36 protein-coding genes (1 of these 36 only partly in view) are annotated in these 57671 nt (G+C 28.9%); 15 read left to right on the top strand and 21 right to left on the bottom strand.

Features of this window, described 5'->3' with window-relative positions:
• Nucleotides 1-836: 836 nt before the first annotated feature.
• From gpsA to rpsU, 9 genes are all read right to left on the bottom strand, one after another.
• Complete coding sequence (gene gpsA, locus ACICP0_RS00340; RefSeq protein WP_395479989.1) at nt 837-1853, bottom strand: NAD(P)H-dependent glycerol-3-phosphate dehydrogenase; 1017 nt, start codon at nt 1851-1853, stop codon at nt 837-839.
• A gap of 2 nt (nt 1854-1855) precedes the next feature.
• Nucleotides 1856-2329: a protein-export chaperone SecB gene (gene secB / locus ACICP0_RS00335; RefSeq protein WP_395479988.1), complete on the bottom strand. Its 474-nt coding sequence runs from the start codon at nt 2327-2329 to the stop codon at nt 1856-1858.
• A gap of 62 nt (nt 2330-2391) precedes the next feature.
• Nucleotides 2392-2649 (bottom strand): glutaredoxin 3, encoded by a 258-nt coding sequence (grxC, locus tag ACICP0_RS00330; protein ID WP_395479987.1) that lies wholly within the window; start codon nt 2647-2649, stop codon nt 2392-2394.
• A 36-nt stretch (nt 2650-2685) separates the two neighbouring features.
• On the bottom strand, nt 2686-3114 hold the full coding sequence (locus ACICP0_RS00325; protein WP_395479986.1) for a rhodanese-like domain-containing protein: 429 nt from the start codon (nt 3112-3114) through the stop codon (nt 2686-2688).
• Nucleotides 3115-6840: 3726 nt separating this feature from the next.
• Complete coding sequence (gene glyS, locus ACICP0_RS00320) at nt 6841-8907, bottom strand: glycine--tRNA ligase subunit beta (protein ID WP_395479985.1); 2067 nt, start codon at nt 8905-8907, stop codon at nt 6841-6843.
• Nucleotides 8904-9830: a glycine--tRNA ligase subunit alpha gene (gene glyQ, locus ACICP0_RS00315; protein ID WP_395479984.1), complete on the bottom strand. Its 927-nt coding sequence runs from the start codon at nt 9828-9830 to the stop codon at nt 8904-8906. Before glyQ ends, glyS begins: the two co-directional genes overlap by 4 nt.
• Nucleotides 9831-11601: 1771 nt before the next feature.
• Nucleotides 11602-13416 carry an RNA polymerase sigma factor RpoD gene (gene rpoD, locus ACICP0_RS00310; RefSeq protein WP_395479983.1) on the bottom strand — a complete coding sequence of 605 codons (1815 nt, stop codon included), beginning with the start codon at nt 13414-13416 and terminating at the stop codon, nt 11602-11604.
• Between the two features lie 146 nt (nt 13417-13562).
• Nucleotides 13563-15323, bottom strand: coding sequence for a DNA primase (dnaG, locus tag ACICP0_RS00305; protein WP_395479982.1), 1761 nt, complete (start codon nt 15321-15323; stop codon nt 13563-13565).
• A gap of 117 nt (nt 15324-15440) precedes the next feature.
• Nucleotides 15441-15656 (bottom strand): 30S ribosomal protein S21, encoded by a 216-nt coding sequence (rpsU, locus tag ACICP0_RS00300; RefSeq protein ID WP_395479981.1) that lies wholly within the window; start codon nt 15654-15656, stop codon nt 15441-15443.
• Between the two features lie 369 nt (nt 15657-16025).
• Here rpsU and tsaD point away from each other — a divergent pair, with 369 nt between their 5' ends.
• Nucleotides 16026-17048, top strand: coding sequence for a tRNA (adenosine(37)-N6)-threonylcarbamoyltransferase complex transferase subunit TsaD (gene tsaD / locus ACICP0_RS00295; RefSeq protein WP_395479980.1), 1023 nt, complete (start codon nt 16026-16028; stop codon nt 17046-17048).
• Nucleotides 17049-17063: 15 nt separating this feature from the next.
• Here the strand turns inward: tsaD and plsY are convergent, their stop codons facing one another.
• Nucleotides 17064-17681 carry a glycerol-3-phosphate 1-O-acyltransferase PlsY gene (plsY, locus tag ACICP0_RS00290; protein WP_395479979.1) on the bottom strand — a complete coding sequence of 206 codons (618 nt, stop codon included), beginning with the start codon at nt 17679-17681 and terminating at the stop codon, nt 17064-17066.
• Nucleotides 17682-17785: 104 nt separating this feature from the next.
• Between plsY and folB the strand changes: the two genes are divergently transcribed.
• The gene (gene folB, locus ACICP0_RS00285; RefSeq protein ID WP_395479978.1) at nt 17786-18145 is read left to right on the top strand and encodes a dihydroneopterin aldolase; all 360 of its coding nucleotides are present in this window, start codon (nt 17786-17788) and stop codon (nt 18143-18145) included.
• Nucleotides 18146-21070: 2925 nt separating this feature from the next.
• Here folB and mrcB read toward each other — a convergent pair.
• Nucleotides 21071-23533 carry a bifunctional glycosyl transferase/transpeptidase gene (gene mrcB / locus ACICP0_RS00280; RefSeq protein WP_395479977.1) on the bottom strand — a complete coding sequence of 821 codons (2463 nt, stop codon included), beginning with the start codon at nt 23531-23533 and terminating at the stop codon, nt 21071-21073.
• A gap of 2458 nt (nt 23534-25991) precedes the next feature.
• On the opposite strand from mrcB, the gene dksA reads away from it, so the two are divergent.
• The 3 genes from dksA to folK all read left to right on the top strand — a co-directional run bounded on the left by dksA (nt 25992) and on the right by folK (nt 29637).
• Nucleotides 25992-26447 carry an RNA polymerase-binding protein DksA gene (dksA, locus tag ACICP0_RS00275; RefSeq protein WP_395479976.1) on the top strand — a complete coding sequence of 152 codons (456 nt, stop codon included), beginning with the start codon at nt 25992-25994 and terminating at the stop codon, nt 26445-26447.
• A 1334-nt stretch (nt 26448-27781) separates the two neighbouring features.
• A complete protein-coding gene (gene pcnB, locus ACICP0_RS00270) occupies nt 27782-29128 on the top strand; it encodes a polynucleotide adenylyltransferase PcnB (RefSeq protein WP_395479975.1) in 1347 nt (448 codons plus the stop codon).
• Entirely contained in the window at nt 29128-29637 is a 510-nt protein-coding gene (gene folK, locus ACICP0_RS00265) for a 2-amino-4-hydroxy-6-hydroxymethyldihydropteridine diphosphokinase (protein ID WP_395479974.1), read from the top strand. The genes pcnB and folK overlap by 1 nt, the downstream gene beginning before the upstream one ends.
• 1755 nt (nt 29638-31392) lie before the next feature.
• Here folK and ubiB read toward each other — a convergent pair.
• Complete coding sequence (gene ubiB / locus ACICP0_RS00260; RefSeq protein WP_395479973.1) at nt 31393-33033, bottom strand: ubiquinone biosynthesis regulatory protein kinase UbiB; 1641 nt, start codon at nt 33031-33033, stop codon at nt 31393-31395.
• Between the two features lie 599 nt (nt 33034-33632).
• Nucleotides 33633-34391 carry a bifunctional demethylmenaquinone methyltransferase/2-methoxy-6-polyprenyl-1,4-benzoquinol methylase UbiE gene (gene ubiE, locus ACICP0_RS00255; RefSeq protein WP_395479972.1) on the bottom strand — a complete coding sequence of 253 codons (759 nt, stop codon included), beginning with the start codon at nt 34389-34391 and terminating at the stop codon, nt 33633-33635.
• Between the two features lie 2261 nt (nt 34392-36652).
• Between ubiE and coaBC the strand changes: the two genes are divergently transcribed.
• A complete protein-coding gene (gene coaBC, locus ACICP0_RS00250) occupies nt 36653-37867 on the top strand; it encodes a bifunctional phosphopantothenoylcysteine decarboxylase/phosphopantothenate--cysteine ligase CoaBC (RefSeq protein WP_395479971.1) in 1215 nt (404 codons plus the stop codon).
• On the top strand, nt 37845-38300 hold the full coding sequence (gene dut / locus ACICP0_RS00245) for a dUTP diphosphatase (RefSeq protein WP_395479970.1): 456 nt from the start codon (nt 37845-37847) through the stop codon (nt 38298-38300). Before coaBC ends, dut begins: the two co-directional genes overlap by 23 nt.
• A gap of 553 nt (nt 38301-38853) precedes the next feature.
• On the opposite strand, the gene sufE is transcribed toward dut, so the two are convergent.
• From sufE to sufA, 6 genes are all read right to left on the bottom strand, one after another.
• Nucleotides 38854-39300, bottom strand: coding sequence for a cysteine desulfuration protein SufE (gene sufE, locus ACICP0_RS00240; RefSeq protein ID WP_395479969.1), 447 nt, complete (start codon nt 39298-39300; stop codon nt 38854-38856).
• Between the two features lie 26 nt (nt 39301-39326).
• On the bottom strand, nt 39327-40553 hold the full coding sequence (gene sufS, locus ACICP0_RS00235; RefSeq protein ID WP_395479968.1) for a cysteine desulfurase SufS: 1227 nt from the start codon (nt 40551-40553) through the stop codon (nt 39327-39329).
• Nucleotides 40550-41833 carry a Fe-S cluster assembly protein SufD gene (gene sufD, locus ACICP0_RS00230; RefSeq protein ID WP_395479967.1) on the bottom strand — a complete coding sequence of 428 codons (1284 nt, stop codon included), beginning with the start codon at nt 41831-41833 and terminating at the stop codon, nt 40550-40552. Before sufD ends, sufS begins: the two co-directional genes overlap by 4 nt.
• Nucleotides 41811-42554 (bottom strand): Fe-S cluster assembly ATPase SufC, encoded by a 744-nt coding sequence (gene sufC, locus ACICP0_RS00225; RefSeq protein WP_395479966.1) that lies wholly within the window; start codon nt 42552-42554, stop codon nt 41811-41813. Before sufC ends, sufD begins: the two co-directional genes overlap by 23 nt.
• Before the next feature lie 66 nt (nt 42555-42620).
• Nucleotides 42621-44111 (bottom strand): Fe-S cluster assembly protein SufB, encoded by a 1491-nt coding sequence (sufB, locus tag ACICP0_RS00220; protein WP_395480221.1) that lies wholly within the window; start codon nt 44109-44111, stop codon nt 42621-42623.
• 14 nt (nt 44112-44125) lie between these two features.
• The gene (sufA, locus tag ACICP0_RS00215) at nt 44126-44515 is read right to left on the bottom strand and encodes a Fe-S cluster assembly scaffold SufA (protein ID WP_395479965.1); all 390 of its coding nucleotides are present in this window, start codon (nt 44513-44515) and stop codon (nt 44126-44128) included.
• A gap of 530 nt (nt 44516-45045) precedes the next feature.
• On the opposite strand from sufA, the gene udp reads away from it, so the two are divergent.
• Nucleotides 45046-45825, top strand: coding sequence for a uridine phosphorylase (udp, locus tag ACICP0_RS00210; protein ID WP_395479964.1), 780 nt, complete (start codon nt 45046-45048; stop codon nt 45823-45825).
• A gap of 832 nt (nt 45826-46657) precedes the next feature.
• Here the strand turns inward: udp and rsmD are convergent.
• Nucleotides 46658-47242: a 16S rRNA (guanine(966)-N(2))-methyltransferase RsmD gene (rsmD, locus tag ACICP0_RS00205; protein WP_395479963.1), complete on the bottom strand. Its 585-nt coding sequence runs from the start codon at nt 47240-47242 to the stop codon at nt 46658-46660.
• A gap of 564 nt (nt 47243-47806) precedes the next feature.
• On the opposite strand from rsmD, the gene asnS reads away from it, so the two are divergent.
• Both asnS and grxD read left to right on the top strand, forming a co-directional pair.
• Entirely contained in the window at nt 47807-49210 is a 1404-nt protein-coding gene (gene asnS, locus ACICP0_RS00200) for an asparagine--tRNA ligase (RefSeq protein ID WP_395479962.1), read from the top strand.
• Between the two features lie 1778 nt (nt 49211-50988).
• Entirely contained in the window at nt 50989-51345 is a 357-nt protein-coding gene (gene grxD, locus ACICP0_RS00195; RefSeq protein WP_395479961.1) for a Grx4 family monothiol glutaredoxin, read from the top strand.
• A gap of 215 nt (nt 51346-51560) precedes the next feature.
• Here grxD and rnt read toward each other — a convergent pair whose 3' ends face one another.
• A complete protein-coding gene (gene rnt, locus ACICP0_RS00190; RefSeq protein ID WP_395479960.1) occupies nt 51561-52241 on the bottom strand; it encodes a ribonuclease T in 681 nt (226 codons plus the stop codon).
• 1657 nt (nt 52242-53898) lie between these two features.
• Here rnt and slyA point away from each other — a divergent pair.
• The 5 genes from slyA to icmH form a co-directional block, all read left to right on the top strand.
• Nucleotides 53899-54333, top strand: a complete 435-nt coding sequence (gene slyA, locus ACICP0_RS00185) for a transcriptional regulator SlyA (RefSeq protein WP_395479959.1) — start codon at nt 53899-53901, stop codon at nt 54331-54333.
• Between the two features lie 521 nt (nt 54334-54854).
• On the top strand, nt 54855-55247 hold the full coding sequence (locus ACICP0_RS00180) for a DUF4150 domain-containing protein (RefSeq protein ID WP_395479958.1): 393 nt from the start codon (nt 54855-54857) through the stop codon (nt 55245-55247).
• Nucleotides 55248-55268: 21 nt separating this feature from the next.
• Nucleotides 55269-55784: a type VI secretion system lipoprotein TssJ gene (gene tssJ / locus ACICP0_RS00175; RefSeq protein ID WP_395479957.1), complete on the top strand. Its 516-nt coding sequence runs from the start codon at nt 55269-55271 to the stop codon at nt 55782-55784.
• Between the two features lie 42 nt (nt 55785-55826).
• Entirely contained in the window at nt 55827-57185 is a 1359-nt protein-coding gene (gene tssK / locus ACICP0_RS00170; protein ID WP_395479956.1) for a type VI secretion system baseplate subunit TssK, read from the top strand.
• On the top strand, nt 57182-57671 hold the start of the coding sequence (gene icmH, locus ACICP0_RS00165; RefSeq protein WP_395479955.1) for a type IVB secretion system protein IcmH/DotU. Its footprint extends 674 nt past the window's final position; 490 of the gene's 1164 nt are visible here — the first part of the coding sequence; its start codon is at nt 57182-57184; the stop codon falls past the right edge of the window. The genes tssK and icmH overlap by 4 nt, the downstream gene beginning before the upstream one ends.

Genomic DNA, 57671 nt, shown 5'->3' with positions numbered 1-57671 from the left:
TTTTTTAACAATCTACAATTCTAATAATATTATATTGTTATTTAACAACTCATTATATAGAAAAATAAGTTAATTATAAATATTTAAAAATCACTATTCATTTAATCCAATATCACACAATAGTTCATTAAACTGAAAAATTATTTATTTATTATAAAGATGATCATTCAATGACTCTGTTATTTATGAATATAAACCATAATAATTTCATTATATGTATATATAATTTATCTTTTATATTATTAAATCAATTTAATGCAGTGCTATTGCTTTTTAAATCTATGTAAAATTGATACTAATATTTTAACACAAATAAATTATACTAATTTATTTTATATATATCAAATAATACTGAATTAAATTCAAAATTAATTTTACCCATAACAGATATATTTAATTTACACCTTATTGATTTTTTTCAAGAACAACACCTCGTATAAGGCATTATGGAGAATAACAGAAAATATTATTTTCACTGTTAGTATGGTAGTGCAACATGCATATATAAAAGAGATGTTCTTTATATACTAAAATATATGATTATAATTTTTAAAATTATCATAACATCATGTATATATATAAAATATTTTAAGCTTATAAATTAAAAATTTAGCAATAAAAATATTTAAATATATGGTGAATGTATTTATAAATTTAATAAACTATTTAAATTTTAATTTAAAATAGGACAATGTCTAAAGAATGATTAAATAGTCTTGGATACTAGATCCAAGCTCAACAAAGTATAATGAATTCTTGGTACATTACATTCAGACTATAAAATCTTTGTCATATAAAGACACATAATGTCATGTACTGATCAAATAAGTGTATGTTTAACTTGCCCATTCATCTTTTTGTGCACGCCTAAGAAGTGTTAATGCTGCTTCATGTGCATTTTTATTTTTATAAAGTATTTGATAAATTTGTTCGGTGATGGGCATTTCAATCCTATAACGGTTAGCCAGTAGTAATACCTCTTTAGTATTTTGATAACCTTCTACAACTTGTTTGATCATTTTTTTTGCATCTTTCACACTCATTCCTTGCCCTAGTAATATACCAAAACGCCGATTTCGAGATTGATCGTCGGTGCAAGTTAACACTAAATCGCCTAATCCTGCCATTCCCATAAAAGTGATAGGCTTTGCGCCTATTGCTTCACCAAGGCGTGATATTTCTGCCAGTCCTCGAGTAATTAGCGCAGTACGTGCATTTGCGCCAAAACCAATTCCGTCGGAAATGCCAGCTCCTATAGCAATAACATTTTTTAATGCACCACCTAATTGAACACCAATAAAGTCCGTATTACTATAAACTCGAAAATTTTTTTCACAATGAAGCAATTTCTGTAAATCAGCGCTAAATGTAGCATCAGTTGCGGATAAAGTAATTGCAGTAGGCAATCCAACTGCTAATTCGCGAGCAAAAGTCGGACCTGATATAACAGCTAACGGTATTTTATCGCCTAATATATCGCGAGCTACATCCTGTAGTAACCGACCGGTTTTTTTTTCGAGTCCTTTAGTTGCCCAGACAATACGCGAATCAGATCTTAGATAAGATCTGATTCGCATGAGAACAGTGCCAAATACATGACTAGGAACAACAATCAATATATTTTGGCTAGAAGAAGCTAGTGCTAATGATAAGGAAGTTTCTACATGCAGTGTCGGAGGAAACGGAATATCAGGTAAAAACGCTTGATTACAACGCGTTATCTTCAATTTCTGAATATGGCTTGGATTGTGTCCCCATAATAAAACTTTATGACCATTACGTGCTAAAGTAATGGCTATAGCCGTACCGTAAGAACCGGCACCAATGATAATAATTGATACTTTAACAGACATGATTAGTTAACTCGAATCGGTTGGTTGGCATCTTGCTCATGTTCCTGTTGTTGTAAATATTGCATGAATAAAACGTCAAAATTTACTGGAGATAAATTAAGTTGGGGAAAAGTTCCACGAGAAATTTGACTAGTAATACATTCTCGGGCATAGGGAAATAAAATATTTGGACAGTAGACACTGAGATAATGCGCTATTTTGTCATTTGAAATACTAAAAATAGTAAAAATACCTGCTTGTTGTACTTCGCATAAAAATGCAATATCTTCCTTTAAAGTAGCTGTTACAGTAGCCTGTAACACAACTTCATAAATATCTTCCAGTAATTGAAAAGAAGTGGTTTTAAGCTCTAGTTGAATTGCCGGCTGCCATTCTTTTTGGAAAATTCTAGGTGCATTTGGTATTTCAAATGAAATATCTTTGGAATAAATACGTTGAATCTGAAAAACTATTTCAGTATTCTTTTTGTCTGACATTAAAAACCTTTATAATCAAAATACTCAGTATAAATGCATATTTAACAATTTTATCAATTTTTTTATTTGTTAATTATAGCAGATAAACCGCCGTTTGCATCAAGAGCATATAGATCATCATAGCCACCTACATGTTTACCATCGATAAAAATCTGAGGTACAGTGGTACAACCGCCACTGCTCTGAATTAATTTGTTCCGTAACTCTACATTGTGATCAATAGTAATTTCTTGATATGATATTTGCCTACGACTCAGTAAATCTTTAGCACGTTGGCAATAAGAACAAGTTGACTTGGTATAAATTTTAACGTTGGCCATTTTTTTCCTTTCATATTAAAATGAAATATAATTTCATTAATTTTGGATTAAGGGCAGATTGTCTTCATTCCAACCGGATATTCCTTCTTTTAAAACATATACTTGTTTAAATCCAGACTTAGATAAATTACTTGCAAAGTAACGAGCGTTTATACCGTTCGAACAAACAACTATAATCGGCTGATTTTTTGCTTTTTCTAAGCTCTTAATATTGCCGGGCTTAACGTGGTCTACTGCTAAATTTACACTATTAACAATGTGTCCTTTTCGATAATCTTCGTGTTTTCGTAAATCAATAACAATAGCATCATTTCTATTAATTAATTTAATAGCCTCATATCGAGCAAGTTCATGAATTTTAGAAAACCAGCCTTGTAAAGTAGTAAAAACTATTGCTCCTAAGAAAATTATCCACAAAAGACTTAGAATGGGATGCATTTCAATAAATTTTGCAATTTCATGCATTTTCTAAAACACTCCCGTTAGTAATTACTTCTTATATATATAGCATTGCAGCATACTTTTTATTGTTTAACGCATATAGATAATGTATTAAAACAATACCTTACAAGCTGACCGCAACACATATTATTTATAATAAATTAACATGTTTATTTATAAAATAATAATTAGAATAGCATATATTTAATATGACACGGACTTGAGTTTTATGTCATTAAAATGTAATTTATATTTTACACATATATATTTGTATATAAAGATCGTATATCATAATCGGATACTATGAATAATATAATAAATATTGTGATGGTATGGTACCATAATTTTCTTTCATATGAAATAATAAATGTTTAGACAAAACATCGCATTATAGCATATATATAATATAAAATAAAAAACCAATTTAGACTAGAGATATTTTTATTAGTGAATTATTATAATCTATAGTAATTAAATCCAAAATAACTAAATTAATATAACTTTATTAGATCGTTACAATGATAGAACATCAGTGTAAAATTATAGAATTTTTGATATTAATATGAACATTGCAATCTGCAACTAACTGAATAAAAAATCACTTGATGCGGAGATTATTCTTGCTTGATTCGTTTTTAAGAAACAGAAAACAATCAACTTCTATTTTTTATAATAAATTTTAAGAATCCAAAATTAAGAATATTAAAAAAATAATAGAATGTTTTTCATTTTAACATAAAATGTTAAATATTCTCATATCATTATTGAAAAACTAATTTTTTAGTACTAATAGAGATAAATAAGATCTTGCGGTTTTTGTATTTTTATTTATATCTTAATATATCAGTCAAGTTAGCTAACATAATAATTAACAATGATTTATTAACAATAAACTACTGTTCTATATAAACAGATCCATATTGTATGGTATATTGAGGTTAAATGATACTGATTTCAGTATTATAAAATTCTTTAAAAAAATTCATATAATATCTGTTTATTTAGTAATTTTACTATGACACGATGTCTAATGTTCATTAGAATTTATCTCATAAGGATATAAATATATATTCCTAATTAATAAATAATCATAGTTGATTTTAAAAATTAAATTAAAGTTTTTTAGATTTGTATTGTTCTTATTCTTATCACTATAATTTCATATATTTGATTTGATTAGCATTCCACTACGTTTGTAGATATCTTATACTTATGTAGATATCTTATACTTAACTGCATGTTTAAATGTTTAGCTAGAAATAAAGATAGGCTATATTAGTAGCTTCTATATTTATTTTATTAGCATCTTCAGATTACATCCATTACGATGAACCACTGCATTCACATCAACTAATCTTTTGTTGTTGTGGCTGCTTTGCTTTGTCTCAAAGACAATAATTTTTTACTATAGATTCTATGGCTAATGTTGCTTGCATCGTAGATAACTCATTTCTTTAAAAATTATATCAATTAGTTGGAGCTTATTTATATATGTTGTCCTGACTATTTATGTTTTTAGTCAATAAGTAATATTGATTGTAAGAGATATACTAATTTATGATATTTGTCATATATTTATAGATATAGGAATGTCTTGTACTCTTTTCTTGTAGTTCAGTAAGATGAATAAAAACAATTATGTTACATATGATAAGTCAATAAAATAGATACATTATATTTTAACTTCTAAAACACTGATTCAGTTTTCATTATTAGTAATGTATCAATAAAAAAGTGATTTCTTTTTCTATGTTTAACAGTATTATAATGCATGTAATATGATTAATGTGTTAGATATTTACAATCCTTTGTTGTAAAAATAAAGTCAAATAAAACTACTCTATTGTATTAAAGTAAAATAATCTACTAAAATTACATAAATATTTACAGCAAGTCATATACTTAAAAAGTATTTCATTTATTATTAATAATATTTAATTATAAATAGTTCAATAATATTGAAAATTTATATATATTTTTTTTAAAATACAATGAATAAATTGAATTTTATTCATACAAGATTACATTTTTAACAGAGATTTTAATTTTCTTCTTAATCTAAAATACTATGTATTACACTATATTAAATGTATGTTAATAATATTAAAATTAATGATTTTTATATAAATAAAATATACCAATATAAAAATATAATCTACTATTTAGAATAATATAATATTTTAAATACACAATAAAATTGTGTATTGCATTTCGATATAATAACAAACATTCTACTAATTAATCATGAAAATTCGTATTTAGTAAAAAATATTATTCTTAGCTGAATTTAATTGATAATTTAAAACCATATAAACTAACATATGATCATCATATTATATAGTTTAAATGTTTTATTGAGAGCCTTAGTAAGTTATTGTTATCAATATGCTAATTCTGGATATGTGTATTCCATGAAACAATGAGATTACAATATATTTATTAATTGTAGTAAGAACATTATCCTTATGTAATTATACAGATATTTAACTTTTAAGAAAATTAAATCTTTAATAAAAAATCAGTCACATAATTTTCTATAAATATTCTAGAACAAAGTTATAATATTATATTCATAATTATACAATATAGAGCATTGTATGATGTATCTAGACCTAATAATTTCTTCATGTAAAAATATTTTTAATAAAGATTAGAAAAATTAATATTTTACTGAAAACATCATATTTTAAATGTATGTAATATTAAAATAATTCACTATCAATCAAAAACATTATTTTTTTCAAAAAACACAATGAATAATTGTAATGTAATTTTAAAAAACGAGTATTATTATTACAATAATATAATATAAATACATTAAATGGCTTATTATTATAATGTAATACATAAATTTATGCATATTATATATCGTATGCATTTACCATATTATGTAATAATATGGTCTGAACACGTACATAAAGAAATAGGTTAAATTTTAAAATAGAAATTATTAATGAAATTAATTAAAGACGAAAAAAAATGAATAAATTTTTAATTTTAATAATCTTTATTAAATATTAATTGATAATATTAAAAACGCTTTTAACTAAAAATTTATCTTAGTTAACAATTAATACATTAATTTCAAAATATGTAATTTTTACGTGAAAAATTTTTTTATTTAAGTTTATTACATAAAAATTATTACTTTTACTATAATATAATTTCAATTAAAAAAATATATAATGCTTATTAAGCTTCATTGAAGTAAAAATATACTGATAGTTTTCTTATTTTAATTACAACTAAATTTTTACTTTCTTAAATATTAATTTAAATAGATGAAATTAATTTCTGATATTACATTTAATATAATGAGCATACTTCATCTATATAATGACTTTATGACACCATCGCTCAGTGAGCGAGTCACAACCATATTAATACAACTATTTATTTATATTGAAAAATAATAATATTTAATTATTTAAAAAAGTATATATACTCAAATATGAATTTGAGAGAATTCTATATGTAACTAGACTAATATATAGTTTATTTTATATAAATTATGTCTATTCGTCACTAATGTCTTTTAAACAAGATTTAATTTATCATTATAAGCTCATAATTGGTCACGTTTAAATTCATGCATTTTAAAAAGATAAAAAATGTTATATCATAAATACACAAATATTACATTTAAAATTTTTATAATTTTAAATAAGTATAATCATTATGTTAGCAGAATGAAAAAGATAAGAGATATAATTTTTACATTATATTAGTAATAATAATGTAGGCATAGTTTTATTTGAGTAATGATATATCTGCTACTTGTAAAAATAGTTTATGCAGTTGATCTAATAGTGTTAAACGATTAATACGTATATCATCATTGTCCACCATTACCATGACATTTTTAAAAAAAGAATCTATCGGCTCACAAAGAGTCGATAATTCTAAAAGAACATCATGATAAAGCCCGGCTTCACATAATGAGCAAAGTTTTTCGCGCAATACATTTAAATGAATAGCTAACATTATTTCAGCCGGATCTTTCAATAGTGAAGCCTGTAGATCCTTATTGAAATTTTCATTAGACTGAATCAGAATATTTAATATGCGTTTATTCGCTGCTACTAATGAAGTAGATACTTCTAAAGTACGAAAAAAACTTATTGCACGTATACGTGCATCAACATCAGTAGGACAATTCGAACATTTAGCTAACACTGCTTGAATAGTATCAATGTTATGACCTTGTTCTTGATACCACGCACGAAGGCGATTGAGTATAAAATCGATGACATCATTGATGACTGTGGTATTAGTCAATTTTTTACCATACACATTTACTGCTTGTTCTGTCAGTGTTTTTAAATCTAGAGTTAACTGTTTTTCTATTATAATTCGCAAAATGCCAAGAGCTGCACGACGTAGAGCAAAGGGATCCTTATCTCCTTTTGGATGTCGATTAATACCAAAAATACCTACTAGTGTATCTATCTTATCAGCAATAGCTACTGCACAAGAAACTTGTGTTGTAGGGATTTTATCACCTATAAACCGTGGTTGGTATTGTTCTTTTTGCGCTATTGCAACGGCTTCTTGTTCACCATCATAACGGGCATAATACATACCCATTATTCCCTGAGTTTCAGAAAATTCCAATACCATTTTGGTTATTAAATCACATTTAGAAAGTAAACCCGCACGTGATGCCTGTTGGATATTTGCACCAATTTGTTCAGCAATCCAGGCAGCCAAATTTGCAATACGATGACTTTTATCCTTCATAGAACCAAGCTGTTTTTTAAAAAGAACATTATCTAGATAAGATAATCGATCTTCTAGTCGTTGTTTTCGATCAGTATTAAAAAAAAATTCAATATCTTCTAAACGTGAACGTATAACTTTTTCATTGCCAGAAATAATTTGTTGTGGATCTTTCGATACAATGTTCGCTACAAAAATAAAATACGGTAGCAACGTACCTTTAGTATCATATACTGGAAAATACTTTTGATTTTCTATCATAGTGCAAACCAAAACTTCCATTGGTATCGTTAAAAACTTTTCTTCGAAACGTGCGGTAAGCACTACAGGCCACTCTACTAATGAGGTTACTTCTTCTAATAAGTTATCATTTAAATCAGTTACACCGCCTATGTTTAATGCTGCTAATTTTACATGACGACGAATGATTTCTTTACGCTGATGATAATTTACTATTACTTTACCTTGCATAAAAAGAGCTTCTTGGTACTTATTAGCATGATCAAGGATAATCTCTCCACAACCCATGAACCGATGACTCCGTACAACTCTATCGCTGTCAATACCAAGTATTTTACCAGTAATAACCTTATCGTCTAACAGTAGAGTTACAGTATGTACTGGACGAATAAATTTGATATTTTTATCTCCCCAACGCATCATCTTTTTAATTTTCAATTTACTTAATGCTTTGTTAACTATGTTAAAAAGCAGTGTTTGTACTAATTGTCCTTTCATTCTGGCGCGATATACCAACCATTCTCCACTGTCAGTAATGAGGCGTTCAGCTTGATCGATATTGATGCCGTAAGCATTTGCCCAACTTTTTGTTGCTTTAGTAGGTTTTCCATTTGAGTCAAACGCCTTTGTAATGGAAGGACCACGTTTTTCAAAATGCATATCAGTCTGAGCATTACTTAAAGCAGTAACTTTAATTGCAAGACGTTGCGGTGATGCAAACCAATGTACTTCACCATGGCTAATATTGTTTGAATTAAGTTCATCAATAATATGAGTAGAAAAATTTTCTGCTAAAGTACGCAGCATTTTTGGCGGTAATTCTTCTGTACCGATTTCTGCCAAAAAAATATGCGTCATGTTTTTGCCTGATTGTAATTTTTTTTACACATAGGAAAACCCAATGCTTTTCTAGAAGAATAATAAAATTCTGCTAAAATTTTTGTAATAGCGCGAATTCGTAAAATATAACATTGGCGTTCCGTACTTGAAATAGCCTTTCGAGCATCTAATAGATTAAAGCTATGTGTTGCTTTCAGAATGCATTCATACGCAGGAAAAAGTAATGGTTTATCTAATGCTAGTAAATTTTGTGCTTCTTTTTCATATTGCTCAAAATAGGTGAATAAAAAACTTGTATCAGCAAGTTCGAAATTATAAATAGATTGTTCTACTTCATATTGATGAAATAAATCTCCGTAAGTCATTTTAACTAAATGATTCTCATCCCATACCAAATCATAAACATTATCAACACCTTGAAAATACATTGCTAACCGTTCAAGCCCATAGGTAATTTCTCCTGTAACAGGTCGACATTCTAATCCACCTACTTGCTGAAAATAAGTAAACTGCGTTATTTCCATACCGTTAATCCACACTTCCCAACCTATACCCCAAGCGCCTAATGTAGGATTTTCCCAATTATCTTCTACAAATCGAATATCGTGAATAGTAGGATCTAAATGTATTGCTATGAGTGAATCGAGATATAATTTTTGAAAATTATTTGGTGATGGTTTAATAATCACTTGAAATTGATAATAATGTTGTAACCGATTAGAATTTGTACCATATCGACCATCAATAGGCCGACGTGCTGCCTGTACATAAACAGCAGAAATTGGTTCTGGACCTAATGCACGTAAGAAAGTCATAGGATGTGAAGTACCTGCCCCTACTTCCATATCTAGCGGTTGGATTATGGTACAACCTTGACATGTCCAATAATCATACAACGTCAGAATTAAATTCTGAAACGTTTTTGGAAAATTTTGTTGCATGTTCAATTCACATGTATTTCAAAGAAATATATTTTAATAATAACCATATCCTTTTGTGTTCAGTACTATGATGTAGTATGGATAACAATTTCGAACATCAAATGCAGATTGAAAATAAATAGTAAAAATAGGAGATGACTTGTACAATTTAATGTATTCTATTCTAATTAATATTTTATTATAATCTACTCCCCTTCCTTAAATATGAGAAATATAATCGAGTTATAAATAATATTCCATTATATATCATAATTAGTATGTGCTTCTATTACGTATACAAGATAATATGTCAACGTTTTTATCCAAAGCATACACATTGCTCTCTATCTTATGTAAATATTACTACAATAAAGTAATATTTTAAATCAGTTAAAATATATCATTGTGTTGATATTGTCTTTATGAAGACAAAATAAAATTATTTATAGCTAAATTCTAAAACATATTCTTTACAGTTTAAATTTGATCGAATAGAAAAGCAATGTAAAAATTATCGCTATTGACGATAAAGTAATGATTAATATTTAACAATAGGATCTCATTACTATAATGAGAAGATATGAATATGGACTATTAATAGAAATTAAAAAATAACATATATCTAGATATTTTATATCATCTACTGAATATTATTATGTATATTGACTAATGTTTAACCCAATAAATATTAAGAAAATAATTTCTATTATTTTCAGAAACATCGTAATTAATAACGTTCACTAAATTAAATTAGCAACTCTTGATTTAAGAATCATATGATTAATCCATATTAATTAGTAAAAAAATAATACCATTTATAATGTGTTTAACTGAAATAAATTTCAATTTATTTTAATACGACCTAAATTTTTATTTAGCTATGACGATTAGTATGTTACTTTAAGTAAGTACACTTTTTACTTATGTTCATAGTATGTATCATTAATGTTATTTAAAATTTACCACAACGTAAATGTAATTACGGATTTATTTTTTATTAACATAATCAAAAAAATACCAATAATTTTGATTATAAATCTATACAATGATCATTGTATAATATATATTTATTTAAATCAAAATAATACTAAAAGATTAATTAATGCAATACTTTTAGGCATCAAAGAAACAGTTTAAGTATTATTTTTAAATAATTTATCATAATAACTTTTAATCTTTCTTAATAAGTACAAAAATGATATTCATCGTAAATTTAATGATTATCAGATTAATAATATTCTTGACTTAATGATTAATTAAATTATTACCTACTTAAGCAAATTATATTATAAATATTGTTCGGCAATTGGTACCTTAATTTTTTTTCACGCTAATCAATGATTTATTTAAAAAGTTTTTGTTTCATTCTTTTAAATTTAACATTATAATTTCTTATAAAAACATCTAAAATAATAAGCTTTGGAAAAATCGTCTGTGTCTTTCAATTCATTTCATTGAAGATGATAAATAACGTTTTTTCCAAAAATATGATATGTTCTTAAAAGGAAATGATGGTTATTTTTCAGAAACAAGAAAAACAAATAGTTGATGATAATGCCCATCATAATTAGCCAACAATTTTGATTAAATGATCGATAATTTGATTATGTAACATATAGATTATATATTATATATATCTGAAAAACATCAACAAAAATCATAAAAAAGCGTGCATTTATAGGCATTAGTCTATTGATAATTAACGAATATATTAGAAGTGATTATTCATATAATGGTATGAATATTCTAAAAACGAAACTTGAATATTAAAAAAATAAATCATAATGGTATTTTAATCATCTAAAAAGCTGCGTAATACTTCAGAACGGCTTGGATGACGTAGTTTGCGCAGTGCCTTTGCTTCAATTTGACGAATACGTTCACGAGTAACGTCAAATTGTTTACCTACTTCTTCTAATGTATGATCAGTATTCATATCAATACCAAATCTCATACGTAAAACTTTTGCTTCACGAGCAGTGAGACCAGCTAAAACATCGTGAGTAGCTGAACGTAGACTTTCTGACGTTGCCGAGTCTAATGGAAGTTCAAGAGCAGTATCTTCAATAAAATCTCCCAAATGAGCATCTTCATCATCGCCAATAGGCGTTTCCATAGAAATAGGCTCTTTAGCAATTTTGAGCACTTTTCGGATTTTATCTTCTGGCATCAACATTCGTTCAGCTAATTCTTCCGGTGTTGGTTCACGTCCTATCTCCTGAAGCATCTGGCGGGAAATGCGATTGAGTTTGTTTATTGTTTCGATCATGTGTACTGGAATACGAATAGTTCTCGCTTGATCTGCAATGGAACGAGTAATAGCTTGTCGAATCCACCAAGTAGCATAAGTAGAAAATTTATAACCACGACGATATTCAAATTTATCTACAGCTTTCATCAAACCAATATTACCTTCTTGAATTAAATCCAAAAATTGTAAACCACGATTAGTATATTTTTTAGCAATAGAAATTACCAAACGAAGATTAGCTTCAACCATCTCTTTTTTAGCACGACGCGCCTTAGCTTCACCAATCGACATACGTCGGTTAATATCCTTGACTTGTTGAATACTCAAATTTGTTTCATTTTCAATTTGGCGTAATTTCTGCAAGCTATGGTGTATATCTTCATTGACTTCATATAGTTTTTTTGTCCAAGGTTTATTTGTAGCCAACGCAGTTTTTAACCAATTATCATTGGTCTCATTACCTGAAAATAATGCAATGAAATATTTCTTTGGCATTTTACTTATATCAATGCATAACTTCATGATTAAACGCTCTTGAATTCGTATTCGTTCCATCATGGAACGCATATTATTAACTAAATGGTTAAATTGTTTAGGAACGAGACGAAATAATTTAAAGATATCAGAAAGATTGAGAATCTCTTCGGTTGATTTATCATGTTTACAACCATTGATTTTTATAACATTACGGGTAATTTCATATTGTTCTCGTAGTTCTATGAATTTTAGACGTGCAAGTTCCGGATCAATACTATTATTATCTTCATCATAATCATCGGTTATATCTTCTTCGACAGGTAAATCCGATCCAATATTTGAAATAGATGTTATATTTTCTATGGAATTGGGATCGATAAAGTCAATGATAATATCTGATAGACGTACTTCTCCAGTCTCTACACGATCGTATTGTTCTAGTAAATAAGTAATTGCCCTAGGGTATTCAGCAACTGAACATTGGACTTGATTAATACCATCTTCTATACGTTTTGCTATGTCGATTTCACCTTCACGAGTTAATAATTCCACAGTACCCATTTCACGCATGTACATTCGAACTGGATCAGTAGTCCGTCCAATTTCAGATTCGACGCTGGATAAGACTTGTGCTGCAGCTTCTGATACATCTTCGTCGGTATCAGAAGTAGTGTCAGTTAAAAAAAGGTCATCAGAATTCGGTGCTTCGTCAATTACTTGAATTCCCATATCATTTATCATTTGGATAATATCTTCAATTTGATCAGAATCAGTAATATCTTCTGGTAAATGATCATTAACTTGGGAAACAGTCAAATAACCTTGTTCTTTACCACGTATAACAAGAAGTTTAAGCTGTGAATGCGGGTTGTGATCCATAAGATGGTATCCACACTAAAATATTTTATTTAATGAAATAAAAACCGCTCGTTAGAGTTTAGAGGGTCGATTTAAAGCTATAACTCATATAATTTAATACAGCATATTTACTTTTCCTTACCAGTTATTTATTAGTAGTAATCAAATCATCTATTAACTATTTTTTTTGCTCTTTCTTGATTAAGTGACCACAGTTCCTGACGTTCTTGAGTGGTTAAACCATACATTCGATCACGAGCGATCAATGTTACTTGACGATCTTCAAGTATAGAGTCATAAAGACTAGACAAGGTATCCAAAAATGTCTTTTCAATTTCCTCATCAACGATCATATGGTTCCAAATTGCAAGACTTTCAAGTTGATAATAGCATTTATTCTTCCGATAATATTCTAACAACTGGCCACTAGTTAACCCAGGATGGGTCTTGCATATTTGTATTAAGTCAATAAATAACGTAATACCTGATAAATTTGACTGCTCTAACTTATCTACCCTTGGTATTAAGGTAGAGAGATAAGGATTTTGTACTAATAAACTTATTAAAATACGCATAATTGTGCGTTTTATCGTAGGTTTTAACAAAAAATTGTTTTTAGTTTTATTCTTAGACAACAATAAGTCCAATCGGTTTTCATCAAGAATGCCCAGTTTGTTACCTAACTGTTGCCGCAAATATAAACGTAATATTTTTCCAGGTACTTGTCTAATCAATGGCAGTGCTAAAGCACCTAATTTTGCTCGGCCATCATCCGTTCTTAAATCCACTTGTGCAATCAGTGTTTCAAATAGAAATTTTGATATAGATTGTGCTTGTTCAATACATATTTCAAAAGCTTCTTTACCTATTTTATGTACTAACTTGTCTGGATCTTCATCTTTGGGAAGAAACATAAAACGTAGTTGTCGACCATCAAACAAATAAGGCAAGGCATTTTTTAATGCTCGCCAAGCGGCATTACGTCCAGCTCGATCTCCGTCATAGCAGAAAATTATATGATCAGTGGCCCGGTATAACGTCTGAATATGGTCTATACTTGTTGCAGTACCTAATGAAGCTACTGCATAGTTAATTCCGAACTGTGCCAATGAAACAACATCCATATATCCTTCTACTACAAGTAATCGTGATATTTTCGAACTCTTTTGAGCTTCATACAAACCGTATAACAAACGACTCTTATGAAAAATTTCAGTTTCTGGTGAATTCAAATATTTTGGTTGTTCTTTTCCAAGAGATCGTCCACCAAAGGCAACAACTCGACCATGTTTATTTCGTATAGGAAACATAATACGTTCACGAAATCGATCATAGAATTGACCGTTTTTACTTATTACTAGCATACCTGCGTCCTGAAGCAGTCTTCGTTTTTCTGCTAAATAACCAAAATATTTAATAGTATTATCCCAACCTAGTGGCGCAAAGCCTATATTAAAATATTCAATAATTTCTTTGCTTAACATACGTTTTTTTAGATATTCACGAGCTTTACTTTCTTTTAATTCCTGTAATTTCTTCTGATAGAAATGACTAAGACAATCCATTAATTCATATAGATTCTGACGAGGATGAAATGACTGTTTATTTAAACAATGATCTATTGTAGTTTCATAGGGAACTATTAGACCATGTAAAATAGCAAGCTCTTCAATTGATTCAACAAATTCCATACGATCATAATTCATTAAGAAATCGATAGCGTTACCATGAGCACAACAACCAAAACAATGGTAGAATTGTTTGTCTCCGTTAACGGTAAATGACGGATTTTTTTCATGATGAAACGGACAAGAAGCATAAAAATTTTTGCCCTGTTTCGTTAGCTTTACCCGTGCATCAATTAATGCAACGATGTCGGTGCGTGCTAATAGTTCATTAATAAAAACGTGCGGAATATACCCAGTCATAACATGATCAAATGATCATTAAATAATCATAAATACATCCTCCTATTGGAGGAAATGACAATATTCTGAAAATTAACGAATCTTCAGATTAATCAATCTAAATTAGCTAAGAGAAGACTAATATATACGGATATGTCGTACATTTTCTCGAGCTAATTTTTTTACGTGACGTTTAATAGCAGAAGCTCTAGCGCGCTTACGTTCAGTCGTTGGTTTCTCATAAAATTCACGACGACGTACTTCAGACAGAATACCTGCTTTCTCACACGAACGCTTAAATCGACGTAAAGCTACGTCAAATGGCTCATTGTCGCGCACCTTTATTATCGGCATTGATCGTACCTCGATAAAATTAGTAGATAATTGATTCTAGTTACTTAGACTAGTATTGTGATACTAGTATTAAATTGTATGTAAGTACAAGCTTCTTGTAAAGAAAAGTACAACTAAGTTGCTGTTTAAAACAGCATAACATGTACATTATCACAGGTTCTCTTGTTAAAAACGAAGGCGACGGTCGACAAACAGCAATTATTTTTATCACAATCTTTTAAACCTGGATGTAACATTCATTACATTTTATTTCAGATTCATAAGTATTATTGTTACTGTAGAGAAAAAGGTAAAACACAATAAGTGGAGCTTTATTAAAATAAAGATTCAGATCCTATTTTTAAAATACTAGAATAAAAGGTAAAAGTTATGCGCATATTAGGCATTGAAACATCATGCGATGAAACAGGTGTAGCTATTTATGATGCACAAAAAGGACTACTCGCCAATCAGATATATAGTCAAGCAAAATTACACACCAATTATGGTGGGGTAGTACCTGAATTAGCATCTCGAGATCATATCCGAAAAATAGTACCGTTAATTCAGTCGGCTCTAGCGCAATCTAGTATTTTACCGTCATCTATTCACGGAATAGCTTATACTGCTGGGCCAGGATTAATAGGCTCTCTGATGGTAGGTGCGACTGTTGGCAGAGCATTATCATATGCTTGGAGGATACCTGCAATTGCCATCCATCATATGGAAGGACATCTTTTATCGCCGATGATGGAAACTCCGGCACCGACATTTCCATTTATAGCATTGTTGGTGTCTGGTGGTCATACTCAGCTTGTTAAAGTGAAAGGTATTGGTAAATACCAACTCTTAGGTGAGTCTGTTGATGATGCAGTGGGTGAAGTATTTGATAAAATCGCTAAACTTTTAGGACTTGGCTATCCCGGTGGAGCACCATTATCGCACTTGGCACAGCAAGGTATTGCAGGGCGATATGTTTTTCCACGTCCTATGACTAATCGACCAGGACTGACATTTAGTTTTTCTGGCCTAAAAACTTTTGTTACTAATACAATTTTGACTGTTTCTAAAAACAATCAAACGTATGCTGATATAGCGAGAGCATTTGAAGAAGCAGTTGTAGAAACGCTTCGAATAAAATGCCAACGAGCTTTAGAAATTACTGGTTTTCAAAGACTAGTGATAGCTGGTGGAGTTAGTGCTAATCTAACGTTACGTGATAATTTAACTAAAATGATGCATGAACGCGGGGGAGAATTATTTTATGCTCGTCCAGAATTTTGCACGGATAATGGTGCTATGATTGCTTATGCAGGTATGCTACGGTTGCAAACAAAAGTATCGCATGCTAATTTAGCCATTTCCGTAAGATCTCGTTGGTCTTTAGAGGAATTGCCAACATTGGAAACATAACGGCGTAATTTTTTATTATTTAATATTCTTCTTGTCCTTTATATTTATAAAGTCCCAAATCTTTTTCTCACGACCGTGCAGCAATCGTTTGATATTTTCATGATGACGTAAAAGTATGAACAAAGAGAGAATGACACCTAGATAAGTAAATTGTGGTTTAAAAAATATAACGTAAAATGGAATAACTAAAGCACAAATAATTGCGCTTAATGATGAATATCCAAAGAGTAGTATCATTAACAACCAAATTCCTATCATTAAACCAGATAAATAATAGTCGATAGGTAACATGATACCTAAGGTAATTGCAACTCCCTTACCACCGTTAAAATTAAAAAAAATTGGATAGATATGACCAAGGTAAGCAGAAATTGCTACTAGAATTAAACAAAATGATGATAGTCCTAAATTAAAGCCACTCCATACTGGAAGTATTCCTTTAAAAATATCAAAAATCATTACGAATACTGCTTCTAATTTACCGCCGAGTCGTAATACATTTGTTGCTCCAGGATTGCAAGAACCATTTATTAATGGATTCGGAAGGTGAGAAAGTTTGCAAACAAGAATGGCACTTGATACTGATCCCCATAAGTATGAAGTAACTACCATAACAAATATAATAATATTCATAATTACATGTAGCCTATAGTTATTAATTTATATTACTTTTCTATAAAAATATATTTTTATAAAATTGTAGCATTCAATAGATCTAAAATGGAAAAACGGTATATATGGATATTATCTTAATTGAAGAATTAACAATAATGGCAGTTATCGGAGTCTATGACTGGGAACAAAATCGGTTACAAAAACTGATTCTAAACTTAGAAATGGGATGGGAGAATCAGATAATAACGGATAATAATGATTCTAAAACGTACCTAAACTATGAAAAGGTTAGTGAGTCTGTCCTATCAGTTGTAAGTTGCAAGCGTTTTTCATTAATAGAAAATGTGGCCGAAGCAGTAGCAGAACGGTTAATTTCACAATTTCAACTACCTTGGATACGAATTAAAGTAAGTAAACCTGGAGCAGTACCGCAAGCACTTAGTGTTGGTGTAATTATTGAACGAAAATGTCAAAAAGAATAAAACAAACATTTAGATTTATAAACATAGACTTCTATGTAATTTTAATGTGCCCGATATCCTATTGTAATAATTTAAAAAATGGATAGGTATTCTATGGTTAAAATAACATAATATTATATCTGTTTATCTTTGTAATAAAAGGATTGAGCATAGATACATAAAGTTTCCTTTCTATAATGTATTTTAAAAATAAAACTATTTTATTTTCAATAAACGATACCATTAACTAAACTTAATTAAGCTAATTATTGCAATATTTAATTAGCATATTCAATTGTTGTAATGAACTAATAATTATTATAAATAATATAACTAAATTGATAGTTTATCAGTATAAACTGATCACTACTAAGCTTATATTTTAATTTTTAAATTAACCATTTAATTTTATTTATAAACATGATACTTATCATCATTCGTTAACGATATTAATATATCATATTAAACAATTGTTAAAATTTATCTTGAACACAATAGATAAGTAGTTTTATATTTTTAAGAAAAATAATAATATCCAATTGCATATATTGAAAATATATTATCATTAATATGGAACACTTGTAAAGTGTGTAAAATATGAATTTAAATTCAAACTCAACCATGCTCCTCTGGCATAAAAAAATAACAAGAGATATTAGTTAACATCAAAGTAAGGAATATTTCATGTTAAGCAGTATACATTGCATATCGACTGTTTAAAAAAAGTTATTAATCTTATAGAAAATTACACTAATTAAAAGTATTAGAGAATATTCACGTGGAGCGATATATTTATTAATGATTATATCATACTGTTGGTATGTAATATTTACCACTTTTTTAGTCACTGCATTAGTAATATAATTAAAATAACTAACTATTTTCGATCTATATTATGTTAAATATTAGAAAGCACATAATAATAGTATATATTCATAATTATACTTTAATATTTCATATAAGTTAATGTATTTGATTACAATTATTAATGTAATATTCAACTATAATCATTATATATTATCTAAAAAATTGATTTATTATAGATTATATTTTAAATCATTATATATTTATGTTGTTCATTTTGTATGAATATAAGAAAGTAAAAACTACGCATATCTTGCATATATTTAAAACATTGTAGACAAGTAAAATAATGACAAATCTAACATTCAATGAATAACTTTATTACTATAATAAAATTTAATAAATTAAAAATTTTGATCTTGTAATTTTACATTGTTGCCATGATCATATGTTTTAGAAACATTTTAAATTTATTAAATTTAACTATTAAAATAATAAGTATGACTACACTATAATGGTTGTAACAAAAATTAAATTAAAATTACAAAAAATTGATTTTTTCAAGAAAAAAGTAAATTTAATAAGGCAAATTTGCTAATTTATTTTTATTTATTTATATTATTAATATAATGCTTAAAACTTTTAACTAACGTCATAAAATATCATTTGTTATTTAGATAGATAATATGATTTATTACCTATTTTAGATTAAGCAAATAATATTACTCATATATTAAAATATAAAAAAATAAAAGACAAACATATATTAATTGAAGTGGCTTGTGAAATCTGACATGACATATAGCATACCATGCATGATCATTTTCCATTGATATATAAAAAAAGTCGGTTTTTCTATAACAAATTAATTATGCATATATACCTAATAAAATTAATATAGTTATTATTTATACTGTAGGAACCTACTGAATATTAATAATGATATGTTATTTTTACCCTTTTAAAATATCAATTTTTAGACCATTGCAATTAATCTAGTGATTTTTAAAATTCATATGTTAAGTAAATTTGAAAACTTATGCTGTTTATATCCAGATTAAATTTGAGATATACAAATCTAAAAAGACATATGATTCAGTTATATTTTTATATGTTTTATCTGAAAATAACATGATGTCATTTAAATGACATAATATATTACCATGTATAATATTACTTTTTTTTAAAAGCATAATACTTACATGTTGTTTTGATTACTTCATTTAAAGTAATGTTCATTGTATTAAATATCTTTTTAAAAAGACCACAGGATAGAATATATATCTTTAATATCTAGCTGATCTTCTAATGTAACTTGTTATGGTTAAATGGACACTGTAAAATTTTAATATCCATCCATTATTCAGTAATACTACCATTTATTACATGAAAAAAATCAGTAAATTTTGTCTGTTTCACTACAGAAGTAACTTATAAAACACCAAACTATCAAATAGATAGCTTATTTTATAATAAAAGTAAATACCTTATATTTCATAATAATTAAAACCACCAGAAGTATTAAAATTTACTTTTCATGATCCAATTAATTAATATTAATCCATCTTAGAAAAATAGTTTAATAAATTGAGCAATATCAAAAAATTATTTTATATAATGCCGGATAACTACAATTTAATATTAATACCATATTAAAAAAATATATCAATATTTCTTTTATTATTTTAATATTATTTTGAAGGCATCAAATCTTTTAGTGATAAGAATACTAATTATCTAAAAAATGAGATTACCTGAAGATTTTAAATATTTTACTTGATAATTCATTCATAAAGTTATTCTACTAGAATAGCGTCCATCCTTTGTTAAACAGAGGACATTAAGTTTAAAAATAAACTAACATTATTATATATTGCATAATAGAGAATATATTTTTCTATCGTCAAAATTATTTATAAACCTCTATGAATGACAATAACAACACGTTAAACATTAATTATTTCTAATCATCTTAGTACAAGATAAGACAGAAAATATATAAAATTCAATAGTAAATATTCTAATATATAGAATATATTATAATGCAATATAAAAGATATTTATAAATCATACGTTATTAACGGAGAGTAAAATTGACAATGTACCATTTTAACTTCATAGTGTCGTAATATTACTGTAGTTTTATGGACTTTCTTCTTCTACAATCGTCCAATTCGGAGAAATAAATTCAAGTTCTTGTTTCATCATTACAGGATGACATAACGATTGTGGATCATTTGTCCATACTGGTAACACACGTGTCGCTTGATTACTATCGCAGATAAAATTACCAGTATAGTCAATAAACATTCGACTAATTCCTTCAGGTGGAATTAAATCCAAGGTCAAAGGATTTTGATTATCTAGATAACGACAGTATAGCGTAAGCGCACCATCAGCTCCGGTTAATTGGCTTGATCTATTATTATCTCTACCGACCCAAATAATAGATACTTCTTTTCCATCGATACCTGCAATCCAGCTGTCGCGTAAATCATTAGTAGTACCGGTTTTTGCCGCTAAATGATAAGATGGAAATTTCGCTAATAATGCACGTGAAGTTCCATATGCTACAACCTGCTGCATAGCATATAAAGTCAAATAAGCTGCCTGGGCAGGTACTACCCGTTCTATTTGTGGAAAACTGTGATAAAGTAAATTTTTATTTTCATCTATGACTGAACGAATTGATGATAGTGTGGAATGTTTTCCACCGCTAGCTATAGTTTGAAATTTTTGTGCTACTTCTATTGGAGTCATATTAATTGCTCCAAGCAGCATTGAAGGCAAGGGATTGAGTACTGAAGATGAGACTCCTAATTTCATTAATGTAGACATAATACGACCGAGTCCTATAGAGAGTCCAAGGTTGACTGTTGGGATATTAAGCGAGTTACTGAATGCATCTATTAACATCACTTTATCACGAAATTGTCGATCGTAGTTCTTTGGTGTCCACAAAGTTCCATTTGGTTGTTTAAATGAAATTGGTTCGTCTGCTATCCAAGTATTGAGTCGATACTTATCTGGCTCACTAAGCGCAGTAAGATAAACTGCTGGTTTCGCTAATGACCCTACCGAACGTCGAGCTTGCATCGCACGGTTAAATCCGGCAAATTGCGGCATCGATCCTCCTACCATAGCACGCACTTCACCGCTAAATCGATCGATGACTACCATAGCTGCTTCTAAATCCTTTATGTTACGTCTGGTACGTAGAGCTATTATACCTTCTGTTACTGCTTTTTCTGCCGCGCTTTGCGATATTGGATCTAGGGTAGTAAATATCTTAACGCCGGAAAGATGATTAATTTTATCGCCTAACTTATTTTGTAATTCTTCACGTACCATTTGCATAAAAGCTGGTTGTGGCGTCAATACACCCCCACGGGGTTGTACGCCTAATGGACGAGCAATAGATGCATCGAATAACTTTTTGTCTATAAGTTGCTGCTTTTCTAGAAGCTTTAACACTAAATTTCGACGATCTAATACCAATTGAGAATTACGCCAGGGATTATATAAAGAAGCACCTTTTACCATACCTACTAGCATAGCTTGTTGATCAAGACTGAGTTCTTCTATTGGAGCACCAAAATAATATATACTAGCTAACGGGAAACCACGAATTTGATCACTATCATTCTGGCCAAGATATACTTCATTTAAATATAATTCTAAGATACGATCTTTACTATAGTGATGATCAAGAATCAGCGCCATATAAGCTTCATTGATTTTACGCCATAACGAGCGTGTATTGGTTAAGAAAAGATTTTTTACCAGCTGCTGTGTCAGCGTACTACCTCCTTGTACTGCTTTTCCAGCAATCATATTAGCTAAAAATGCACGACCAATAGATGAAAAATTGATACCATCATGTTCGTAGAAATGTCGATCTTCAATAGCTATTAAAATATCAACTAGTAAATCTGGAAAATCCGAACGTGGGACAAATAATCTTTGCTCCCCTTTCGGAGATTGTAAAATTGTTATCAGCCTTGGATCAAGTCGAAACAGTCCAAAACTACGTTGATTATTTTTATTTTTTATTTGCAATAGTTGATGTTTATCAAACAACATACAAACATGGAATTGTCCTTCTTTACCTTCTGGAAAATCAAATGGACGGCGCAAGACTTCAATACTATTTTCACATACTGTAAATTCTCCAGCTTGTGTAATATAAGGCACTTCACGGTACTGCAGACTTTCAAGTATAGCGATCATTTCATCTTTGCTATAATCCATACCTGGTTCTAGATTAACCGTTCGACAATAAACTGCTGCTGGTAATTTCCAAACTTTACCATTAATACGATTACAAATTAGTGAATTCAAATATATACCATAAAGTGTTATTAAAATTGTTAACATTAGTAACGTGATACTGATCATCCAACTTTTTTGTAGATAGAATCTTTTAAAAAACTTATGTGATTTTTCATGACGTAATATTGTTACCATTTTCTCTTCGAGATTGTTATAATGTACGAAGTTATCATGATCTTTGTACTTACGATGAAAAAATAAGACAAACTTAGGAGTTTTAAAAAAAAACGGTCGATTATGACGTCCGATACGTTCTCGAAACTTTACAGACATCGTACAAACTCTCCTTTCCGATAACATAGAAGCGATGTATTTCATCTTTTATTTTATCTGATTTACTCATCGTAAGTAAAAACTTCTAATTTTAGATTACAAATAGTATTAGTACATTTAATACCATATTAAAACTAAAAATTTCTAATTTTTGATATTGAAAATAAAAATCACAAGTTTTTCTATTGTCTACCAAATTCATTTTATTTGTTACTAAAATAGTAATTTATAGTTTCTGTGTATTGTTGATCATAATGATATGTGAATTATACGTGTAAATCTTATATTTATGTGCATATTATTAAATATCATTTTCTATTATTTCTAATTTTATCTTGAATTAATAGATTAAAATTAATAGAATGATAAGAGGCAATTGGATGAAATAAGTTAATTTTAAAAATTATATCAATATATTCTAATTTAGAATAGAGGCTATGATTAATAATAGTTTAATGTAAATAACTTTATTTAGACATTTAATTATAGAGACAATTATGTTCAATGCTATTCTATATTTTTTGTTTTCCTCAAAAAATCATCTTTCATGTAAGTGGTAAATTTTAACTCATACATAAATGATGGTATGTAATGCTATATTAAGATAATTAACTTATGATATAAGTTATATATTTCTTTGTAATACCTTTATTCAATATTTACTATACAGTAGACTTGTCTATCTGAAACGAACATATAAATAAATATATATAAGTAAGCTCTAATACATATAGATATTAAATATTTATAATATTTTTAATTAATAAAATAAGAAATAATTTATTTCATTTTAAGTAATCAGATGTTATCCATGATAAATAAATTAATTTTAGATTTTATACATCCATTAATGCTAATTCTTGTGGATGTATTCGAATGCTATATTAGCTTTCTAGAAAAAATATAAATTTTATATCGTTTTTATCATTTTATTTAAAGTAATAGTTAGAACATATTCTATATGTGTTATATTAATATAACAATTAAAACTATGCATCATTATATAGAATTTTTAAATCTAAAAAATTATCATTAATTTGATTGTACACTACAACTTATATAGATCATGCGATGCTAATCAGCACATATTATATTTTATGTTAATATCTTAAACATGATGATATATCATACTTTTTTAATAAAAAAATGCATTTACTATAATTATTCTAAATTTTAAATAGCGATAATCAATAAATTATCTTTATCAAAAATATTATATATATAAAATAGTGTCATTGCATATATTAAACAATATTTAAATTTTTATTATTATATTTTATTTTATATCTTCATCTCATAAGATGATTCTGTTCTAAATGTATTGATAATACATTGATAATTACACCATGTTTTTAAAATTAAAATATTTTTACATTTAATGAATGATGTGTTTGTCATTAAGTTGTCATGAAATGCATACTTAATATCTATGTCCGATATTAAAAGAATACATATAATGCTATTTATTTTACATAATAGACAATATTATGTATATATCGTCACAAATACTATTGTGTCGACTATAAATAGTAAAAATGAAAATATTGGTTATTTATTGTTCTATATTTTTATATCTATGCACAGCACAGATTAATTGTAATAATGATTATACTAAAAATTTTGGTCATAGATAACTCACTGTATTTTAGATAGTATTTGAGATATAATACTCATGAATAATGAGTGTATTTTTACATTTACAATATAAACTAATTTATAATTACATTATGAATAAATATATCCACATTACTCATATGTACAAGATATCACTATGTATATTTGACATATAATTAGATGTAAAAGAAAATTGAGTAAGTTAATTTTAAACTATTGAATTTCGTCAATTATTATGTTGAGATAACAACTATATTGTTATAAGTATTCCGATGATGAATTTTTGCATAAGAAAGTACTTTGTTATAAAGTAGTATTTCTATGTTCCATAATCATTGAAAATATCTAGTGTTAATTATACTGTTTTGATTATATTTATTTAAATTTGAATAATTTGATATACATATTTTTAATATGATTGAATCCAAAACGTTGCATTAATAAAATATTTTTCGTGTAATAGAATCTTGATTATCCTGATATACTATGAAAAACCATAAGTACATAGATGATTTTATTTCATAACTAATGTATTACACATTATATACATTTTTCTTATAAAAAATAAAAACTTTTATATATAGATTTAAGATTCTCTTTGTAGACTATATATGATATATAATCGTCAATTATAGCATCATCTATTGTTGATATGTTGATAACAGTTTATTTATTTCCATGTAGTGGATCTACTAAGGTATTTTAATGATTAAATTTACTTTACTCATGCACTCATAGTGAAACTCCATATCTTCTATGCCAGTATTCATTATAAATTGGAGTAAAATAAATAATGTTACGATTGTGAAATATGTTCTAGTATTTGTTAAAAGGTGTAAATAATATGCAAGAATGGAAAAATCGTAAAACATCTTCCTTAAACATTCTCGCCGTAGCTGGCGTAGAACCATATCAGCGTAAACCTGGAGAACAATACATGAATGAAAATCAACTTTTTCATTTCAAACAAATTCTTGAGGCGTGGCGTAATCAATTAAGAAATGAAGTAGGCCGTACTGTTTCCTATATGCAAGATGAAGCTACTAATTTTCCTGATTTGATTGATCGAGCTGCACAGGAAGAAGAATTCAGTTTGAAATTACGAAATCGAGATAGAGAACGTAAGCTTATTCAAAACATTGAAAAAACCCTAAAAAAACTAGAGGGAAATGATTTTGGTTTTTGCGAATCCTGTGGAATAGAAATTGGTATTCGTCGTTTAGAAGCACGGCCTACTGCTGATTTGTGTATTGACTGTAAAACTTTAGCTGAAATGCGCGACAAACAAATAATTAGATGAATAATTATTGAATTAAGTCAACTGAGATTTTAATAACTACAGAGCAATGTTATATATTTTACTAATCTATGTTTTTACATAACAAACATCCTATTTTCAATAGTTTCTTTTTTTCTTTTATTGCTGTTATGAAAAAATTAAGTTTTTGATATATTTAATATTATAAATATGGTAATAATACTTTATTAGATATAATAGCCTAAAAGAAATACATTTATCTTTCTAAGATATACTAAAAGTATAAGCCATAGTGATATAAATATTTTATTACTTTCCGTTATGATATTTTATGTTACTCTATTCTCAATGATTTTCAATGAGAGAATAGAGCGACGCTATTACTAATATTAATTAATATTAATTAATATGTTATTGCTATTGAACATCTTGTATATTTCCTACTTTACAATGATCTTATTAACATAATTCAATCTGTAGTTATATAGTATCGGGGGACATTGCTAAAAAATATTAAAATAAACTTTATTGTTGTCATCTAGGTTATTTGAATCAATTGATAGGTGACATGTTTACAGTTTTTTGTAAATTCATTTACACTTAATCCTTTTTAGGAAGATAATATTTTTTTGAAAATGAAAGGCACATGTAAAAAATTATTTATGCTGTTAAATTTTTTATTACTACTTTTAAGATAGTAGTAAATGAAATCCTAAACTTTTTAACTAACATATGTAGCAATATTACACAAAAATAACTAAGATGTTCATAACATTGAAGAATAACAAAAAAAGTTTTTTAACAATCTGTTTAGAATTACGTTGTACTATTATAACATACATTAAAATTTTATGATGCTGTATCTTAATAATTTTAATAATTCATTATTGACATTAGAAATTCTTGTAAAAATTGCTCATTTACTTTAGATTATAGCTAAATCTTACAATTTACAGTATATTAATTACTGGTGATTATTAAATTAAATAAAAATTACAAACAGTATAAATTAGCATAGCACAAGTGAGACTATGCTTCATAATTTTCAAAATATTCGAAAATTATATTAAATTGACTATTTTATTTACGGCCAATAAAGTCAGTTTCATTTTTTACTATAATGTATATAAAAGTTACATACTATGGTTTATTTTATATGGCACTATTTAAAATAGTATGATATACCTAGCACTTTTGTGCATTTAGGATACCATACCAGTTAATACAATGGTTTTAGCCTATTAATTATAATAAAATCTTTTTATTCACTATCTTGTAACTTATACCCGTTCATTCATGGATGTTGACATGAGTATTGAGGTGTATTATTCTTACCAAAGAAAAACACTATTATTGTAAAAAATTTCACCCTAAAAATGAGCATAACATCAGCAAAAAGGCACACTTTCACAATTATTCCACGCAATCAACATCCCATTTCGCGAAAAAAGATTAGTGAAAATGCATTAAAGGTGCTTTACCGACTCAATAAAGCAGGATATGAGGCCTATTTAGTTGGCGGCGGTGTTAGAGATCTACTTCTAGGAAAAACGCCCAAAGATTTTGATGTCACAACCAATGCTACTCCAGAACAAATGCGTAAACTATTTCGAAATTGCCGTTTGGTCGGACGTCGTTTCCGATTAGCCCATATAATCTTCGGACCTGAAATAATCGAAGTTTCTACATTCCGTGGCCATTATCAGGGATTAGAAGCTAATAAGAATAAGGTAGAATCAGATCTTATCACTAGCCATGATGGTATGCTTTTACGCGATAATAATTTTGGCTCGATTGAAGAAGATGCTCAACGTCGAGACTATTCTGTCAATAGTCTCTATTATAACATTTCAGATTGTACTTTGCACGATTATACTGGAGGGTTAAAAGATCTCCAGGAAGGGACAATTCGTCTCATTGGTGAGGAGCCAGAAAAACGCTATCGCGAAGATCCAGTGCGTATGCTGCGCGCGGTGCGATTTGCTGCAAAACTAAACATGACTCTTAGCAAGAAAACTGCTGAACCTCTTTCAAGGTTAGCAGCATTATTGAAAAATATTCCGCCAGTTCGATTATTTAAAGAAGCATTAAAATTACTACAAGTAGGTTATGCGACAGCAACCTATCGTCTTCTATGCAAATATCACTTATTTCAACATCTATTTCCACTGATCAGTTGCCATCTTACCGAAGATGGTAATAGCTATATAGAACAAATGATTAATCGTGTCCTGTACAATACTGACCAATTGTTACGAAACGATACACAAGTCAATCCAGCTTTTTTATTTGCTTCCATGCTTTGGTATCCATTACTACTACATGCAAACACATTGATGAAAAAAAAACATTTATCCTATTTTGATGCATTCTCACTAGCAATAAATGATGTTCTTCAAGAACAGTGTCGTACATTAGCAATCCCAAAAAAAATAACTAATTTAATTCGAGAGATGTGGTATTTTCAGACACGGCTATCACATCGACACAATGTATGCATACATACAGTAATAGAAGGTACAGAATTTCATTCTGCTTATAATTTATTAATACTTCGTGCTGAAATCGAGAATAATTCTGAATTGCTAGTGCTTAGCCACTGGTGGAAAAAGCGGATACTTATTGATCCATCAAACAAAATAACTATACCAACCATTCTTAACTGTAATGAGGATTTAATCTGTTCTCATTCTCGGTTAATACCTCATTATGATAGCATTTAATGGAACGAGTTTGGCTAGCATTAGGTAGCAATATGTCAGAACCGATACAACAAATAAATATAGCAATTAACACGCTAAAAAAATTATCAGAAACAAAAATGATTTTCTGTTCTTCTTATTATCGTAGTCGTCCTTTAGGATTGCAAAATCAACCTGCATTTCTCAATGCAGTAGTTATTATAGATACTTCCCTATCTCCAGAAATATTATTAGACAATATACAGACTATTGAACTCCGCCAAGGGCGCATTCGAAATCCATACCATCGTTGGGGCCCACGCAATATAGATTTGGATATTTTGCTGTTTGGTAACCATACTATTTCTACTCCTCGATTAACAATACCGCATTATGATATGCATAATCGCGAATTTGTACTTTATCCATTGGCAGAAATCACACCTAATCTGTGTTTTCCAAACGGAAGTGTGCTAACTGATTGCCTTAGACAAGTTCCACGGAATGGACTCACATATTGGAATAATATACATCAATATACGAAATTTTAATATTATCTATGTGGTCATATAATCGCACGACTGCTTATTTATATTAGTTTAATAGAAAAGATTGATGGTATACTAAGTTAATAATTAATGATAAATTTTTCATTGTATAAATAAAATAATCATTATTGTTATGCCTATTGTTTAACAAAAAGTTTATAATACATGAAGTTTTATTGTGTATGGAAAAGAAATAATAACAAATCTTAACAGACTAATAAATTAATTTTAAATGGATGTTTTTACTACCGATGAGTTGATATAATTAGTCTTAACTGAAGAAGTTTATTCGTATGTATCATTAATAATAGGTATGTTTATACTGTGTTTAATTAGTATTGATTAGGCATGAGATTAGTATGGTAGTATTTACAGAATGTTATCAATCTTATTTATAAGTTGATCAATTAGATATTACTAAATAAAAAAAGATTAGTTGAATCAAAAAATGGTTACTAAGATTACTTACATGTTGTAATTTTCAAAAAATTTTATAGAATCAAAACACCTGCTTATTGTTTTATGTTATATGGTCAGTTTACAACGTACATTTATCTATATTTCATTAGTTTGTTTTATTCGTTAAAACGATACTTAATCCTATTTCGATAAGCATATAACTTTCTTCATACAGTCAGTACAGCTCATTCATAGTCAAAATATTGTTAAAAGTTGTCTATTAAAGTATAAATAAAAAAGATAAATAAAAGTTGTAAGATATATACAGAAGTATATATTGATTTTCAAATAATGTTTTGATTACTTCTATAACAACGACTAGCGTGAGGCATTGATATAATAAGAAACAACTATTATTACTAATTTTAGTAATTTTATCTCATTATATTTTCATTATTAATTTATCTAATTTAAATCAATATATATTTTTAACATTAGATTATTAACAGTGATTAGATAATATGAAAATGAACAAAATTATTCGCTTTTACAATGAGTGAGATGTTATTGTTATGTGAGTAATTTAGTATGTCTAAGATTGGGATAAATCATGTTTTGAGTAAAATTTTAAATATGCAGTTATTGAATTTTAAGTGAGACAAATATTGTTACTCTAGTAAAAGTAAAGGCGATAGTTTTTATTACTTAGGTAATAATTTAAATCTGAGTTTGTACTGCATTATATTTTTTTGACTTTATAACTTTAATCGTTATTAAGTAGTAATAATAAATTAATGATTAATAGTAAAATGATTTATGAAATTTAAATATCATTTAACATTAATTAAATAATATTTTATTTTTTACTGTACTATCGTAAATAGTAGCCGTAATAACGTAAATAAAATTACTGTTTAATATAAACTAAATTTGAGGATATTTACTGAAATACTTTCGTTCCATTTTACTACTCATATTAATTATGACGTATTAATAATAACTGATAGTGATCATTTTTTTAAAAAATCACAATACTAAATAAAAGAATCCTTTTTTATAAAAAAGAACACACAATAATATTAAATAGATTTTCTTCATAAATTAGTCTATGACTGACTTCTTGTTAAAAACAATATTTAATTAATGCATAATCCATCTTATCTTTATTTTTTTTAATAGATTTATTATAAATTAGAAAATCGATCTAATTTTACACGTTTAACCTTACTGTATACTATACTGTATATTTTAGAAATACTAGAATATCTATATGACCACTTATTTATTAAATAATACAAGTACTATTTACATAAATATATGTTATTCTAGCAGAATTTTAATTCTAAATAAATTATTTCTTTAATGTTGATTATTAATGTACTTCCAACCATAAATCCAAATAATAAAACCGACTGTTATCAATACAGTTGATAGTAAATATTTATGAGCATTATGGATTAACAAGAATATTCCGCTAAGTGTTAAAATAGTGCCAACTCCGAATAGAAAATAGGATTGTCTATACTGAATATGATGTATTTTTACTTCTTCTATAAGACTTTGCACATTTTTCTGCAATAATCTATTCTGTTTTAATCCATCATAAACTAAATCAGGTAATTCAGGTAAGTTTTCTATCCAAAATGGCATATTTTCTTTTAAGGTACGTAAAACAGCCATTAATCCAACTTGATCTTTAATCCAATTTTCCAAAAAGGGTTTAGCTGTTTTCCATAAATCAAGCTGTGGATACAATTGCCGACCAATTCCCTCAACATATAACAACGTTTTCTGCAATAAAATTAACTGTGGCTGAATTTCCATATTAAAGTGTCGTGCAGTATTAAATAAATTAAGCAATAGGTGACCAAAAGAAATTTCAGAAAGTGGTTTTTCAAAAATAGGTTCACAAACAACGCGGATGGCAAATTCAAAATCTTCAATATTAGTATTTGGTGGAACCCAATTAGAATCAATATGAAGTTCTGCCACTTTTCTATAATTACGATTAAAAAAAGCGATGAAATTTTTTGCTAAATAGAGTTTATTTTCTTTATTTAAAGTTCCCACGATACCATAATCAATACCAATATACTGAGGACTTTCTGGATGTTTAAAGCTCACGAAAATATTGCCTGGATGCATATCGCCATGAAATAAACCATCACGGAAAACTTGGGTAAAAAAAATCTCCACCCCTCTTTCTGCTAAAAGTTTCATATTAGTTCCTTGTTTTTCCAATGCTTCAATATCATTGATCGGTATACCATAAATACGTTCCATGACGAGCATATTTTTGCTACAATAATTTGGATAAACTTCTGGAATGTATAGTATTGTACTCTCTTTAAAATTTCGCCGTAACTGAATAGCATTCGCTGTTTCTCGAAGCAAATTCAATTCATTAAGTAATATTTTTTCATATTCTAGTACAATTTCGGTAGGTCTTAACCAATTTCTTTCCGGAAAGAGACGTGATATCCAACGAGCTAACCAAAACATTAGCCGCAGATCCTCTTGAATAGTTTTCACAACATTCGGACGAATGATTTTAATTACGACTTCTTTGCCATTTTTTAACCGAGCGCTATGAACCTGTGCGATTGAAGCGGATGCTAGAGGGTCATTTTGAAAATTATCAAACCAGGTTTCTAACGGCCGTTCCATTGATTCTTCAATATATGAACGTGCAAGAATTCCCTCAAAGGGAGCTACTTTAGCTTGCAGCATCGCTAATTGATTTGCAATATTTAGTGGAAGCAAATCACGGCGCGTTGAAAGCATTTGCCCAAATTTAATCCATAATGGGCCCAATTCTTGCAAAGCTAAGCGTAATCGCTCACCTTTCATGTATTGAAAGTGGTTATTAGGTATCCAGAAGAATAATTTTTTTCCAAACCGTAAGAATAGAGTGATGCGCGCCTTAGGTAAGAATTCATCTAATCCATAGCTCAGCACAATATGCATAATCATGTAGAGGCGTCGGATTGCATGCAACATTATTTTCTAATTTCCAGTATTAATTTAACGTCTAAATGATATATAACTTCATTCACTTTTCTTTACTCTATTAGACAAAGATACTGGCTAAAATTATAGCAGGTTATTAACCATGCCTTTTTTATTCTTTTATATTTTTGACTAATATATTACAAATATCAATTAAGAATTTTAGAAACTATTCATAAATCTTAGTTAAGGCACTATCAATTTTAATTGGATTTAATCACAATGTAGTTGATATTGTATAAAGCAAGAATCACTACTCATTATAAAATATGATGCAATTATTTTTAAAGATTGTCTTTAATATTACAATTGATTGTATGATTTTTTAGAATTTGTAATGACCTAATCTAGGATTATCATAATTAGTAGCATTTTACCAAGCTCATATATTATGCAATTAACTAATAACTGACTTTTCTAATAAGAAAAATACATCCACCGATATTTCATATATCACAATGAGACAATTTAGCTTATCTTATTAATTTAAAGCATGATTTTATGTTTTAAAAGTTGTTACATTTTTTTGATTATGATATTTATTGCATAAATAATTATCTAAATCAATAACATGATACTTATTCTACAGATTAGAACTTATAACCACGATGTAGAGCTACAATGCCACCAGTCATATTAAAATATTCGACACCATTGAAACCTAAATCTAACATCATCAATTTTAAGGTTTCCTGATTTGGATGCATACGAATGGATTCTGCTAAATAGCGATAGCTCTTAGCATCATTAGTTACGATCTCTCCGATATGGGGTATGATATAGAAGGAATATAAATCATAAATTTGTTTAAGACATTTAAATAATGGTGTAGAAAATTCGAGAATCAGTAATCGTCCACCAACTTTTAATACCTGATACATAGAGCGTAGTGCTTTTTCTTTATTAGTTATATTTCTTAAGCCGAATGAAATAATGATGCAATCAAAAGTATTATGAGCAAAAGGAAGTACTTCAGCATCAGTCTGAATATAACTAACATTATTTACAATACCAAAATTGCGTAATCTATTACGACCAATTTTTAGCATAGAATCATTAATATCTGCCAGTATGACTCTTCCTTTATTACCCACTAAGCGTGACAATCTAGCAGTTAAATCACCAGTACCACCTGCCAAATCCAAAATTATTTGTCCAGGACGAGTATTACTATACTGAATAGTAAAACGTTTCCAAATACGATGAATACCAAATGACATAAGGTCATTCATCAGGTCATATTTTTTTGCGACAGAGTGAAATACATTAGAAACCATTAAAGTTTTATATTTTTTTGGTATAATTTTAAAACCAAAATCAGTAGTTTCTGGTTTACTGTTTTTTTTCATGTATATTATCCTAATAAATTAATTATTTAGCGCAATAATTTCATGACTACAATTCCATTGTACAATGTTATTGACATTGTCAGAAACATCCTATAGTATTAGGATGGCTGTTGAATCTTTTTAAATTTTTATATTTTATTTAGATGAAATAAATAATCTGTCCTTTATACATAATAGGATCTATAAACAACACATTAATTGACTAATAAATAACAATTGTACTTTTTACTATGAATTTAAATAGAATTTAAATAATGTAATAATATTATTGAATATTATGTTCATTTTAATTTCATTTTTTTAAAATTGACAATTTCAGTCGTTCCTACTTAATATGATGACTTTAGTTTTTCTGTCGCTTAGAGGAATATCCTTTTTCTCCTTTTAGCTATATGTTCGATTGTTAATAACATTATTTTATTATTTATACACACTGAATTTTTTAAAAAAAATCCCTTATGACAAAAAAATGTAGATCTCAATTTTAATTTATCTACATCTGGGTAAATTATTTGTATCTATTAATCTTTGTTAACTCATACAATACTTGATGTAGTTACAGATACCATAAAGTTAGACAAAGAGATTATACATTATTTAATACATAATTAAATAGCTCATCATATTTTTTACGAAACTCTTTTGAATCATTATATACTTAAATCTAATGTGTAACGTTTTTTGGATTCCTAACAACTACTTTAAAGTAGTGTAATATGTATAAACATCATCTTTTTGCATTTTAGTATAATATATTAATCACTATATTAGTAAATTAATTGATTACTGAAATTATAAGATACGGCTGTATTCATAATACACGTTATATTTTCAAAAAAATAAGCATTATATACTTTAAGTATAAGCTGCATATGATTTACGAAATTTATACTAGTCAATAAAGTTAAATATTTATTTTACATTAAATTATGAAACGTAAAGAACGAATATATTAATTACTCAGTTAATATTAATAAAAAGTTAGCAGTTATTTAGCAGTTATAGTGTGTAATCCAATATAAATGCATAGTATTCAATATTGGTTATAATAACATTATTATCTTTATTTCAAGATATGATTATTTTCTGATAATATCATATTAAATCAATACTTGTGTATTGTTATGCTCAAGTTGTTATATATTAGTACGATCAAATAAATACTGATATTCAGTACATATAGTAAAATGATAATAATTAGTTACTATTAAGTTTAAATTAAACTATAATTATTATTATAATATTGTATATATATTTAAATATTTTTTAATAAAAAATGTTTATTATCTATAATTAAATTAATGTACTGATTGTATCACTTTCTTTTTTATTTTTATAAAATAAAATCAATGTTGTCATCTGTCGTTATACGATCATAAATTCATAGAATAAGTGAGCTTAATGTGTTAACTTGAGTATAAGTAAGAGATATTTACTAATCAAGCATATGATTGGCGTACATGAAATAAACTACTCTAGCATAACAGTAATGTTATATGCTATTTCGTGACGTTAGAACATACTATGTTCTATATAATTAATAGAATTAGTCAGAATATTTGATGTATTTATGATGCATAATATCTTATGGTTTTATATCAACTCTGTACTTTATAGCTATAATATTCATTATAAAAAAGTACTGTTACTATTTCCAATAGACAAAAAATATTTTCATTCCTGAATAGGATAAATGATTCAAGATAGCGATATAATCATATTATACTTGAGAGATTTCCGTATTTAATAGAATGATTTTAATGACTAATATATAATTCATATTGGAATAAAAAATGTTTTTTAAATTATTAAATCACATTAAAAGGTTTTGTAGAAAAAAGTACATTAACGAAATAATTACTATACTTTTATAAAAGCTAAATAAAAAATGCATTTATGTATGTTGTTTATAGATCTTCACTCAATTCATGTAGAAATTTTAAAGAAATGAATAAGACAAAAGTTTTTGAAGCATCATGCAAACTACGTTTATCAATGCTCTAGAATAATATTAAAGTCATTTAAAATACTAAATTTACAATTTTTAAAAACTCGAAAAGTATATTCATTGCATATACATGATCTTTAATCATGTTATATTAATTAATACATTGGAACTAATTCTAAATTAATTTTTAAATTGAACTAACATAAGCGGATGAAAACTTCTTTAATTTTAATAAGTTATATCACATAACAACGTGTGATGTACAGATGATTAAAATAACATCTTATTATAACAATGTATCAGGATATACAGAATGACGGGACTGACCGAAAAAAATATCATATTGGGTATAAGCGGTAGTATTGCTGCTTATAAATCTCCAGAATTGGTACGCCGTTTACATAAACTTGGTGCTGAAGTGCGAATAGTCATGACATTATCGGCAAAGAAATTTATTACACCTCTTACTCTACAAGCAGTATCATACCATCCAGTAATAGATGCTCTATTTGATACAATCCCCAAAACAGCCATGGGCCATATTGAACTAGCAAAATGGGCAGATCTAGTTCTACTTGCTCCCGCAACTGCTAATCTACTAGCACGTTTGACTGCAGGATTTGCAAATGATTTACTCAGTGCTCTCTGTTTAGCAACACCAGCTCCGATAGCAGTAGTACCGGTAATGAATCAGCAAATGTATCGAGCTACTGTCACACAAGCTAATTTGGCAATACTAAGAAGTCGTGGCGTGATGATCTGGGGACCAGACGAAGGAAGTCAAGCATGCGGTGATATTGGTTTTGGACGAATGCTTGAACCTATTGATATCGTGAATTTAATCATACAACATTTTATCCTTGACTATTCATTAAATAACCTCAATATAATGATTACTGCAGGCCCAACTCGAGAAGCATTGGATCCAGTACGTTTTCTTAGTAATCATAGTTCTGGAAAAATGGGATTTTCTATTGCCCGTGCAGCTGTATCTAGAGGCGCTAAAGTGATATTAATATCAGGTCCAGTGGGCCTACCAACGCCATTAGGCGTAACGCGAATTAATGTTATCAGCGCACTTGAAATGAAAGATGCAGTAATGTGTAATATTCAGAAACAACATATTTTTATTGGTTGTGCAGCAGTAGCTGATTACCGTGCTCAATTTTTTTCTCCAAAAAAAATAAAAAAAATAGGTAATGAGTTAATAATGAAACTTATTAAAAATCCTGATATTATAGCTACTGTAAGTGGATTAACTAAGAATCGTCCTTATGTCGTCGGATTTTCTGCAGAAACTCACAACATGAAAAAATATGCTAGAAAAAAGCTTTTAACTAAACGTCTCGATTTAATTTGTGCTAATAATATTGCTGATGCACATCAGGGATTTGATAGTGATTATAATACATTGCATTTGTTTTGGAAAAATGGAGATACTCTATTGTTTTTAAGTGATAAAACCTTACTAGCTCAAAAACTTATTGATGAGATAATCAAACATTATGATCAAAAAAATAAACATTAAAATCTTAGACAGTCGCATAGGAAATCTTTTTCCACTGCCAACTTATGCTACAGAAGGATCTGCCGGTCTAGATTTATGTGCTTGTATTAATGATACAATAAAAATAAAACCAAAAGAAACAATTCTTATTCCAACCGGACTAGCAATTCATATTGTCGATATTAACTTAGCTGCAATAATCTTACCGCGTTCAGGTTTAGGTCATAAACATGGTATCGTATTGGGAAATTTAGTAGGACTTATAGATTCTGATTATCAAGGAGAATTAATAATTTCAGCATGGAACCGTAGCCAACAGATTTTTCATCTTGAACCTGGTATTCGCATAGCACAAATGATTTTTATACCGGTAATACAAGTTGAATTCAATTTAGTCACGTCATTTGTTAATGTCAGCAATCGTGGTGCACAAGGTTTTGGTCATTCTGGATAATATCATCCCATATCAGTAAGAACGTACTAATAATTAAATAGATTAGTTCACAGTAAAATACTTTTTCATAAATTTTAATAGATCGCATGCAATACTATTAAAAGTATTCATTCATATTTAACTATAGTTATTAAAACTAATATAACCAAATGATATAAAAAATGAATGGTGCAATGTAATATTGTCTCAAAGACTAAAATATTATTAAAAGACTACTGATTAAATGAATTAGTATTCATTTAATTGTAGAATTATCGATTAGTGTAAATAAAAAGCACAAAGGAATAAGGAATATAGGTCTTCTTTTGAAAATCATCAAATCAAAAGAGATCTTATCCTGACACTGATAAGAATTAAAAATCTATAATTTATTATTTTATATGTAACTAACATTGAACTTAGATATTTTATCGTGACCATGCTGATTTATATTTTGTCAAAAAAGTTTTATTAATCTCTAATCTTGAAATAAATTTCTGTATCTACTCTTTTAATAGGACAGTATTTTACTTCTAAAGTGTGATATTTCTTTGATTTGTATCAATAAATAACACTACATATTATAATGATGTGTTTTTATATGTTGTATAGCCTGTGCGCGAATAGTACGTATCATAGCTTCTATGCCCTGTAATCGAGATGACGTCAAATGTCGACCCAATTCTATTGAATTAAAGAATGGACGTACATCAAGTATACTGAGTTCCGTTGCGCTCAATCCGTTGTAAAGTATAAATACTATAGCAATTAGCCCTTTCACGATAGCAGCATCGCTGTCGCCATATAGTTGAACTACACCAGACGTACCAGCAGTAATCATCATTATAATCCAGACTTGACTTTGACAACCCATAATGAGATTATCTGGAATGCGCATACTCAATGGAAATGATGGAAGATAATTACCTAACTCTATAATATAAAGATACTTTTCCTCCCAATTTCTACAAAGAAAAAAATTTTTCAATAATTGTTGTTTATTAGGTAGTAGTGATTCCATGCTAATGTTTACTCCGCAATTAGGAGTTATAATTTAAGTAAACGGTGGATTCGTAGCAAACCAGTTACCAAACAATCGATATCATCATAATTAGTGTATATTGCTAAAGATGCACGACACATACTTGGTACCTTAAAATACGCCATTAATGGCATTGCACAAAGGTGACCAGTACGAATAGCAATACCATACTGATCAAGAAAACTCCCTACATCATAAGCATGATGATGATGAAAATTAAAAGCTATGACTCCAATACGCTCTTCTGGCCCATAAAGAATTAACTCTGGTACTTGTCGTAACGTTTGTAACGCATAGCACATTAACCTATTTTCATAAACTTGAATATTATCCAATCCTATTTGCTCGATATAATCGATAGCAGCACCTAGTCCAATAATACCGGCAGTATTTGGTGAGCCTGCTTCAAACCGAGTCGGGATACGACTAAAAGTAGTACCAAATTTTAAAGTAACGCTACGAATCATTGATCCACCTCCTTCCCATGGAGGCATGCTATCTAACAACATTTTTCGACCGTACAGGATACCGATACCGGAAGGTCCATAAAGTTTATGTCCAGAAAAGACATAAAAATCACAATCCAGCGCTTGTACATTTACTTTTTTATGCATAACTCCTTGAGCACCATCAATCAACACTAGTGCATCGCTAGATGAACGTACTATAGAAATTAAAGATGTTAAAGGAGTAACTGTGCCTAAAACATTAGATACTTGTGTTATAGCGAACAGTCGTGTTCTTTTATCAACGAGCGACGATAACCTATCGATATCTAAAGTTCCATTTGGTAGTAAAGGAATATAACGCAGTGTAAGATTTTTTTCTTGAGCCAACATTTGCCAAGGAACAATATTCGAGTGATGTTCCATTTCAGTAATAATAATATTATCGCCAGATTGTGTAAAATGTCGTCCCCAACTATTTGCCACTAAATTAATACCTTCAGTAGTACCTTTTGTAAAAATAATTTCATCCGCTGATGTAGCATTAATGAATCGCGATACTTGAATACGCACCTGTTCCATACGATCCGTTGCTTCACTACTTAGTGTATGAATTCCTCTATGCACTGCAGCGTATCCCTGTCGGTAATAATTACTTTCACAATTAATAACAGTATTAGGCTTTTGTGCACTTGCTGCACTATCAAGATAAATTAACTTTTGCTTATTTACATGTCGTGTTAAAATTGGGAAATCGGATCGAATTTGATCAATGGGATAGATCATACTACCTCTTGGAAGGTTTCTTCAATACGAGCTTGTATAATCTCTCGTACAGTATCATGGTGAATTATTTCTATCACCTCTGCTAAAAAAGCAGAGAGAATCATTTTTTGACTATCTGTGCGGATAATTCCTCGTGAACGTAAATAAAACATTTGTTCTTCGTCAATACAGCCAATAGTAGCACCGTGACTGCATTTAACATCATCTGTATAAATTTCTAATTGAGGGTTAGTATTCACTTCAGCTAATCGGTTCATCAAAAGGCTATTATTAATCATATGACTGTCAGTCTTGAGTGCATATTTAGCAACTTTAATTAAACCGTTAAATATTCCTTTACCACGATTTCCGGCAATTATTTTATGCAATTGACGACTTAGACAATAGCCTTTATTATGTTCAAGGTAAGTACTAGTATTGCTAATACTCTCTCCAAAAGGTAGCATAAGACTATTGATTAATAAATCCGATCCCTCTCCATTTAATTGCACGCTAGTTTGGTGTCGTGCTAATTCGGATCCAAGGACAAATATTCTGTTGCGTACTACAGCATTTTGTCCGATGATGATATCATCGTAACCAAAATGATAACTAGCATGGTTTTCAAACGCTAATTTAATATAATTTAGGTGGGCGTTATCACCTACTGTAATTGATGTTCGTGCTCCGCTAAAATGTCCTTTTTGGTCCATGCTAACGAAATGTTCTATCACTTCTCCTCGTGCTCCCATTTCAATATCAATATGATGGCGATAATGCATCATGTTTAATGTTTTTTTATCTTCATTACCTTGGCTAATATGCAGTAGATAGAGTGGTTTAGATGCTGTTCTATTCGATGGCAGACAAATACGGATAGTTTCTTGGCTGAAACTTTCCGTTAAGTGCAAAAATACCTCTGAATAAATAGGAGAAGGTAACGGCTTACGCCTGGAACCTTGTTCAACTTCGATATGCCATACGCCAGTTTCTGTATCGCTTAGCCTTTCTATAAAGAAACCATTAATAAAAATTAGACGATAAGCGTTTAATCCTAGACTAAAAGTATTATGATCTACGGTCATTACCGTGTGAGTAACTAATGAAAAGTAATATGCAAGAAATTTTTTTAATGAAATATATTTCCAATGTTCATGTTTATGAGTAGGCATGCCTAAACGTTCAACACTTTGCCAGTGAGTATAAGCTTGAGTAGACTGTGCATTATTTTGTTTTTCAAAAAATAATTTTCGCCATTGGTGCAAGGCAGAAAGATGATTATTGTTCGGTAAGCCAACCATATCCTTGCTCCTCAAGCTGTTTTACTAGAGAAAAATTACCGGATTTCACAATTCTACCTTGATATAGTACATGAACATGATCAGGTGTGACATAATCTAAAATACGTTGATAGTGTGTAATTATAATAAATGATCTGTTACCATGACGTAATGTATTTATACCGTGTGATACGATTTTTAACGCATCGATGTCTAGACCAGAGTCTGTTTCATCTAAAATACATAAATCTGGTTCTAATATAGCCATTTGTAAAATATCATTACGTTTCTTTTCACCACCAGAAAAACCAACGTTAACTGAACGAGTTAATAAGTCATTTGGCATATTTAATAGTTTTATTTTAGATTCTATTAACTCATTAAAAGCAAATCGATCTAACGGTATTTTCTCACGATATTTACGTACAGCATTTAAGGCAGTTTGTAAAAAATAATGATTACTGACACCTGGAATTTCTACTGGATATTGAAATGCCATAAAGATACCTTCCCCTGCTCGTTCTTCTACTTTCATAGAAAGTAAGTCACTACCTTTAAACAATACCCTGCCTGTACTAATTTTACAATCTTCACGTCCTGCAAGTGTCGCAGATAAGGTACTTTTTCCAGAACCATTTGGTCCCATAATAGCATGTACTTCACCAGGTTTTATTTCTAGATTTAGTCCATTAAGAATTATTTTGTCGTCTATGACAACCTTTAATTCTTTGATTGATAACATATGTTATGTTCCTTTACCTAGTTTTGTTAAAGCTATTTGAATAAATATGACCTAACACACATATATTCAACCTACACTATTTTCAAGACTAATAGTTAGTAATTTTTGTGCTTCAACGGCAAATTCTAATGGCAGTTCGGAAAAAATATCTTTACAAAATCCATTAACGATAATAGAAATTGCATCATCATCGCTGATACCGCGTTGACGACAGTAAAATAGTTGCTCTTCACTAATTCGGGAAGTTGTAGCTTCATGCTCTACGTGAGCAGTATCATTGTGTACTTCCACAGATGGAAAAGTGTGAGCACCACATTCACTACCGATCAACATTGAGTCGCATTGAGTGAAATTTCTTGCATTAGTAGCAGTAGGCATAATTTTAACTAGCCCTCGGTAACTATTTTCACCTCGTCCAGAAGAAATTCCCTTTGAAATAATAGTTGAACGAGTATTCTTACCTATGTGAATCATTTTTGTTCCAGTATCTGCTTGCTGATAACCATTAGTAACTGCTACTGAAAAAAATTCCCCTGTTGTATTATTACCACGTAAAATAACACTTGGATATTTCCAAGTAATGGCTGATCCTGTTTCAGATTGTGTCCAAGACATTTTTGAATTATCACCGGCGCATAATGCACGTTTAGTGACAAAATTGAGAATTCCGCCTTTAAGTTCATCACCAGAAAACCAGTTTTGTATTGTGGAGTATTTTACTTCAGCATCTTTAAGAACGATAACTTCTACTACTGCTGCATGCAATTGATAGCTATTACGTACTGGTGCTGAACAACCTTCAATATAACTAACATAACTGCCTTCATCGGCAATTAAAATTGTTCGTTCAAACTGGCCAGTTTTAGCAGAGTTAATGCGAAAATACGTTGACAGTTCCATAGGGCAATGCACTCCTTTTGGAATATATACGAAAGTGCCGTCGGAAGCTACTGCCGCATTTAGTGCAGCAAAAAAATTATCATTAGCAGGTACAACACTGCCCAAATATTGGCGTACTAATTCTGGATAGTCGTGTATTGCTTCGCTAAAAGAACAAAATATAATACCTATTTTTGCTAATTTATGGCGATAAGTTGTGGATACTGAAACTGAATCAAAAATTGCATCTACAGCTACAGCACTTCCTTCTCGCACCGGAATACCCAATTGATTAAAGGCTTGCTCTACTTCATTTGTTAAGTAATTTTTTACTTTTTTGGTATCATCTGTTTGCATTGTATTCGATTGTATATCGTGCGTACTATTATGATTAGTACATAGTGGCGCTGAATAATATATGTATGTATTATAATCAAGCGTTGTATAATTTGCTTTCAACCAATGCGGTTCTTTCATGTTTAGCCAAGCGCGATACGCATTAAGACGAAATTCTAACATCCATTTCGGTTCACCACGTATCTCGGATATTTTATGTATTATGTCTTCACTAATACCACATGCTAATTCTTCAGTTGTTACATGAGTAAAGAATCCTTCTTTATAACGTTTAGTTTTTATCCAAGATTGGGTTGAATCGGTTTTGTCTGAAGTCTTCATATTATTTTTTAAGATCATACAGTGATCGCTCCAAAACCAAAACTTTCACCACATCCGCAAATGTGCTGAACTTTGGGATTGTTAAATTTAAATACGCAATTCAGCCCTTCTTGTCTATAATCTAATTCTGTGCCATCAACGAAAGGCATTGTTTTTAGTGGGACATAAAGTTTTACATTTTTATGCTCGTAAACTAAGTCATTGTTTTTTGGTTCAAAAACTTTTTCAATTATATAACTAAAGCCAGCGCAGCCTGATTGTTTCACATTAACTCGTAAACCCAACATATTGGTATCATGTTTCATTAAGTTACGGATTTGCTGAACAGCAGAATCAGTGAGTTTTAGACCGTGCCAAATATTTTTGTCAAAAAAAGATTTGTTAACATTACTATTTATCTGCATCATATTTACCTTTTTATATGTTAAAAAATGATTAGTAGATCACTGAGCCACGAGATTATTGAAATAGTCTTTTTAATTTTAAACCTTAAATGTAAAATATATAATTTACTTATTATGCTCATATTAAAAGTTGTATAACTTCCGATAACAATCATTTAATGACTAATAAAGAGTATATATTGTCAGAATATTTCACTGCGTTATTAAAAATCTATGAACATAACTTCCACAATATAACTGTGTATCATTATTTTTCAATAAATGGCTAGCTAGAAGATGATAAATAAAAAATATATATTTTAAGGATATATATGGTGTCAATAATTACTATCATTAATTATGAAAATTATGAGAGATAAGTAAATTTTATTAAATATAAATCCACACACATCACATTAGACATAACATACTTTAACTCTTTCTGAAAGATATAACAATATTATTGTAAAATCGGAGTTATAATTCCAGAAAATTAGAAAATGATATGGTATCATCGCCAGTTCAAATATTTTATATAGGAATGTAACTTTATGACATCCAGTGTTTTCCATCTTGGTTTAAAACATTCTGATTTGCAAGGTGCAAGCCTTGCTATTGTACCAGGAGATCCTAAGAGAGTAGAAAAAATTGCCCGGCTAATGTTAAATCCAATACATTTAGTGACTCATCGAGAGTTTACTACTTGGAGAGCTGAACTAGACGGAACAGTTATTGTTATTTGTTCTACTGGAATCGGAGGGCCGTCTACTTCTATCGCAATAGAGGAGCTAGCCCAGCTAGGCATCCGTACTTTTCTTCGTGTCGGAAGTACTGGGGCAATTCAAAAATTCATTAATATAGGTGACGTATTAGTAACTACTGGTGTCGTCCGTCTAGATGGAGCTAGCCAGCACTTTGCTCCATTAGAATTTCCAGCAGTTGCAGATTTTGATTGCACTGCTGCATTAATTCACGCAGCAAAAAAATGTGGTGCTACGTTACACGTAGGCATTACGGCCTCGTCTGATACTTTCTATCCCGGTCAAGAACGCTATGATACTTATTCTGGTCGTATAGTTAAAAGATTTAGAGGATCAATGCAAGAATGGCAAGACATGGGAGTAATGAACTATGAAATGGAGTCTGCTACCTTATTTACTCAATGTGCGACACAAGGACTACATGCTGGCATGGTAGCAGGAGTAATTGTGAATCGTGTACAACAAGAACATCCTGATGTTACTACTTTTATACAGCAAACAGAAAATACAGTAGTAAAAATTGTTTTTGAAGCTGCTCATTTAATTTTATCTACATCTAAAATATCATAATTTTTTCTGATTTGAATTATTTAATTCTTCATAATTAATATAATTATTAATTAATTTACTTGTAGATAAATATTATATTTTATTAACATTGTAAATAAAATGAAAATATAATTTAAAACAAACATCTCCTTTTGCTTGCCTATCTAACTAGAAAAAAGTGACCATAAATCGTTTGTTTTAATAAAACCAATAATTTTTAACAAAAATTGTACTGACTTCAAATACCAGTACATTTTGTTTTTAACTGAATATTCATTTCGGTCATTGATATATTTTAATATTTTATTTTAAAAACCCATGAACGATTGTTTTAGTGAAAAAGTTATGTAATTTATCTACAAGAATTGTCTGTTCGATCAAAGATGCTATTGCAGTGGATAAAATGTACAATATGTAAAATTTAATATATTTATTATCTAAAAGTTGCTATGCTAATGCGAGATACTGGAGTACAATCCGATTAATATATCGACATTACATGATTCAGTATCATGTTAGATAATAAAAATTAGTAGGATGCATTTTATACAAAACGATATTAATAACTTAAAGCAGGTACTAATCAATATGATTTATTTTACTCCTATCGTAAAAAATTAGCATGAGACAAAATAAGGAATGCAATTATTGTTATTAATGAATATGTTTTTTGGTTCCTTGATGTTTTTAATAAGTTGAGTATTTGAATGAATGAAAAATAAAAGAGTACGATATGTTATTTAATTTTTATTAAATCACGAAACCAACATTACAATTCATTTAAAAATCTATTTATTAAAAATGCAATAGTAAATAATTATGATATTTATCATGTTATATCATACGTATCATTTTAATATAATCTGCGAACATACAGCCGATATGCTACATTTCTAGTAAGTTTTTCTCGATGTAACTGCCAACAAGAAGCTAGATTGGGAATAATTTTTTCTACTTCAGTTTCAATATAAATCCAAGATTTATCGGCTAACCGTTTATATTGTTCTAATAATGTTATTACGTTTTCTACTATTCCTTGATAAAATGGTGGATCAATAAATATAACATCGAATGTTTCACCGGGTTGCATTAGCCAATACAAAGTGTCGGTCGTAATGACTTTGGCTGACATTACTACCGTCAAAAATTGAATATTTTTAGTTAATTGGATGCTAGCCGCACGATTTATTTCTAATAAAGTTGCATTAGAAGCACCGCGCGACAGTGCTTCTAAACCTAAACTTCCACTACCAGCAAAACAATCTAAACAACGTGCGTTCTGTATTACTGGATCTAGCCAATTAAATAAAGTTTCTCTCATACGATCTGTTGTTGGCCGAAGACCGGGATTATTGAGAACTGATAAATTATATCCACGCCATTGGCCTCCAATAATACGGATATGACCAGTGGATTGAAAATTTTTTTTAATATGCATATTGTTGATGATAGGAGTTTATATAAAAAAATTGTATGCAGTTCAATATGTTGCTAAATCTAATTATATCATAAAATATTTATTATTTAATAACTAATTTACAGTGCAACAAATCAATGAAATTAGTAACGAGTATATCATGAAAAAACTAATTTTAGTTTTAGTGTTTAAGGACTCAAAGTTTATATATTATAATATAACGAACATGTAAAATTACACCGTAGTAACATGATTACAAAGGTTTGCTTAGAAGTATTTTAAATATTTTTAATATAAAACGCTTTTGAGTGGATTTCAAAATCCATAATTGTTGAATTTAATATAAAATTAATAAAAAAATAAGTGAGAATTAATAACATAAATATTGAATTTATTGCAATAATTAATATGAAAATAATATTGACATTAAAAATAGAATCTGTGGGATTCTAAAATCTAAACAGATTAATATTACATAAATAAATTAATTGTCATATAAATTACTAACATTAAATACATAGTCAATATAGTGCACGATTTACGGTAATACCACGTGTAACTATACTTAAAATGGGAAGGTTCGCTATGAGTAGCGTAGTACCTGTAGTTGACATACTTCAAGGTCGTGTACCCATTGATCACACCGTAACTGTACAGGGTTGGGTATGTACCCGCCGAGATTCTAAAGTTGGACTTTCTTTTCTTGTTATCCGTGATGGATCTTGCTTCAAGTCTTTACAAACTGTTATAAAAAGCACCCTATTTAACTATCAACATGATGTTTTACGTTTAACTACTGGTTGTTCTGTCATGATAATTGGAAAACTAGTAAAATCTTTAGGCAATAGACAATGTTATGAAATTCAAGTAAAATTAATAAAAGTATTAGGTTGGATAGATGATCCGGATACTTATCCAATAGCGGCTAAACGACATAGTTTAGAATATTTACGAGAAATAGCTCATCTACGACCACGTACTAATGTAATTGGTGCAGTAACGCGTGTACGTCATACGTTAGCCCAGGCTATTCATAGATTTATGAATGAAAAAGGTTTTCTTTGGGTATCTACGCCTCTAATTACTTCTTCTAATACTGAAGGAGCAGGCGACATGTTTCGTGTCTCTACGCTTGACCTAGAAGATGTACCTAACACTCCAGATGGAAAAGTAAATTATTGTAAAGATTTTTTTGGAAAAGAGACATTTCTCACAGTTTCTGGTCAACTAAATGCTGAAAGTTATGCTTGTGCTTTATCTAAAATATATACTTTTGGTCCAACTTTTCGGGCAGAAAATTCTAATACTAGTCGACATCTTGCTGAATTTTGGATGGTAGAATTAGAAATGGCATTTGCAACGCTTGAAGATATTACCAATTTATCAGAAAAAATGCTTAAATACTTATTTCAATCGGTCTTAATCGAACGTATTGACGATATGCAATTTTTTGCTGAATGGGTCGATAAAGACGCAATTAAGCGTTTAAAAAATTTTATCAATACAGATTTTATACAGATCGACTACACTGAAGCAGTCAAGATTCTTGAACGTTGTGGTCATAGATTCGAAGTTCCAGTTTATTGGGGTATAGATTTTTCTTCTGAACATGAACGCTATCTAGCAGATATATACTTTAAGGCACCAGTAATAGTGAAGAATTATCCTAAAGACATAAAAGCATTTTACATGAGAATAAATGATGACGGAAGAACAGTTGCAGCGATGGATATTTTTGCTCCCGGTATTGGTGAGATCATCGGCGGTTCACAACGTGAAGAACGTTTAGAAAAGCTAGATATTAGTTTAAAAAATATGAGTTTAAAAAAAGATGACTATTGGTGGTATCGTGATTTACGTCGTTATGGTACAGTTCCACATTCTGGTTTTGGATTAGGTTTAGAAAGATTAATTCTTTATGTTACAGGTATGAAAAATATTCGTGATGTGGTACCCTTTCCCCGCTATCCGAAACATGCAAGATTTTAATTTATATTAACAAAACGTATTGATCGATGATGATTGATATTTATTTAATATCCTTTTATCTTCAAAAGAATAGGACGTGATTTTTTTTGAGATAACCAATAGCGCCTCGTTAAGGCGGCATATCTTCTTAATGATGGTTATGATTAATATAATTAATGTTTTGTTTCATAAAAAATCCTAAATATTAAATAGATTAGTTTATTCTATTAAATGACTTTTTTCGCTCATTAATAAATAAATTAATTTTTCGTACTACTAAAGAAATACAAATATGTGAATTATCTATTACTTGCAACCGAACTGAGTTATTTATAAATATAAATGATATCGATAAATATGTGTAATTTTACTGATATAAAAAGTTAAACATTTATAATTTGGAAAATTGTTAGCATAGATTTTTTCTTAAAAAAATATTAGTATATATAGAAATATATTCGTAAACAATCTAGTATATTTGATATACAAAATAACATTAGAAAATGTTGTATCAACAAAATAACAACACTTCAGCTTTTTTTAAATTTATTTTTAAATTCAAATGAATAAATTATACAAAAATAATCAGAACATATGTTAATACACAATTTCATATAGCTTCGTATATAATATATATAAATAAATTAAATTTGCATGTTTACATAACACTTATTACAATCATGTATTGTCAGTATCTTGTCGCTATGACAATATGTAATAGAGGACAATTAACAACACTTTTTTTCTAACAAGATTTTTTCAATATTCACAAATAATTAATATCCACAAATAATTGTTATAATTACCCTGATAATGACATTGTCAGAGATACATCGGTTATATCAGTCCCTTTGAAACAGAAGAAACGTTTTTTTAATCAATTATCAAAAGATTACAATACGACACGCCCACTAGCGTAAGATGCTGCTTATATTAACAATACTATCATTAACTATAGAATTTAATATTCTCAATAAACTAGAAGGAAATAGAAAAAATTTTAAATTTATACATTTTCTATTAAATACATTAATAATTACCCAGTTTTATCACCATAATCACGCATTAAATAAATAAATATAATAGATATTACTATTATCTAATGAATATTAGGCTGATGGATTAATTTTATATAGAGTAACTATGGTTATTTATTGTAATATTAATTATTAATACCAGTTATTAATAGGATTAAGTATTGACAAAAGAGTAGTTAAAAACTCATATATATTTACAATATATTATTTTATTTACGCTAACACTACGCTAAAGATGTGGATCATTAGGCATTTTTATTTATATCTATGGTTATATTGGTCTAATTTTATAAATTTAGCGTATTTTGAATAAACTAACACTTTATCAATATATGAGTGTGTAGCATCACATGATATTATAGACAATAGATCACCATCATAGTAGTACAATATTTTCTCTTGACTTTAAGTCTACATACAGTAGTATACTTTCCGGTATATACAGTGGTAAAAAGTTATAATGGGTCAGTATCAAACGATGCTAATTGCTAATAGGTGGCGCTACTAAACTTAACTACATGAATTTAAAAAGACATTATTAATATAATAGATTAAGAGTAATTTATGCTTTTTTATAAAAACTATCATATATGGAATATATTTTTTAATTCTAAATAACTAAAACAGATCATCAAAACTTAATTTAAAATACAGTGGCTATTAGACATAGTGGCTATTAGACATAGTTGTCTAAAACAGTAAGTAATTCTGGTTCTTATATACAACAAGTAAAATTATCTGCTAGATTGAGAAAGTAAAACTATGACTACAATTATAGAAAAAATTAAAAAACAAATTGCTGAAAATCCGATTCTTCTATATATGAAAGGTTCACCAAAATTACCAAGTTGTGGATTTTCGGCTAAAGCAGTGAAAATACTATCTGCTTGCGGAGAACATTTTTCTTATGTCGATGTACTAACCAATCCAGATATTCGTATTGAGCTTCCAAAATATGCTAATTGGCCAACTTTTCCACAACTTTGGATTGATGGTGAACTTATCGGCGGCTGTGATATTCTAATAGAGATGTATCATCGTGGGGAACTCAAACCGTTAGTCCAAAAAATATCGATAAAAAATATTAAAGAAGATTCATTAGGAATAAACTCTGAGTAGCTTACAGTGATTTTATTCACAATATATCTGTATAATATTTTTAAAAACTATATTGTTTCGATAGAAAATATACTGTATATAAAAACATTGCATTATAGTTCTTTAGACTTATGAAGTCGAATCAACATATATATAAGTAAATATTATTTTATAATATATCACAAAAAAATTTATTTAAAAATTTATCGGCCAGATAATACAGTTTCCAAAAATTGTTAAATAATAATGTGTTTATTCAATGCATTACTTGATTCAGATAATATGATTTGTGGTGGCCAACCTCCAAGTCGTTTCCAACGATTTACAAGCTCACAGAATAGTGAGGCAGTACGTCCTGTATCATATAGTGCTGAATGCGCTTCATTGCTATTAAAGGGAACACCTGCAATTTTACAAGCTTTTGCCAATACTGTTTGTCCCAAAACTAAACCGCTGAGAGTTGCTGTATCAAAAGTTACAAAAGGATGAAAAGGATTTCGTTTTAATCTAGATCGGCTTGCAGCTGCCATCAAAAATCCGTGATCGAAGGCAGCATTATGTGCAACAATAATGGCACGACTGCAATCTTGTTCCTTGAGCCCTTTGCGTACTAATTTGAAGATTTCATGTATAGCTTCATATTCACTGATAGCACCACGCAAAGGATTACATGGGTCAATGCCATTAAAAGCTAATGCCTCGGGCTGTAATAACGAACCGGGAAAAGGATCGATGTGGAAATGTAAAGTATTATCAAATTCCAACCATCCATTACTATCCATCTTCATAGTTATGACACCAATTTCTAATAGAGCATCGCTACTAGAATTGAGTCCTGCCGTTTCTACATCAACGACAACTGGATAAAAACCGCGGAAGCGAGCACATAAAGTATTTACATTATTTTTTACAACCATATACATTCTTATATTTATTGAAAATCTAGCTATTGTGGTAACAAAATTTAGAGTTACTTGTATGATGACAATATACATAAAGATAAATAAATATTATTATACAGTATATAATAATCCGTATTTAGTACCTATGCTTTAAATACTTATTTTCTATCTAAAAAAATCTGTATGTTACTTAAAGTGCTATGTCTAATGATTATTAGAATATTTAGAATAATAAAAGTAACAATATTATTATATTATCAAATATATACTCATCTTAAATTACTATTTAGTTAATTAGTAAATAAACCTGTTTTATAAAAGAAATGCACGTCATTATTTGCTTAATTTCATATAATTAATGAACTTCGTTTTATATTATTGTTGTATCTTCAAATCGCGTGTATACAAAACAAGCCAATACATAGATAATAAAATTATTAGACACATACCTACTGTTTTATCTTTAATTTTTCCCAATTTTAATATATTGTTTATAGCGTTAAGTAAATTTACATGTATATGTAACACCAAAAAAATGTAATATTATATATTATAATGTAATATTATATATTATAATGTAATATTATATATGATGTGAATTTCTCTAATTTTGATTTGCATGTGTATATAAAAATTAAAAAGAATCAAATAATAAAATTACTTAACTTATAGATTTTTAAAATTTTTATTTCGATATTGTTGGTTCACTAGACAATTTAACGAATATCATATTATTAAATTTTAGAATTTAATTAATCTTAATTGTTTTTACTACAGTGTCGTACTTATTTTACTACCTTAAAAAAGACTGGCTACTTTTGTCATTTTATATCTACATAAGATAATTACAAAAAACTATAATTTTATATTCATCCTTTTATGACAATACTTTTCCATATGAAACATCGATATCCTTAATATCCTAGTTTAGTACTGTGTAACTTTCTTCGGACATGTGATCCAAGCTAAATATTGATCAAATATGAAATATTCATTAATGATATTAATGCATGATCGCAATACGATGCATTGTATCATAAAAAGATAAATTTCTTATAAATTTAAGATACTTATATTTCAAAAGAAAAATTTATTTTACATAACAGAATGAATTTAATTATATATAGAAATATATGAAGAATCTTTCTTTACAGAAGAAATAATTAGATAAAAAATACAATATCTAATGCTGTTACACAATTGTTTCAAAATATCTATAAAATAGACATTTTCTTTTACGTGGAACTTTATGAAATATAAAATATATGCATGTCTTAATTGTGTTAGAAAAACGTCAATATTAAATATTGATATTCGTTATATCTTTATTTAACTTAAATATAACAATAGGCTACGTATATAGTAATAATGGTGGTACAGTGATAAGTAAACTATCTTGTACATTAGCACATTAGTCGACTATGTAAGTTACATGAAGGATCTCGATATGTCGTTTTAACGATTAGATTATAATGGAGCTATTACAAATAGAATAGTTATATTTTTAATACATTAAGGAAAATATGTTACTAACTTCTATCTTTACACCGTGCATATATTATTAATATACATGCTTATAATTAATATATATAAATTTGATAATTTACTTATTATGAAAGTAAATAATCTAGAGACAAGCTATAATAATTAGCCTATTTATAAGGAGAAAGAATTGGAATCACCATTAGGATCAGATTTAGCTCGACTTGTTCGAGTTTGGCGTACTTTAATTGACCATCGATTAAAACCTTTAGAATTAACGCAGACACATTGGATTACATTATATAATATCTGCCAGTTACCACCTGAACAGTCTCAGATTCAACTGGCTAAGGCTATTGGTATAGAACAACCATCTTTAGTACGAACATTAGATCAGCTTGAAGAAAAAGGATTTATTACACGGCATATTTGTTCTAACGACCGACGAGCAAAACGGATCAAATTAACTAAATTTGCTGAACCTGTGCTCAAAGAAGTGAGCAATATTATCAATAACATTCAAAATGATATTTTTTATGGTATTGGGCAAGAAGAAATTTATCTTTTAAAAAATATAATTTCAAAATTGGAAAAGAATATTTTAGAGCTGTTTAATAAAACTTGACCACGAAAGTAGACGTCAGTAAAACTGGCTTATAGCCAGTTTTACTCTACTAACAAATTTTCTTAGAAGCATAAGGATATAAAAATACGTAAAAGTATTGATTTTGATCAAATTTAATGTTCAATAATAAAGAATCCATCTGAGATTTATCAATTATTAGTTATTATTAATATTATATTTTATGTATCATTTATTATGTTATTGATAATTTTTCCCCATCTATATGATAAGTCATCATACATTTTGTATTTTATGTTGTTAAAGATAGAATTGCATCAACAAAGATAATACATGATGCCGATATCATTCAAATTTTTACCGTTTAACAGTGAATCCATACTAATATTTATCGTACTTATTAAAAATATTTTTAATCTTATAGTGTATATATAACATCGTACTCATTTAATTAATTAAAGTAAAAATCAGGTAGTTACCTGAGTGACTGTTATAATTCATTTTGATAAATTAAAAACTAAATTTAATCAATTAATTTTTTATGACAGTTCAGAGAAATAACTATGTTTGCAAATTGCCAGTTGTTTGGACTAGATTTAGCCTTTCCTGATGTTTGTTTAACTCCGATTCCAATGATAGTTCCAGTGCCTTATTTTAATATAGCACTAGGAGTTATTGCTACTCCGCATACCTGTAAAGTACTCTTTGTTGGTTTACCAGCTCATAATATGGCCACGAGAATTTGGTCTAGCTTTGGAGATAATGCAGGTATTAATCTCGGTGTAGTTTCCGGTACGATCATGGGTTCTTCGAGACATCTCACAGGCGCTTTCACTACATTAATAAAAAGCTCTCCTGCTACTAGATTAAGTAGTTTAACATTTCAAAACGGTATAAATTCAGTTGGTATGCGACTTATTCCTAGCCAATTAAAGATTATGATGCTTGGCCATTAACTCAATATTATAAGGATAATTATGTTGCTTTCTCTATTGTCTCGCTTGTTAGGCTATCATCACTATTTTTTGTTTTTTTGGATTCCTATCCTATTGCTTTCCAGTTGTACTGCAGACCAACAATCATCCCAAAGAGAGTATATACTAAATTTGAATATTTTAGGTCAAATAAATCAAGGTTTACCCTTAAAGATACGAATTTTTTTCTTAAATAATAAAAGCATATTCCTATCATCTGATTATTTAAAATTACAAGATATTAGTGATCAAATGTTATTTGATACTGTAATTCATTCACAAGATTTTTTTCTTCTTCCTGGAGAAAAAACTAAAAAATTGCATTTGAATCTACCATTTTCTACAAAATATATTGGTTTGTTTGCTGAATACAAAGACATAACGCACCAACATTGGAGAACAATTTGTCCAACTTATAGTAATAAATTGCCGCTATGGCGACGTTTATTGAATGGTTCTACTGATTCTATAATTCACACAAATATCACTGTCACCTCTAACGGATTAAAATGCAAGTAAAATTTATAAAAATAATTATATATCTTCTGATTAAGGAGCACTATGATTAAAAATTTTGACAAAGTACTATGGACTGAAGGTATGTTTTTACGTCCACATCACTTTCAGCAATTTGAAGCTTATTTAGAAGCACGCCAGTGGCGGTTACAGAGTAGAGAATATTGTTGGGGATTTTCTTCTCTTGTTTTAGATCAAGGTTTATTAGCTTTAGGTAAAATAGCCCTGACGTCAGCTCAAGGTATTTTTCCAGATGGGACAATTTTTCACTTTACAGATTCTAAAAATGCGCCTCGTCCCTTAGATATTTACACTTTACATTGTGGACAAATTATCGTTCTGGCATTGCCGATACAACATGTTGGACGCAATGAAGTAATTTTTAAAGATTCTGACGAATCGTTAGCACGTTATATAGCATTTGAAAAAAATGTTACTGACAGTAATGCTGTTTCTTCTGAAAAAGCAACGCTTTACTTCGGTCAATTGCGTCTTCGATTGATGCCAAAAAATGAACTTAACGGTGATTGGTTATCTTTAGGAGTTTTACGTATTAAAGATAAAATGTCAGATGGTAGAATAGTATTAGAAGAAAGTTATATCCCACCCTTAATCAATAGTGATGTTAATCCTTTGCTAAGTCAATATCAAAAAGAATTGTCAGGATTATTAATACAGCGTTGTCAAAAAATGACTCGTTATCTTCAAAAATGTGGTCTTGGTCAAGAGACTACCAGTAAATTACATTTATTAAATTTACTATATCGTTTTAGCGCTACAGTAGAGCACACGCTTACATTGCCTCGAATTCATCCTGAACGACTATTCGCTGAATGGATACCATTTGCATTAGAATTGGCAGTATCCCAGCCTCCGTATGAATGCAAGGATCACACACCACGCTATGATCACAAAAATATAGGTGGTTCATTTATTGATCTAATGATGCTTTTACGAAAAGGACTATGTTTTATTTTGGAAGAAAATATAGTATCTCTAACTTTGAGACAACAGATGCCTGGATTCAACATAGCTACATTACCTGAATCTGGCATGTATCAAAATTATGATTTTGTATTGGCAGTACAAGATAATTTTAAAAATAAAGAAACTGCCGTCCATTTTTTAGCACAGATTAAAATTTCTGCAACTCATTGCATTCATGATCTTGTACAATTGCAATTACCAGGATTACCTTTATGTTATTTATCCCAAGCTCCGAAACAATTGGCACATCAACCTGGATGGAGCTATATCCTTCTAAAAGAAACTAGTGTTTTATGGAAGGATATTGAAAATACTAAAACTCTTACGATTTATGTTGCTAGTGAGTTTTCCAATGTGAGCATAGCTCTTTGGGCCATTCGACGATCATCTAATTCTTATGAGTCGAGATCAACATGAGAGAAGCTGTCATATTACCGATGTCATATGCTATGGATAATAATCCATTAGTTTGTACTGCTTTACCATTATTAAATGCTCTTTCTAATTTTTATTATATTTCAACACCAATTAAACCAACTCTTTTACGGCAAAAATTAATTAATGAAATATATAATTTTGAAAAACAATGTCAGGGATTGGATCTAGATTATGAAGTCATTATTGGCGCTCGTTACTGTCTATGTACAGCGTTAGATGAAGCAATCGCTTTAACTAAATGGGGACAAAGTGATATTTGGACAGGTAAAAGTTTACTTTTAGTATTTCATAATGAAACGAGTGGTGGTGAAAAATTTTTTCATTTAATGGCAACATTATCAAAAGATATTAATCGTTACATTGATCTACTGGAGTTAATGTATTTTTGTTTATTGCTGGGTTTTGGCGGTCGTTATAGAATAATGGAAAATGGCATGTATCGTCTTGAAATTCTTACTCACAGTT

The organism is Candidatus Curculioniphilus buchneri endosymbiont of Curculio glandium (assembly GCF_964275155.1).
Classification (GTDB): domain Bacteria; phylum Pseudomonadota; class Gammaproteobacteria; order Enterobacterales; family Enterobacteriaceae; genus Curculioniphilus; species Curculioniphilus buchneri.
The sequence above is the reverse complement of the archived record's forward strand: the minus strand, read 5'-3'. Positions and strand labels throughout refer to the sequence as shown.

What these genes read in the sequence shown, in the direction of transcription:
- gpsA (WP_395479989.1), bottom strand. Translation starts at nt 1,853, where the DNA reads ATGTCTGTTAAAGTATCAATTATTATCATTGGTGCCGGTTCTTACGGT.
- secB (WP_395479988.1), bottom strand. Translation starts at nt 2,329, where the DNA reads ATGTCAGACAAAAAGAATACTGAAATAGTTTTTCAGATTCAACGTATT.
- grxC (WP_395479987.1), bottom strand. Translation starts at nt 2,649, where the DNA reads ATGGCCAACGTTAAAATTTATACCAAGTCAACTTGTTCTTATTGCCAA.
- ACICP0_RS00325 (WP_395479986.1), bottom strand. Translation starts at nt 3,114, where the DNA reads ATGCATGAAATTGCAAAATTTATTGAAATGCATCCCATTCTAAGTCTT.
- glyS (WP_395479985.1), bottom strand. Translation starts at nt 8,907, where the DNA reads ATGACGCATATTTTTTTGGCAGAAATCGGTACAGAAGAATTACCGCCA.
- glyQ (WP_395479984.1), bottom strand. Translation starts at nt 9,830, where the DNA reads ATGCAACAAAATTTTCCAAAAACGTTTCAGAATTTAATTCTGACGTTG.
- rpoD (WP_395479983.1), bottom strand. Translation starts at nt 13,416, where the DNA reads ATGGATCACAACCCGCATTCACAGCTTAAACTTCTTGTTATACGTGGT.
- dnaG (WP_395479982.1), bottom strand. Translation starts at nt 15,323, where the DNA reads ATGACTGGGTATATTCCGCACGTTTTTATTAATGAACTATTAGCACGC.
- rpsU (WP_395479981.1), bottom strand. Translation starts at nt 15,656, where the DNA reads ATGCCGATAATAAAGGTGCGCGACAATGAGCCATTTGACGTAGCTTTA.
- tsaD (WP_395479980.1), top strand. Translation starts at nt 16,026, where the DNA reads ATGCGCATATTAGGCATTGAAACATCATGCGATGAAACAGGTGTAGCT.
- plsY (WP_395479979.1), bottom strand. Translation starts at nt 17,681, where the DNA reads ATGAATATTATTATATTTGTTATGGTAGTTACTTCATACTTATGGGGA.
- folB (WP_395479978.1), top strand. Translation starts at nt 17,786, where the DNA reads ATGGATATTATCTTAATTGAAGAATTAACAATAATGGCAGTTATCGGA.
- mrcB (WP_395479977.1), bottom strand. Translation starts at nt 23,533, where the DNA reads ATGTCTGTAAAGTTTCGAGAACGTATCGGACGTCATAATCGACCGTTT.
- dksA (WP_395479976.1), top strand. Translation starts at nt 25,992, where the DNA reads ATGCAAGAATGGAAAAATCGTAAAACATCTTCCTTAAACATTCTCGCC.
- pcnB (WP_395479975.1), top strand. Translation starts at nt 27,782, where the DNA reads ATGAGCATAACATCAGCAAAAAGGCACACTTTCACAATTATTCCACGC.
- folK (WP_395479974.1), top strand. Translation starts at nt 29,128, where the DNA reads ATGGAACGAGTTTGGCTAGCATTAGGTAGCAATATGTCAGAACCGATA.
- ubiB (WP_395479973.1), bottom strand. Translation starts at nt 33,033, where the DNA reads ATGTTGCATGCAATCCGACGCCTCTACATGATTATGCATATTGTGCTG.
- ubiE (WP_395479972.1), bottom strand. Translation starts at nt 34,391, where the DNA reads ATGAAAAAAAACAGTAAACCAGAAACTACTGATTTTGGTTTTAAAATT.
- coaBC (WP_395479971.1), top strand. Translation starts at nt 36,653, where the DNA reads ATGACGGGACTGACCGAAAAAAATATCATATTGGGTATAAGCGGTAGT.
- dut (WP_395479970.1), top strand. Translation starts at nt 37,845, where the DNA reads ATGATCAAAAAAATAAACATTAAAATCTTAGACAGTCGCATAGGAAAT.
- sufE (WP_395479969.1), bottom strand. Translation starts at nt 39,300, where the DNA reads ATGGAATCACTACTACCTAATAAACAACAATTATTGAAAAATTTTTTT.
- sufS (WP_395479968.1), bottom strand. Translation starts at nt 40,553, where the DNA reads ATGATCTATCCCATTGATCAAATTCGATCCGATTTCCCAATTTTAACA.
- sufD (WP_395479967.1), bottom strand. Translation starts at nt 41,833, where the DNA reads ATGGTTGGCTTACCGAACAATAATCATCTTTCTGCCTTGCACCAATGG.
- sufC (WP_395479966.1), bottom strand. Translation starts at nt 42,554, where the DNA reads ATGTTATCAATCAAAGAATTAAAGGTTGTCATAGACGACAAAATAATT.
- sufB (WP_395480221.1), bottom strand. Translation starts at nt 44,111, where the DNA reads ATGAAGACTTCAGACAAAACCGATTCAACCCAATCTTGGATAAAAACT.
- sufA (WP_395479965.1), bottom strand. Translation starts at nt 44,515, where the DNA reads ATGCAGATAAATAGTAATGTTAACAAATCTTTTTTTGACAAAAATATT.
- udp (WP_395479964.1), top strand. Translation starts at nt 45,046, where the DNA reads ATGACATCCAGTGTTTTCCATCTTGGTTTAAAACATTCTGATTTGCAA.
- rsmD (WP_395479963.1), bottom strand. Translation starts at nt 47,242, where the DNA reads ATGCATATTAAAAAAAATTTTCAATCCACTGGTCATATCCGTATTATT.
- asnS (WP_395479962.1), top strand. Translation starts at nt 47,807, where the DNA reads ATGAGTAGCGTAGTACCTGTAGTTGACATACTTCAAGGTCGTGTACCC.
- grxD (WP_395479961.1), top strand. Translation starts at nt 50,989, where the DNA reads ATGACTACAATTATAGAAAAAATTAAAAAACAAATTGCTGAAAATCCG.
- rnt (WP_395479960.1), bottom strand. Translation starts at nt 52,241, where the DNA reads ATGGTTGTAAAAAATAATGTAAATACTTTATGTGCTCGCTTCCGCGGT.
- ACICP0_RS00180 (WP_395479958.1), top strand. Translation starts at nt 54,855, where the DNA reads ATGTTTGCAAATTGCCAGTTGTTTGGACTAGATTTAGCCTTTCCTGAT.
- tssJ (WP_395479957.1), top strand. Translation starts at nt 55,269, where the DNA reads ATGTTGCTTTCTCTATTGTCTCGCTTGTTAGGCTATCATCACTATTTT.
- tssK (WP_395479956.1), top strand. Translation starts at nt 55,827, where the DNA reads ATGATTAAAAATTTTGACAAAGTACTATGGACTGAAGGTATGTTTTTA.